This is a genomic window from Aminobacter sp. GW821-FHT11F06, assembly GCF_058808215.1.
This window is the reverse complement of record NZ_JBXARL010000003.1, coordinates 1-56,343: the sequence shown is the minus strand read 5'-3', so window position 1 is coordinate 56,343 and position 56,343 is coordinate 1. Positions and strand designations below refer to the sequence as shown.

Sequence of the window (56,343 nt, the reverse complement as noted above, 5' to 3'; positions counted from 1 at the left end):
GCGCGACCGCTGGGTGGCTTCCCGGTGCCAGAATGAAGATGGCGGCAATAGCTGCGATCAACAGGCGGTTCATGTCGTTCTCCCTGAATTTCTTCGGGTTTGTCTGTGTTCGAAGCTATTCGCTATCGCCTGTGCATCCTTGGCCGTCCGCCGCCACCGCCCCTCAACTCTCCGCCACCATGCCCGCCACCGCGGCTGATGGCCCCTCGGTTCGAATGGTTGGCCGCAACCCTGCCTCTTTCAGGGTTGCCGAGCACTGAGGGATTGCGCGGGCGATTGTCGATGCGGGCGGCGGGTTTTTTCGGTGCGATCTTTCTTTCGGTCACTTGTTTGGCCGCCGGCCTGTTGGCTGCCGGACGGTTGGCCTGATCCCTGACCGCCGGTCTGTCGAGCTTTTGCCCGGGCCTGGGAAGCTGTGCACCAGGATTGTTCTTCAGCCCTTCGGCGACATTCTTTCTGACATCCTTGCCCTTGAGGTCATGGGCACCCGCGGCGATATTCGACCCCACCTGCCTGTCCTTCGCCTTGCGCGCAAGGTTGTTGCCGTCCCGCCCCTGCAGGTTCTGCGTCAGCTTCGACCTGTCGACGTTGAGGTTCTTGAAGTCCATCTTCGAGCGGTCGATGTTCCGGAAATCTGTGCTCCGGATCTTGTTCATGTCGATCTTGTTGACGTCGATCTTGTTGAAATCTACATCGAACCGGTTGTTGACGCGGTTGACGTCGATGTTGACGTTGCCGCCCCATGCGCCCCAATGGTTCCAGTCGACGACAGCAGCCCACGCCGCACCGGTGACGAAGCCGGCCCAAAAGGTTGCGGTCGGATAATAGTAGGAAGGATAGGACGCGTAGACGATGGGCTCCGGCGGATAGACATAATTCGGCTCGTAGAGCATCTCGGGTGGGTATGTCGGGACATAGATCGTCTGCGGGTCGGACGACTTGATGATAACCTTGTCGCTTTCCTTCGAAACGACAACCTTGTCGCTGGACTTGAGAACGCCCTTCTGCACGGCCTGGTCGCGCAGCTGCTGGATCGCGACCAGCACGTCCTTCTGCTGGTTGGCAACGACGTCGCCGAGTTGCTGGGTCCAGTCGAGGTCGTCACTCATCATCTTCACGACCTGTGGATAATTGAGCAGCGAAATGACGCTGCCGTCCCATTTGTCGCTCGGCTTGAGGTCGGGGGTCTTCTTGATGTCTTCGAGGAAGCGCGACGCCTGCACGATCTGGAGCGGATAGATCGAACTTGCGAGCACCACGGCAACCAGATCGTCGGGATAGAGCGCGATACGCGCAACAAGTATCTCGAGTTCGTCTTCGCTCAGCGGCGCCGGCTGGCTCTCGTCCGCGGCCGCAGCCGGCGCTGCTGCTGCGGTATCGCTGGTTTGCGCCAGCGCACGGTCTGTCCCTGGCATGGCCAGCGCAACAGCCAACATGGCTCCGAACGCGATCCATGACTTACGCAGGTCATTCATGCCACCTCTCCTCGCTCGACTTGCGCCGTCGCTCCGCAAGTCCTCATTCGCCGCATACTTGTCCAGCCGCGTCCTTTTGGCCAGTACACAACTGTCAAATCTTTTGGAAACTCAGCTGGCGCGCAGCAGCAATCTCGGGCCTGGCGAACACCATCAACTTTCCTGCGGCCCATCGATGCGGCACCTCTAGCATTCGCCACCGACAGGCTTTAGCATTCCGCGACCAACAGGAGGCCGAGTACACGTGATGTCAAGAAGCGGTGTTGTCTACGCGCTCGCTGCGGCGGGAATGATCTTTGCGACCGGCGTGCAGGCCGCATCCATCGAGGCGCTGCAGGGCGCCTGGACCGCAGGCGGCACCGATTGCGCCGAAACCTTCCACAAGGTGGGCGGCAAGGTCGAATTCAAGGACAAGACGTCCTCCTTGACCACAGGCATCCTCGTCAACGGCTCGAAGATCATCGGGTCGAACATGACCTGCACCGCAGGCAAGGTCCACGAGGAAAAGGACCACTTCTCGGTGCTGCTGAGCTGCGCTGATTCGGTGATGTTCCAGAGCATGTCCGCGTCGTTCAGGGTGATCGACAAGGATACGTTCGAGAGGATCGATACGAACTTCCCCGAGATCGCGGTCAAATATCGCCGCTGCCAGCTCTGAGCCTGGCGTCGGCCCGGTGAGCCGGAGAGACGTCCCGCCAACGGAACCCAAGCTTGCGTCTGACAAGGTTTCAGACGAACTCGCCGCCCGTCGAACCGGCATGGCGTTCCAGCGCACGCGCATGAGCGCCGACCGTACGTTGATGGCCGTGATCCGCACTTCGCTTGCGCTGATCAGCTTCGGCTTCACCATCTACCAGGTGTTTGAGAAACTGCGCGAACACGCGGGCCTGACCGGCACCGCCCCGGCGCGCAATTTCGGCGTTGCCCTTGTCGCACTGGGCATCGTCATGCTCTTTGTCGGCATCATCTATCACCTCCAGTTCATGCTCGGCCTGCGCCATGAGCGCGAAGCGATGAGAACCGCGGGACTCATCCATGCCCAGAGCAGCTTCCCGCCGTCGCTCACGCTCATCACGGCAGTGATCCTGCTTTTCGTCGGCCTAGCCGCCATCGGCAGCATGGTCTTCCAGATCGGCCCGTTCGGCTAGAGCGCGTCCGCCGCACCGACCTCAACAACGTCTTTGTGCACCATTGTTCTACGCTTAATCGCTACAACCGTTGACCATTTGGAAGGCTTTTCGGTGCATTAGCGACCTCTGGTATCAGCCTACGCTGGGTTGCATCCACGGGAGCATGCACAAGGTGGTCACAGAAGCGAAACAGGGCGTGCAGCGGGGCTTGAACAGCTACCTCCTGGCGCTGGCGCTCGTCTGCTTTCTGCCGGTGGTGGCCATTTCGGGACTTGCGGTCTGGCACGCCGGATACGCTTACATGAACACCGCCACCACCAGGCTGAACGACACCGCCAGCACCCTCGCCAACGCCATAGAGGGCGAGTTGCAGGGGCGTTTCGCCACCATGGAAGTGCTCGCCTCGTCCTTTGGGCAGCCTCATGGGGACCCGATTCCGCTGTCCGAGAAGGGGTTCGGCAAGATCGGCCTCGACGGCGAAATCGCACTCGTTGACGCAGACAGCATGCATGTTCTGCGTTCCCGCTCGCCTGTCGCAGCGGGCACCGCCTTGGCAGCGTTGCAGAGCCAATCGCCGATGGTCTCGAACATCGCGATCAGGGACAAAAGGCCCGTGCTGTCGCTGGCGCTGCCGGTGTCGGGCGGTAAGGCCGCGTTCGTCCTGACGACCTCCCCCTCCGCACTGGTGCAGACCTTGCTGCGAGGCAAGCGCGCGCTGACTGGCATTCTCGTTGCGGTGACCGACGGCAACGGCCGCATCGTTGCCCGCTCGCGCGACCCGGAACGTTTCATCGGCCAGATCGCTCCAGATTGGGCGAGACTTCAGGCGTTGGGGGCCGTTTCCGGACTGTTCGAGGCAAAAACGGCGGAAGGCGCGCCGGTCATGCTTTCGTACCAGAAACTGCAAGGCACGCCGGGCTGGGTCGTCGTCGTCGGCGAGCCGACAAGCGTCTTCAACGCGCGCTGGCGTGATCCCATCACAGGTCTTTTGATCGGTGCGACAGTAGCGATCGGTCTGGCGCTGACACTCGCCATGTGGCTGGGCCGGCGTATCCTTCAGCCGGTACAGGCGCTGGTCGCCCACAGCAACGCGATCACTGACGGCAAACCATCGGGCACGGCTTCAGTGCCGCCTTCGCAAATTCGCGAGTTCGAAATGCTGAGGCTGAGCTTCGAAAAAGCCGAAAAGACCCTGCGAAATGAGAAACGACGCTATCAGGTCATTGCCGAGGCCGGAGCCATCGTGCTTTGGCGGCGCTCTCTCGCCGACGGGCTTGGTTCGGCCACCGGCTGGGAACAACTGACCGGCAGGCCGACAAGCGAGGTCGTCGGATACGATTGGGCCGAGGCCATACATCCCGAAGACCGGCAGCACTCGTCCGCCGCGTGGCGCAAGGCCATGACCAATGCGACATCGCTGGACGTCGAGTTCCGCTTGAAGGCCAGGGACGATCAGTGGCTATGGGTCCGCTCGCAGGGCTCTCCGGTCGCAGACGACGATGGCAACATCGTGGAATGGGTCGGCGTCCTCGAAGACATCGACACACGGAAAAAGGATCAGGCCCGCATAGCGCATATGGCGCACCACGATGCGCTGACCGGGCTGGGAAACCGTACCCTGCTCCGCCAGCGGCTCGAGGTGGCAGCGGAAAAGGCTTGGAACGGCAAGCAAGGTGCGTTGCTTTGCCTCGACCTCGACCGGTTCAAACAGGTGAACGACACGCTCGGCCACCCGGTGGGCGACGCGCTCCTGTGTGCGGTTGCCGACAGATTGCGCAAATGCACGTCTGGCGAAGACTGCATTGCACGTATTGGCGGCGACGAATTCTCGATCATCCAGGTGGACGGCAACCAGCCCGAGGCGGCCGCCGCACTTGGTAGCAGACTGGTAGAGATGCTCGGCGAACCCTACGAAATCGACGGACAGAGCATCACTATCGGTGCCAGCGTCGGCATCACCTTGATGGGCGAGGAACGCCACGCCATCCGAACCTATTTGAAGCGCGCGGACCAGGCGCTCTATCGCGCAAAGGAACTGGGGCGCGGGCGCATCGCCTTTTACGAGCAGGACGAGCTATTAGAGCGCATGGTGCGTTTGGTCGAGCACAACAAGACGGCCGATGCATCGGCACCAAGTGGTGCCCGCGCTTCCGCATAAACAGTCCAGCACAGGCCGCGCCGGCGCCGACAGTGCCTAACTCACCTCCGCGCGCGCTCGTGGTCGGGCGTCGTTGCGCTCATGGGTGAAGATGACAGGCGGCAGCGGCTCGCGATTGCGGATGATATCAGCGCCCTTCTCGCCAACCATGATCGTCGGACCGTTGGTGTTGCACGAAGGTACGCGCGGCATGATCGAGCTGTCGCAGACGCGCAAGCCGGCAATGCCATGTACCTTGAGGTCAAGCCCCACCACCGCCATGTCGTCGGTGCCCATCCGGCAGGTGCCGACGGGGTGATGGTCGGTCTTGGCGTTGGCGCAGCCATAGTCGAACAGGTCTTCATCCGAGACCTTGCCCGGCCCCGGCAACCGTTCGGCCAGCACGAAAGGCTTGAGCGCCGCCTGCTGCATGATCTCGCGCGCCACCTTGAGGCCTTCGATCGACATCTTGCGGTCGTGCGGGTCACTCCAGTAATTCGGATCGATCAGCGGCGCCGCCGCCGGATCGCTCGACGCAAGGCGCACCGTGCCGCGCGAACGCGGATGCAGATAGGCCGAATTCAGCGTCACCCCGGCGTTCTTGAGCCGCTCGACGCCAGCCTCGATGCCCGAGCCAAGGCCGAGATGGAACTGGATATCGGGCGAGCGCGCGTCGGGATCGGCATACCAGAAGCCGCCTGTTTCAAAGAGGCTCGACGCCACCGGCCCGGTGCGGAAGAGCACATACTGCAGGCCGGCCCACAGCGTGCGATGCAGCTTGGCGACATTGTCGTAGGTGTGATCGCCGGTGCATTCGGAGATGACGAACAGGTCGAGATGGTCCTGCATGTTTTCGCCGACGCCCTTGAGGTCGTGGACGACCGATACACCGACGCTTTTCAAATGATCCGCCGGGCCGATGCCCGACTGGAGCAGAAGCTTCGGCGAGCCGATGGCGCCTGAGGTGACCAGCACCTCGCGCTCGGCGCGGATGATCTCGACGTTGTTGCCGCGCGCCACTTCGACGCCGACCGCCCTGCCCTTTTCGACCACGATGCGCGTGACGCGGGCACCTGTGCGAACAGTGAGGTTCGGGCGATTCCTGATCGGATCGAGATAGGCCGTGGACGCCGATGAGCGGCGCTTGTTGCGCTGGGTCAGCTGGTAGAAACCGACGCCGGCCTGCTGCTTGCCGTTGAAGTCGTGATTGTAGGGAATGCCAAGTTCCTGGCCGGCGCGGATATAGGCATCGCAGATCGGCAGGGCCGCAGACGGCATCGAAACGCCGAGCGGGCCGCCATAGGAATGATAGTCGTCGGCGAAACGCTGGTTGTCTTCCGAGCGCTTGAAATAGGGCAGAACCGAGCGGTAGTTCCAGCCGGTGCAGCCGTCCTCGCGCTCCCATAGATCGTAGTCGGCGGCGTTGCCGCGCGTATAAAGCTGCGCGTTGATGCTCGACCCGCCGCCGATGACCTTGGCCTGGGTGTAGCGCAGCACGCGGTTTTTCATGTGCTTCTGCGGCACGGTCTCCCAGCCCCAGCTGGCCACGCCCTTGGTCATCTTGGCGAAACCCGCCGGCATGTGGAACAGCGGGTTCCAGTCGCCGCCGCCGGCTTCGAGCAAGAGCACGCGCACGTCAGCGTCCTCGCTCAGCCGGTTGGCGAGCACGCAGCCGGCTGGTCCAGCGCCTGTGATGATGTAGTCGTAGGTCATCTCGAAACTCTCAAAGTCGCGCGACCGACAGCGCGCCGTCGGCCTTGATGATGGAACCTGTGGCAAAGCCGAAGGCGCCGCTGGCAAGCGATGCCGCGATCCGGCCGATATCCTCCGGCTCGCCCCAGCGTTTCACCGGCACCAGCCCCTCGGCGATCAGCCGGTCGTATTTCTCGGCCACCTTGGCGGTCATGTCGGAACGGATGATGCCCGGGCGGATTTCGAAAACGTCGATGCCGGTGCCAGCAAGCCGCAGTGTGAGGCCTTGCGTGAAGGCGGCGAGCCCGGCCTTCGACATGCAATAGTCGAGCCGCTCCGGCGAGGTCATCTCAGCCGAGATCGAGGTGATGTTGATGACCGAGCGCGGCGCAGGCGTTGATGGCATTGCCAACATGGCGCGCAAAACGGCCTGGGTGAAAAACACCGTGCCGCGCAGATTGACCGCCATGATGGCATCGTAGTTTTCAGGCGAAAGGTCGAGGAAATCGCCGCGCACCTTGGAGGCGATGCCGGCATTGTTGACCAGGCAATCGAGCCGGCCAAAATGCTGGACGATCCGATCGACGGTGGCAGTATGGCCGGCGATGTCGGCGAGGTCGGAGGCAACGAACAGTACTTTCGCGCCGAACCTTTCGAGTGCTGCGACCGCGTCGGTGGCCGCCTGATCCTGCTCGCGGTCGGTGATTGCCAGATCGAAGCCGGACGAGGCCAGCGCCTTGGCGACCGCGAGACCGATGCCACGACGGGCGCCGGTAACCAACGCGACGGGTCTTGGCTCCGCGCTCATGCCGCAAGATCCTTCGCCGCAATGTGGTCGGCGACGCGCAGCGCTTGCGCCGCAATCGTCAGTGCCGGATTGACCGCCGCCGAAGTCGGCAGGAAGCCGGCATCGACAACGAACAGGTTCGGATGGTCGAAGGCACGGCAATAGACGTCGAGCGGCGCTTGCGCCGGATCGGTGCCCATGCGCACCGTGCCGCACTGGTGCGACGGCGTGCGTTTGTCGAAGGCGCGGGAAACCACGATCGGAAAGCCTGCGCTGCGCAGCACACCTTTCAGCTTTTCAACCAGCTTGAGATGCGCCTCCCAGTTGCTGCGCACCCATTTCAGCACGATGCGATCGCCGTCGACCATGACGCGGCTTTCGGGCGACGGCAGGTCCTCGCTCATCGCGTAGAAGTCGATCGAATGCGCGGTCACGCGGTTGAGCAGCCATTCCGGCACCGAGGGCATAGCTCCCTTCAGGATCGTTCCCGAAATGCGCCCGAGCAATTGCACATTGCCGAGCGGCGGGCCGCCCTCGCCGTCCGAGAGATAGAAATCGTTGAAGCCGAAGGTCTTCTGGTAGACCGAGTCGTTGCGAAACCACGGGCTCAGGGCAATCACCGCCGTCGAGTTGTGGTTCATGAAATTGCGGCCGACCTGGTCGGAGCTGTTGGCGAGGCCGTTCGGATTTGCGTCATTGGCCGAGCACAGCAGAAGCACGGCCGATTGCACCGCGCCCGCCGACAGGATGACAAGCTTGGGCTTGAGCACCCGGTTCTCGCCGTCTTGCGTGAAATGCACGGCAGCGATGTTGCGCCCATCCGGTGCTGTCTCCAACCGCGTTACCTTCGCACCGGTCTGCAGCTTGACGTTCTCATGCTTCAGCGCCGCCGCAAGGGCTGCCGTCTCGGCATCCATCTTGCCGTCGAAGCTATTGGGATGCGCGTCCCACGGCGTCTTGCCCTTGGCGAGCCAGCGCTCGATATCGACACCCAGCGGCAGCGAATAAGGATGCACGCCTTTCGCCTTGAGGCGCGCCCGCACTTTGGCAATCGCTGGTTCGTCGGCGACAGGCTTCAGCCCATAGGGCTTTGAATGCACCGGCTCGGTCGGGTCCTCGCCCAATGCGCCGCGCACCTGGTAAAGCGCCTCGGCCAGACCGTACCAAGGCTCCAGTTCCTCGTAAGCGAACGGCCATGCCGGCGACACGCCGTCGAGATGCTGCATCTCGGCGAAATCCTCGCGCCGGTAGCGTGTCAGCACGGCACCGTAGAATTTCGAATTGCCGCCGACATTGTAATAATTGCCGGGATTGAAGCCGGTGCCGTCGGCTTCGTACCAGGTTTCATCAGGGCGGAAATGGCCGCGCTGGAAGATGGCGCGCTGGTCGCGGTTTTCGGGGCGATCCTCGATGTGGCCGCCGGTCTCCAGGATCAGGATTTCGGCGCCGGTCGCGGCAAGGCCGGCGGCGACCGTGGCCCCGCCTACCCCCGAGCCGATGATGACGATGTCAGGCGATCCAGGCATTTCAGGCGATACGCAGCTGGCTCTTGGGGTCGAAGAAGACCGCCTTGTCGAGATTGAAGGCGAGCTTCGTCTTCTGGCCCGCATGTATGGCCGCGTCGGCCCGCAGCCGCGCCACCACTTCCTTGCCGCCGAGCTTGGTGACGGCGAAGGTGTCGGAGCCAGCCGGCTCCACAACCTCGATCAGGCATTCGCCCTCGGCGATGGATTTGGCGTTGCGGTCGGCACCATCCGGGTCGGTCAGCGCTTCTGGCCGCACGCCAAAAATGATCTCCTTGCCGGCATAGGCGCCGAGCGCGCCGTTGGCCATCTTGATCGGCAGTGCCAGCGGCTGATCGCCCGGGCGATCGAGAATGACACTGAGACCACCCGCGCCACCTTCGAGGCGGCATTTGAGCAGGTTCATCGCCGGCGAGCCCATGAAGTCGGCAACAAACATGTTGGCCGGGCTGTTGTAGATTTCGGCCGGGGTGCCGAATTGCTGCAATATGCCGTCCTTCAGCACCGCGATCTTGGAGGCCAGCGTCATCGCCTCGATCTGGTCGTGCGTCACATAAACGATGGTCGTCTTCATGCGCTGGTGCAGGCGCTTGATCTCGGTGCGCATGTCGACGCGCAGCTTGGCGTCGAGATTGGACAGCGGCTCGTCGAACAAAAACACCTGCGGATCGCGCACAAGCGCGCGGCCCATGGCGACGCGCTGACGCTGGCCGCCGGAAAGCTGGCTCGGCTTGCGGTCGAGCAGATGGCCGATCTGCAGGATGTCGGCGACAGTCTTGATCGCCTTTTCGCGCTCGTCCTTGGGCACGCCGCGGATTTCCATGCCAAACGCGATGTTCCCCGCAACGGTCATGTTCGGGTAGAGCGCATAGGACTGGAACACCATGGCGATGTCGCGCTTGGACGGGTGCAGCCCGGCCACCGACTTGCCGTTGATAGCGATCTCGCCCGAGGTGATCGGTTCGAGCCCGGCAATGGTGTTGAGCAGCGTGGACTTGCCGCAACCGGAGGGGCCAACCAGCACCAGGAAACCGCCCTTGTCGATCTCGATGTTGATGTCCTTGAGGATCTCCACCTGGCCGTAGGACTTGTAGAGATTGCTGATCTTGAGAAACGACATGGGCTTACCCCTTGACCGCGCCGGCCATCAGACCGCGCACGAAGTAGCGTCCGGAGACGATGTAGACGATGAGGGTGGGAAGGGCGGCAAGGATGGCGCCGGCGAAGTGGACGTTGTATTCCTTCACCCCGGTCGACGAGTTCACCAGATTGTTCAGCGCCACCGTCAGCGGGATCGAATTGAAGCCCGAGAAGGACGAGCCAAACAGGAAGTCGTTCCAGATGTTGGTGAACTGCCAGATGACGGTGACGACGATGATCGGCCCCGACGACGGCAACAGGATGCGGCGGAAAATCTGGAAGAAGCTCGCGCCGTCGATCTGCGCCGCGCGGATCAGTTCGGTCGGAAACGCCTCGTAATAGTTGCGGAAGAACAGCGTGGTGAAGCCGAGGCCATAGATGGCGTGGATGAGTACCAGCCCGGTGATGGTGCCAGCAAGTCCTGTCAGGCCGAGGATGCGGGCCGAGGGGATCAGCACGATCTGGAACGGGATGAAGCAGGCGAGCAGCATCATGCCAAAGACGATGCTGTCGCCCTTGAAGCGCCACTTGGTCAGCACATAGCCATTGAGCGCGCCGAGCATTGTCGAGATGGCGACAGCGGGCACGACCATCAGCACCGAGTTGATGAAATAGGGCTTGAGCCCGACCGGCTGCACGCCGATCTGTGCCGTCGACCAGGCCGACAGCCAAGGCGCGATCGTCCATTGCTTGGGCAGCGCCAGCATGTTGCCTTGCCGGATCTCGTCCAGCGGCTTCAGCGAATTGACCACCATGACGTAGAGCGGCAGCAGGTAGTAGACCGCAAACAGGATCAGCACGACATAGATGATGGCGCGGGCAAAGATGCTGTTGCGGGTGGCGACGTCTTGGGAAGCGGCACTCATTTTTTCTTCCCCCCGAGCTCGGAGTAGAGATAGGGCACGATGATGGTGAAGATCATCATCATCATGATGATCGCCGAGGCGGCACCCATGCCCATTTCGTTGCGGCCGAATGTGAATTTCTGCATGAACAATGCCGGGGTCCAGGTCGCCGTGCCGGGGCCGCCGTCGGTCATCGCCACGACAAGATCGTAGGACTTGATGGCGAGGTGGGCGAGCACGACAAAGGCCGACAGGAACACCGGGCGCATCAGCGGAATGATGATGCGGCGGTAGATGGTGAGGGTCGAGGCACCGTCGATCTGGGCGGCCTTGATGATCTCGTTGTCGACGCCGCGCAGGCCGGCGAGGAACATCGCCATGACGAAGCCCGACGACTGCCAGACAGCGGCAATGACGATGGTGTAGATCGCCATCTGGCCGTCCTTGATCCAGCGGAACGAGAAGCTCTCCCAGCCCCACGACTGCATGACATGCTCAAGCCCGATGCCGGGATCGAGGAACCATTTCCAGGCAACGCCGGTGACGATGAAAGACAGCGCCATGGGATAGAGGTAGATCGGCCGCAGGAAACCTTCACCGCGGATTTTCTGGTCGAGGAAGATGGCGAGCGCCAGCCCGATCGCGCTGCACACGACGATGTACAGCACCGAGAAGATGGCGAGGTTCTTGAGCGCCGTGATCCAGTTGGGATGGTTGAACAGCCTGACATAATTGCCGAAGCCGACCCAGGTCGAAAAATCGGGCAAAAGCTTCGAGCCGGAAAACGACAGGAAGGCCGTGAAAATGATGAAGCCGTAGACGAAGATGAGGATCACCGCGAAGCTCGGCGCCAGCACCAGCTTGGGCAGAAGATCCTGCATCGTCGCGCGCGGGTTCGTAACCGCGCGGGGTGCGGTCGTCGTGAGATCGGCCATGGGTCCAGCCTCTGGGTTGATCCGGGTAAGGGGTGCGCCCCGGCCGAAGCCGGGGCACGGAGCCAAATTTAGCCCTTGGCGGCGGCAACCGCCTCGACGAGCGCCTTGGCTGCGGCCTTCGAGTCGATCTCGCCATTGAAGTGGCGGGTGACCACGTCATAGAGCGCGTTCTTGATCGCTGCCGGTGCGGCATAGCCATGGGCCATGGAGCCGAACAGCTTGCCGCTGGCGCTGGCTTCCGCCAGGTCCTTGATGCCCTTCTTGCCGCAATCGTCGAAAGCGGTGTCAGGCACGTCGGTGCGCGCCGGCACCGAGCCCTTGACCACGTTGAACGACGACTGGAACGCCGGGTTCTCGATGTCGGACGCCATCTGCAGCTGCGCCTTCTTCTTGTCGTCGCCGACCTTGAACATCATGAACATGTCGGAGTTGAAGGTGACAGCGCCTTGGGTGCCGGGGAAGCGGATGCAGACGAAGTCGGTGCCCGGCTTCTGGCCGGCCTTGAGGAACTCGCCCTTGGCCCAGTCACCCATCATCTGCATGCCGGCCTTGCCTTCGATGACCATCGCGGAAGCGAGGTTCCAGTCACGGCCCGAGAAGTCCTTGTCGACATAGCTCTTGAGCTTGGTCATGCGGTCGAAGGCTTCGACCATCTTGTCGCCGCCCAGTGCAGCCGGGTCGAGATCGATCATCGACTGCTTGTAGAAATCGGTACCGAGCGACAGCACGACGGCGTCAAAAATGGTCGCATCCTGCCAGGCCTGGCCGCCATGGCCGAGCGGGGTGATGCCATTGGCCTTCATCTTGTCGAGAACCGCGACCAGTTCGTCCCAGGTCTCGGGCGCCTTGCCGCCGGCGGCGTCGAGCGCTTTCTTGGAGATCCAGACCCAGTTGGTCGAGTGCACGTTCACAGGTGCTGCGATCCACTTGCCATCATGCTTGGCGAAGTTCTGCAGAGCCGCCGGAACGACCTTGTCCCAGCCTTCCTTGTCGGCCACTTCGCCCAGATCGCCGACAACGCCCTGGTTGGCCCAGTCGGTGATGTCGAAACCGAGCGCCTGCACGGCGGTGGGCGGATCGCCTGCCGTGACGCGGGCGCGCAGCGCGGTCATCGCCGCTTCGCCGCCGCCGCCGGCAACAGGCATGTCCTTCCAGGTCACGCCCTGGCCTTCCAGGTTCTTCTTCAGCACGTCGAGTGCAGCGGCCTCACCGCCCGACGTCCACCAGTGCAGCACTTCCACGCTGTCTTCGGCGTGCGCCATCGGCATGGGTACTGCAAACAGCGCAGCAACAGCTGCCGTACTCATCAAAAACTTACGCATTCCAGTTTCCTCCCGGTTGCAAGTTCCTCACGCATCATTGCGTGGCATAGATCCCTTCGGCCCCGCCTCGGGGAATTCCTCCTCTTGACCGCTCAGGCCCGAGCCTCCTTCGGCATCCAGTGGCCCGTGCGCGGTCCGATATGCATGTTGAGCGTCTTGGTCTCGGTGTAATCCTCCACCGCATGGCGGCCGAGCTCGCGGCCGATGCCCGACTGGCGATAGCCGCCGAACGGCAGTTCGGAGGCGCCGTCCATGAAGGTGTTCATCCAGACAGTGCCTGCGCGCACCCGCCTGCCAACCGTCAGGCAGGTGTCGAAGTCGCGGCTCCACACGCCTGCCGACAGGCCATAGTCGATCGAATTGGCGATGCGGATCGCCTCGTCAGTGGTCTCGAAGGTAAGTACCGAAAGCACCGGCCCGAACACCTCCTCGCGCGCCACCGCCATGTCGGGGGCGACCGACGAAAGGATCGTCGGTTCCATGAACTGGCCAAGGCCGAGATCGGCGGCAGAACCACCGATGGCGACGCTTGCGCCACTGTCTCTCGCACCTTTCACGTAAGTGACGATCTTCGCAAGATGCTGCGGCGTGATGATCGCGCCAACCTGCGTTTCGGGGTCGAGCGGATCGCCGACCTTGACCTTGGCGGAGAGGGCCGCGACACGCCTGGTGACCTCGTCGGCGATGTCGCGATGAACGATCAGGCGCGAGCCGGCGTTGCAGCATTCGCCGGCATTGAAATAGGCGCCGAACACCGCCGCATCGATGAAATCATCGAGATTGGCATCGGGGAATACGATCTGCGGGTTCTTTCCGCCCAGTTCCAGCGACACCTTCTTCAGCGTCTGCGCCGCGTTCGCCATGGTGAGGCGTCCGATGCCGGTCGAACCGGTGAAGGACACCATGTCGACGTCGGGATGGCTGGTCAGCGGCGCGCCGGCTTCGGGGCCGGTGCCGACAATGATGTTGACCACCCCTGCCGGCACGCCCGCTTCGAGCAGGATTTCGCCGAGCACCAGTGTTGAAGCAGAGGTCAGTTCCGATGGCTTGACCACGGCCGTGCAGCCGGCGGCGAGCGCGAAGGGCAGCTTCTGGCTGACGATCAGGAACGGGAAATTCCATGGCGTGATGATCGAAACGACACCGATCGCCTCGCGCAGAACGACACCCAACGTGCCGTCGCCGAGCGTGTTGTAGCTCTCGCCATGCAGGTCACGCGCAAGGGCAGCGGCATAGCGCCAGATGTCGGCGGCACCGGCGAGTTCGCCCTTGGCCTGCGAGATCGGCTTGCCGGATTCGATGCAGTCGAGGAAGGCAAGCTCGTCCGCCCGTGCGGCGATCATGTCGGCACAGCGCAGCAGAATCAGCGAGCGCTCGGCACCGGTCATGCGCGGCCAGTGGCCGTCATCGAACGCGCGGCGCGCGGCAGAAATGGCGCGCTCCGCATCGGCCTTTGTCGCCGCCTGATAGCGGCTGACGACGACGCCATGGCCGGGGCTCGCGCGCTCGATGGTCGAGCCGGCTGCACCGCCCACCCACTGGCCATCGATCAGCATCTTGAATTCGCGAACCTTGAAGCCGTCGAGCGGCTTGGGGCGCATCAGGACTGTCATTACCATTCTCCCGAAAATTTCGCCGCGCGCTTCTCGCTGAAGGCGGCGAGGCCTTCCCTAAGGTCGCCGGTCTTGGCGACGAGGATCGAGCCGAGCGCCTCGACGGCGGTTCCATTGTCTTCGCCATTGGCGGTGGCGACCATCAGCTTGGCGATTTCGACAGCCGCCGGTCCACGTGCGGCAATGCGGGCTGCGTAGTCATGCGCGGCTGCCAGCGCTTCGCCAGTCTCGACGACCTTGTCGACCAGCCCAAGTGCTGCCGCTTCATCGGCTGAAAAAATTTCGCCGCCCAGCGCCATGCGACGCACGACCTGCGCACCCGCACGGCGCACCAGCCGCTGCGTGCCAGACCAGCCCGGCACCATGCCGAGGCCGGTCTCCGGCAGGCCGATCTTCACGTGCCGTTCGGCGATGCGGATGTCGGCGGCAATCGCCAGTTCTAGCCCGCCGCCCAGCGCATGGCCATTGACGGCCGCGACCAGCGGCACGCGCAGCGTCGCCAACCGCTCGAACACGCGGTGGCCGAAGCGCACCCAGGCGTGGCCGAATTCGCTCGGCGTCATCGCACCCCATGCCTTGATGTCGCCGCCTGCCGAAAACGCCTTGCCCTCGCCCGTAAGAATCGCGACGCGGATTTCCGCATTGGCCTCGACCTCGTCGCAAGCTGCGGACAATGCCTTCAGCATGTCGATGTCGAAGGCGTTGAGCTTGTCGGGCCGGGCCGCCGTGATGACGGCGACATGGCCTGTGAACTCGACCTTGATGCGCTGGTCAGCCATGGGCGCCCTCCAGCTTGCGTGCGGCCTTGCGCGGCAGCTTGAGCCCGATCGGTGCCTCAGCAAACAAAGCCGCGTCCATCTGCTTGAGCTTGTCCGAAACAATCAGCGGGAATTCCGACTGGTCGAGGATATGCGCATTGAGGTCGACGCCGGGTGCGATCTCGGTCAAAACGACGCCGTTGGCCGTCAGCTTCATCACGCAACGCTCGGTGACATAGGTGATGTCCTGGCTCTGTTCGACGCCGCGTCGGCCCGAGAAGGTGACGTGCTCGACCTCGTTGACCAGCTTTTTGAGCTTGCCTTCCTTGTCGATGACGAGCTTGCCGTTGGCGATGTCGAGCTTGGCACCGGCATTGAACATGCCGGAAAACACGATTTTCTTGGCCCGCGCCGTGATGTCGACGAAACCGCCCGCGCCTGCCGTCACATGTGGCCGGAAGCTGAGCTTGGAGACGTTGACCGAACCACTGCGGTCGATCTCCAGAAACGACAGCAGCGAGGCATCGAAGCCAGCACCCTGGAAATAGGTGAACTGGTAGGGCGACGGCATGAAGGCGTCGGCATTCGAGGCGCAGCCGAAGGCGAAGTCGAGGAGCGGCACACCGCCGACTGCCCCTTGCTCGATCACCCAGGTGACCTCGCCATGGAGGCCCTCTTCAAGCAGGATGCGTGGCACGTTGGCCGATATGCCGAAGCCGAGATTGACAGCACTGCCGGCCTCAAGCTCTTGGGCGACGCGGCGCGCAATAACCTTTTGGATGTTGAACTCGGGCACGCGGAAGCTGTCGAGCGGGCGCATGATTTCGCCCGAGATCGCCGGGTCGTAGGCTGTCTGGGTGGTCTGCTTCTGCTCGGGATCTACAACGATATAGTCGACAAGCATACCCGGCACGCGCACGTCATGCGGCCTGAGCGAACCGTCCTTGGTGATGCGCTTGACCTGGGCGATGACGATACCGCCATTGTTGCGGGCAGCAAGCGCCTGGTCGAGGCCGCCGAGATAGGCGCCCTCGTGCTCGTAGGTCAGGTTGCCGCGTTCATCGGCCGTGGTGGCGCGGATAATCGCTACTTGTGGGACAATGACCGGGAAGAACAGCCAGTCCTCGCCTTCAAAGTTGATCTTCTTGACCACCGGTTCAGTCGCGGCTTTCGCGTTCATCGCGCAGCCCTGGCGTGTCGGATCGACAAACGTATCGAGCCCGATCTTGGTCAGAACGCCCGGGCGTTTGGCAGCAGCCTCGCGGTGCATGTCGAACATGATGCCTGACGGCACGTTGTAGGCGGCGACCTCTTCATTGCCGATCATCTGCCAGATCAGCGGCGGCTCGGCACTCGACGGTCCCGAGGGGTAGGAGCCACCGATGATCTTCTTGAGCAGGCCCTTCCTGGCGATATGGTCGACACCCTTGATGCCGCTCATGTCGCCGGCGGCGATCGGGTGCAGCGTCGTCAGTTCGCGCGGATGGCCAGTCGCATCGAAGCGCTCGCCGATGGCCTTCAACATCAGGTCGGGGCAACCCAACCCGCTCGAAGAGGACACCGAAACGACGGCACCATCCGGGATCAGGTTTGCCGCTTCGGCCGGTGTGATGTGCTTGCCCATCGCCTCAGAGCCCCGGCTCGATGGCAACGGCTGCACCGGTCGCGGCCGATTTGGCAACGGCGAGCCCGGTGGCCAGAGACCACACGCCATCTTCACCGCTGGCTGACGGAGCGCCCTTGCCGGCGACAGCATTGTGGAAGGCCTGAAGCCCTGCCTCATAAAGATTGTGCTGGCCAAGAGGCAGTTCGCGCTCGCCATCGGCATTACTCAGGACGACCGAGCCGACAGGCTTCTGCGTCATCACATTGCGCGCGATCAGCGAGCCCTCAGTGCCGTGAACCTCAAAGCCGGTCTCGGCGAATTTCGTAGTGAAGGCATCATGGAACTGGGCGATGACACCCGACTTGAAGCGCAGCACGCCCATCACGCCGTCTTCAAGCCCGCGCATTCCCATGCCGCCACTCTGGCTGAAGGCCACAGCTTCCACCGGGTCGTCATTCAGCACAAAGCGCAGCGTGTCGGCGTCGTGCACCGTGATGTCGAGGATCACGCCGCCGCCGGCCTGCGGCTTGTCGAGCCGCCAGCCCTGCAGATGCGGCGGCAGATAGACCGCATGAAACACCCGCGCGGCCAGCGGCTTGCCGATGCGGCCCGAAGCGATCACATCGCGCATGGCGCGGTGACTGGCAGCATTGCGCAGGTGGTGGTTGGTGGCCATGACAACACCGGCCTCGCGGGCAGCGGCAACCATCGCCTTGGCATCGTCGAGCGACAGCGCCAGCGGCTTTTCGCACAAGACATGCTTGCCGGCGCGCGCCGCGGCAATCGCCTGCTCCACGTGCAATTCGTTGGTGGTCGAGATGTAAACCGCGTCGATATCGGGATCGCCGACGATGCCGTCAAGCGAGGTGACCGATTTGGCGATGCCGTTTTCCGCCGCATAGGCTCGGCCGCGTTCGACATTGGTGCTCATGACGGAGACGACCTCGCCGCCGGTTGCCCGGATCGCGCTGATCACCCATTCCCTGGCGATTGTGCTCGCCCCGATCAGACCCCAGCGTGTCATGCCGTAAGCTCCCTAACCCGTTGCGGCGCACCGCAGCTTTCGCGCACCACCAGACGCACAGTGGCCACCATTGCCTCGGCGTCGAAATCGCCGGCATTGATCTGCTTGAGCAGCAATTGCGCTGCCCGCCGGCCCATGCCTTGCGGGTCGACCGAAACGGTGGTCAGCGCCGGAACGGCGGTCTTGGCTTCGATCACGTCGTCGAAGCCAATCACGCCGAAATCGACGCCCGGCTCGATGCGCGCGCTGCGCAGGCCGTCGCAGGCGCCGAAGGCAACCGCATCGTTAAAGCACAAAGCAGCCGTCGGACGGTCGGCCATGGACAGCATCCGCTCGACTGCCGCCACGCCACCGGCGCGGGAAGGTGCGGAGCTGATCACCAGCTCATCCGAGGCATCAAGGCCCGCCTCCAGCAGCGCGTCGCGAAAACCGCGCATGCGCTCGTCAAAGACGGCGGTGTCGCTGAAGCCGCCAAGAAAGGCGACGCGGCGGTGACCCAATTCGATCAAATGCCGCACAGCCGACATCGCACCGGCATGGCCGTCGGAGACCACCGACGACACCTTGAGGCCGGGCACGTTGCGCGCCACCAGCACCACCGGGATGCCGCTATCGACCAGGGGCTTGAGGTCGGCTGCGGTCGTTCCGCGCGCCGGCGACAGGATCAGCCCGGCCATGCCGTGCTCGCGCATCGAGGCGATCACCTCGCCCTGCCGGTCGGCGTTCTCGGACGTGTTGGCCATAAACTGGATGTAGCCTGCCGACTGCACGACCATGTCCATGCCCACGGCAAGTTCGGCGAAGAAGCTGTTGGTCAGGTCGTTGACGACGATGCCGACGATCTTAGATTTTGACTGCCGGAGATTGGCGGCCCCGCGGTTGTAGACATAGCCGAGCTCGCGGATGACGACGCCCACCTTGGCGCGCGTCCCCTCGTTCACCAGGGAGCTGCCCTGGAGGACGAGCGACACGGTCGACTTCGACACGCCGGCGGCGCGCGCAACATCGACAACTGTCACCTTCGGCTGCTTCAACTTGATCCTCCCGGCGGAGCTTTATGGCCCCCGTTATCCGAGTCCATTAATTGGATCGTTCCAAATTGTCAAGCATCCCGAGACATCGGAATCTCGCGCCTTCCCAATGGTTCCAGGGCCTGCGGCCCATCTTGGCATCCATCTGCGGCGACCATATCATGTGCGTTTGCAGCTGGTTGCGGTCTTATAGGGCGAAATTTTTCATCGCGGTCGGCAGCTGACGGCCTGAGCCATCACCTTCCCCTGCAACGGATCAACATTCTATCTTGAAATTTGGAACGATCTAAATTACGAGTTCCAATCGATCAGGGGAGGAACCCATGGCCAGGTTTGTGAAACTTCCACGAGTGGACCGCACCGTCGTCGACTACCGGCTCGTCGGCACGCCACTGGAGCGGCCCTCCGCAGTGCCCGTTTTCAACCGCATCGCTTATGCCGCGGCCCACGTCGTCTCCGACCCTTGGGCCGACACAACCCCATGGAACAAGCCGGCGATCGACTGGGATACGACGATGGCTTTCCGCCATCACCTCTGGGGCCTGGGCTTCAAGATCGCCGAAGCCATGGACACCTCGCAGCGCGGCATGGGGCTGGATTGGGCCGGCGCGCAGGAGCTCATCCGCCGCTCGCTCACCGAAGCACGTTCAGTCAAAGGCGCCGACCTCGCCTGCGGCGCGGGAACAGACCAACTCGACAAGCGGAATGCAAAATCCCTCGACGACATCATATCAGCCTATGAAGAACAGGTCGGCTTCGTCGAAACGCACGGCGGCCGCTCCATCATGATGGCGAGCCGCGCGCTCGCCCATGTCGCCAAATCGCCCGACGATTACCGCAAGGTCTATGGCCGCATCCTCGACCAGGCCAAGGACAAGGTCATCCTGCATTGGCTCGGAGACATGTTCGATGCCGAACTTGCGGGCTATTGGGGCAGCACGCGTTTCGAGGATGCGCTCGACACTGTTTTAAGCATCATCGCCGACCACAAGGACAAGGTCGAAGGCATCAAGATCTCGCTGCTCGACCATGCCTGCGAGGTCGAATTGCGCCGCCGCCTGCCCGAGGGCGTGATCTGCTTCACCGGCGACGATTTCAATTATGCCAGCCTGATCGAAGGCGACGGCACGCACCACAGCCACGCCCTGCTCGGCATCTTCGATGCTGTCGCGCCGCAGGCGTCCAAGGCGCTGGCGGCTTTGGCGCAAGACGACCTCGCAACGTTCCGCGCAACCATCGAGCCAACCGTGCCGTTGTCGCGAAAGATATTCGAGGCCCCGACGCAATATTACAAGGCCGGCGTCGTCTTCCTCGCCTGGCTCAACGGCCACCAGAACCATTTCACCATGCCGGCTGGCATGCAGTCCGCGCGTGGCATGGTTCACTACGCCGATGTTTTCCGCCTTGCCGATCAGGCCAATGTGCTCGACAAGCCTGACCTTGCGGTTGCGCGCATGGCAGCCCTGATGACCCAATATGGCGTAAGCTGAGACATCACCCACAGCACCCACATTTGCCGTTCTGGCGCGGGAACCAAATTCTGCGCCACGTGTTTAGCTGTCGCTTGGGGGCGTTGCAGCGCGCAGATACTTTTATGAGCGCGAGCTTATCAACGCGGTTCTATGACGTTGCTGAACTCCAAAGGAGCACGTTTATGAAAAAGCTCATTCTCGCCTTGGCCGTTGCCGCCACGATGTCACTTCCCGCCTTCGCCGACGCCAACGGCGTGGTAAAGGAATACATCAAGGAAACGCGTGTCGTCACGCTGGAAGACGGCACCAGCTATACCATTCCAGAAGATGTCGCCATTCCGCCCGAACTGAAGGTGGGCGCCAAGGTCGACGTGCAGACTGACAAGAACGACAACACCAAGGTGGTCAACGTTCTCATCAATCCGTGACCGTTTAGCGATCGCGGGTGAAAGGCCACGGACAGGTTACCTGTCCGCGGCCTTTTTAATGGCGAAGTCGATCAACGACACTTTCGTGGGTCAGATCGCATCAGCCCAAGCTGCTTGGAGACGCCAAATACGTCGTAATAATCGCCAAGAGTGGCGATCTTGCCGCCGTTGACCGAGCCCCTAGTGCAGCACCAGCACGTCGCCGGAGGAGAAGCTGATCTCGGTCTTTTCACCGACGGCGGGAGGGGGGCTGTTGGGGCTGTTGAAGGTGTCGAGCGAGACCATGTTCTGGCCGATGCCGACGCGGACGCGGATGACCGAACCCAGGAAATGCACGTCGGCGATCTGGCCGGTCAGGTTCGAATCGTTGCCCGCTTTGCGGCCGAGCGAGATCGCCTCGGGCCGCAGCGCCAGGGAAAGCGTGTCGCCGGACTTCGAGCCATTGAGCTTGCCCTTGAGCCCGATCTCTTCGGCATTGACCTTGACCGTGCCGGACGCCGCGTCGCTGATCGTGCCTTCAAGCACATTGAGCGTGCCGACAAAATTGGCGACGAACTTGGTCGAGGGGCGGTTGTAGATCTCGAACGGCGTGCCGGTCTGGTCGGCGCGTCCTTCGTTCATCACCACGATGCGGTCGGACATCGACAGCGCCTCTTCCTGATCGTGGGTGACGAAGATGGTGGTGATGCCGAGCTTCTTCTGGATCGAACGGATTTCCTCGCGCAGCGAAATGCGCACCTTGGCGTCGAGCGCCGACAGCGGCTCGTCGAGCAGGAGCAGCTTTGGCTTGGGCGCAAGCGCGCGGGCAAGCGCGATACGCTGCTGCTGGCCACCTGAGAGCTGGTAGGGATAGCGGTCGCCGAACTCGGGCAGCTTGATGATGTTGAGCATTTCGGCGACGCGCGCCTGGGCTTCGGCTTTGGGCATGCCGGCGACCTTGAGGCCGAAGCCGATGTTTTGGGCGACTGTCAGGTTGGGAAACAGCGCATAGGCCTGGAACACCATGCCGATGTTGCGCTGGTTGGGCTTGAGGCCGGTGACGTCCTTGCCGCCGATCATGACCTTGCCGGCCGAGGGCTCTTCGAAGCCGGCGACGATGCGCAACATGGTGGTCTTGCCGCAACCCGAGGGTCCGAGGAACGAGACGAATTCGCCAGCGCCGACGTCGAGGTTGAAATCCTTGACCACGGCGACGTTGCCGAAGGACTTCTTGACGTTCTGGATGGAAAGGAAGGGATCGGCCATTGGCTTTTGCTCTTTTTGTTCAGTTCGGGCGATTTGCCGACTTCGGCGCGAAACGCGAGAGGATCTGGATCACCGACATGCAGCCCCAGGTGATGGCAAAGGCGATGACCGCCAGCGCCGCCGGCTCATAGGCACGGTTGGCGCCAATGTTCTGGAGATAAGGGCCGAAGGCCGGGCGGTTGAGCAGGCTCGCCAGCGTGAACTCGCCAATGACGATGGCAAAGGTCAGGAACGCGCCCGACAGTACGGCGATGAGCACGTTGGGCAAGATGACGCGAGCGATGATCGTCGTCCAGCCGGCACCGAGGATCTGGGCGGCCTCGGTCAGCGTGCGCACGTCGATGGTGCGCAGGCCGGTGTCGACGGCACGGTACATGTAAGGCAGCGCCAGTGTCGCATAGCCGATCACCAGCAGCGCGTCGGTGCCGCGCGCCGAACCCAGGAATGGCAGCGGCGAGTTCGAGCCGTACATCCTGATATAGCCGAAGACGATGACGATCGCAGGAATGACGAGTGGCAAAAGCGTGATGAATTCGACGATGGGCCGGAGCTGCGGCATGCGCAGCCTGATCCAGTAGGCCGTCGGCACGACGAGGAAAACGCCAAGGATGATGGTGAACACCGCGACCGTCACCGAATAGGCGAAGGTCTCCTGGAAGCGGGCATCGCCGAGCACGACACGGTAGGCATCGAAGGAATAGACGCCGCGCCGCATGCGCAGCGAGAACTCGAAGGTCGCGATCAGCGGAATGAAGAAATAGGCTGTGCCGAGGCCAAAGACGAGCCAGGCCCAGAAGCGACTGGTCTTCATTTGAGCCACCTCTCGCTGCGGGTCCTGAACCAGATGTAGAAGATGTTGGCGAGACCGGTGACGAAGATCATGCCGAAGGCAAGCGCGTAGCCGAGATGCGGATTGTGCAGCACGTCGCCGCGGATCTGCGCGTAAAGCTTGATCGGCACGATGTTGAGTGACGAGCCGGTGAAGGCATAGGCGGTGGCAATGGCGCCGAAAGCGTTGGCGAAGAGCAGGATCACGGTGCCGAGGAAGCTCGGCCACAAAACCGGAATGACGACCATGCGCCAATATTGCCAGGTGGTGGCGCCAAGGGTCGCTGCCGCCTCGCCCCATTCGCGCTTGAGCCCGTCGATCGCCGGCGTGATGATGACGATCATCAGCGGGATCTGGAAGAACAGATAAACGACGATCAGCCCCCACGACGTGAGCACGTTGAAGCCCATCGCGTAGATGTTGATGCCAAAGACATCGCGCAGGATGACGGTGACGAGCCCGAGGCGGCCGAGTGTGGCCAGGAAGGCGAAGGCGAGCGGCACGCCGGCGAAATTCGAGGCGACGCCTGAGAAAGTCATTGTCGACGAGCGCACCCAGGCGGGCAAGCCGCCGCGGACGATGGCAATCGCCATGGCAAGGCCGACGAAAGCGCCGACGGTGGCGGAAAAGAAGCTGATCTTGATCGAGACCCAGTATGCGTCGCGGATCGACTCGTCGATGAACAATTGCCGGATGTTGTCGAGCGTGTACTGGCCCTGGTCGTTCTGAAAGGCGCCGACGACGAGATAGAGCGTCGGCAGGATCAAAAACATCAGGGCGAAGATGAAGAACGGCGCGACGCCGAGCCAATGGGTCGGCAGGCGGAAGCCGCTACGCGTGTCCGGCGGCGCGGAGCGCGCGGCATCAGCCGTGGTGGTCATGCTGGCTTGGGTCATTCGGGCGCCGTCTTGAGAGAAAATACGGGCGGCCACGAGGCCGCCCGCGATGGCAGGAATTCAATTACTTGACGTTGGCGCCAACAACCGAATCCCACTGTTTGGTGATCGCTTCCTTGCCCTTGGCCTGGTCGTCAAGCGTCGGGAACACGGCCTTTTCATAGGCAGCGGCCGGCGGCAGCTTGTCGAGCATTTCCTGCGGGATCTTGCCGTTCTTGGCGAGATCGTTGAAGCGAATCGGGTGGCAATAGCCCTTCAGCCAGCCGAGCTGACCTTCGTCGGAATAGAGATACTCCATCCACAGCTTGGCTGCGTTCGGGTGCGGCGCATAGGCGCTGATCGCCTGAACGTAGACGCCGGCAACGACGCCCGACTTCGGAACGACGACTTCCACCGGCGGGTTGCCGTTGAGCGTGTCGCGACCAGCAAGGGCGTTGTAGTCCCAGGTGATCAGGATCGGGGTCTGGCCCTGAGCCAGGGTCGCCGACTTGCCGATGACCGGCACGAAGTTGCCCTTGGCGTTCAGTTCCTTGAAGAAGGCGAGGCCCTTTTCGGCAGCCGAGGCTGCGTCGGTGGCACCCGAGCCGAGGCCGGCCGCATAGACGCCCTGGATTGCCTGGTTGGACGCGCGCGGATCGCCGGCGAGCGCAACCGAGTTCTTGTATTCGTCCTTGAGCAGGTCGGCCCAATCGGCCGGCGCGTTCTTGACGAGGTCCTTGTTCACTTCGAACGACAGAACGCCGTAATAGTCGCCGTACCAGAAGCCGTCAGCGTCCTTGGCGGTATCGGGGATCGAAGCCCAGGTCGAGACCTTGTAGGGCTGGATCAGGCCGTCGGCCTTGGCCTGCGGGCCATAGGACAGGCCGACGTCGATGACGTCAGGTGCCTGCGGGCCCTTGTTGTCCTTGTTGGCCTTGATGGCTTCGATCTCGTCGCTCGAACCCGCATCGGGGTTCAGCTCGTTGACGGTGATCTCGGGGTACTTCTTCTTGAAGCCGTCGATGACAGCGCCGTAACCGCACCAGTCATGCGGCAAGGCGATGGTGGTGAGCTGGCCTTCCGCCTTGGCGGCAGCCTCGAGCGCAGCGAGATCCTGCGCGGAAACGATCGCCGTCGTCACCATCAGCGACGCGGCGGTAAGGGAAAGCACTTTCCCCGTAAGCTTGAACATGTTGTCCTCTCCGTTGAACTGACGCCCTGAGACGCCTGCGATGCGGTATCGACTTCATGTGACAGTCGCATGAAGGTTACATGAAGCCGGCGCGCGCAGTGGAAAAAAGTTAACTACTTTTAATCGGTTGTCGCAATCGTCGCCGTTGTTTACCGGCTAATTAAATTGCGGAAGCCTCCCCAAGCCCTCCCCTTTGTTTTGCCGACTATACAAGTCGGGTTCGCGTTCCAGCACTAGTCTCAAACCGTCCCTTCGATGGCGTTTTCAAGCAAGCCGAGTGCGGCCTTCTTGGTGAGCTTGACCGGGTTGCCGCCAGCGGTCGGATCGACCACCGCCATGTCGGCGATGAGGGTCTTGCGCTTCTTGTCCATGTCGAGGCCCTTGATCAGGCCCGGCAGCGTGTGCGGCACCTTGAGCTCCTTGCGCAGCTTGATGACAGCCTTGGCGAAACCGTCGAAACCACCCTTGATGCCGCAATAGGCGGCCAGCCGGACGATCTTGTCTTCGATCGCGTCGCGGTTGAAGGCCAGCACATAGGGCATGAACACCGCATTCGTCATGCCGTGATGGGTGTCGTACAGGCCGCCGATCGGGTGCGACAGCGAGTGGATGGCGCCGAGACCCTTCTGGAATGCGGTCGCGCCCATCGCGGCGGCTGCCATCATGTTGGCACGCGCGGTCAGATCCTTGCCGTTGGCATAGGCCTTGGGCAGGTTTTCAAAGACCAGCCGCACGCCTTCGACGCCGATACCGTCTGCCATGGGATGAAACCCGGGCGCGCAATATGCCTCCAGGCAGTGCGCCAGCGCATCCATGCCGGTGCCGGCGGTGATGAATTGCGGCATGCCGACCGAAAGCTCCGGATCGGCGATGACGATGGCGGGAAGGATCTTCGGATGGAAGATGACCTTTTTGGTATGCGTCGCCTCATGCGTCAAAACGCTGGCGCGGCCGACTTCCGAACCAGTGCCAGCGGTGGTCGGCACGGCGATGATCGGCGCAATGGCGTCGCTGTTAGCGCGCGTCCACCAGTCGCCGATATCCTCGAAATCCCAGACGGGCAGCGTCTGGCCGGCCTGAAATGCGATCAGCTTGCCAAGGTCCAGCGCCGAGCCACCGCCAAAGGCGATGACGCCGTCATGCTTGCCCTTTTTGAAGGCAGCGATGCCAGCGGTGAGGTTGGACTCGACAGGGTTCGGGCGGACATCGGAAAAGACGCCGTAAGGCACCTTGGCGTCGTCGAGGATCTTCAGCGTCGAAGCGACGACCGGCAGTTTTGCCAGCCCCGGATCGGTGACGAACAGCGGCTTCTTGATGCCGGTTGCCGCCAACGCGTCGGGCAGCTCGGAGATGCGGCCGGCGCCGAAACGAACGGTTGTAGGGTAATTCCATTTGGAAACGAGTTTGGACATTTTTGCTTTCCGAAAGTTAAAAGCACCCCCACTCCGTCTCGCTGCGCTCGACACCTCTCCCCCTGCCAGGGGGAGAGGAAAGGAGCGAAATCGCAGACGGCCCTTCCTCTCCCCCGTCGATCGGGGGAGAGGTGTCGAGCGCAGCGAGACGGAGTGGGGGTCGCATGAGGTGACTAGATCTTTTCGCGCAGGTGATACGACTTCGGCCGGGTCAGGTTGTCGTAGCCGATCGCCGAAAGCGCTGCTCCCTTGCCGGTGTCCTTGACGCCGGTCCACACGAGAGCGGGATCGAGATAGTCGCAGCGGTTCATGAACACGGTGCCGGTTTCGACACGGTCGCCGATGGCGATGGCGTGCTCGGTGTCGGAGGTCCAGATCGAGGCGGTCAGGCCATAGGGGCTGTCGTTCATCAAGGCGATGGCTTCCTCATCGTTGCGCACCTTCATGATGCCGACGATGGGGCCAAAGCTTTCTTCGCGCATGACCGACATCTGGTGGTCGACATTGGTCAGCACCTCGGCCGGCAGATAGGGCGAGCCTGCCTTGTCGGCGGCGTCCTTGGTGTTCATGTGCGCGACGGCCCCCTTGCGCAGCGCTTCGGCCTTTTGCTCGCGGATGAAATCGGCGAAGCGGGCCTGCGCCATCGGCCCCATGGTCGTTGCCTGCTCAAGCGGGTTGCCCAGAACATAGCTCTTGGTCTCGGCGATGAAGCCCTCGACGAACTGGTCATAGACCTTCTCGTGAACGTAGACGCGCTCGATGCCGCAACAGCATTGGCCGGAATTGAAGAACGCGCCCTCGACAAGATTGGCGACCGCATGGTCCATCTTGGCGTCGGGCAGCACATAGGCCGGGTCCTTGCCGCCAAGCTCGAGGCCAAGCGTCATGAAGGTGCCGGCGGCAGCCTTTTCGATGGCACGCCCGCCAGCGACCGAGCCGGTGAAATTGACGTGATCGATCTTGCCGGAGGCGAGCAGCTTCTCGGTCTGGACGTGGTTCAGGACGATGTTCTGGAACACGCCCTTGGGCAGGCCAGCCTTTTCAAAAGCCTGGGCGAAGCGCTCGCCGACGAGCAGCGTCTGGGCGGCATGCTTGAGGATGACTGTCGATCCGGCCATCAGGGCTGGCACAATGGTGTTGACCGCGGTCAGATATGGATAGTTCCACGGCGCGATGACCATGACCACGCCGAGCGGATCCTTGCGGACATAGCGGCGGAAGCCGTCCTTGGGGTTGGAGGCGAGCACAGGCTTGAGCGCCTGTTCGGCGATCTCGACCATGTAGTTGGTGCGTTCCTTGACGCCGCCGAACTCGCCGCCATAGCGGACTGGCCGGCCCATCTGCCAGGCAATCTCGGGCACGATCTCGTCGCTCATCGCCACGAGGTGTTCGAGCATGGCGAGCATGTATTTGCCGCGCTCGGCGATCGAGGTCTGGGCCCAGGCGACCTGAGCCGCGCGGGCGCGCTCGACCGCCGCATTGATCGCCTTGTCCTCGGCGATCGGCCGCTCGGCATAGATCGATCCATCGACAGGGGATTTCAGTTTTATGGTTTCCAAAACAGAGAACTCCAGTTCAACAAGGGATTGTTTTGACAAAGCCAGCTGCACCGTAGGCAAGGATTGCCCGATCCCGCGTGACGATGGCCAAGTTTTTCGAGCGGGCCTGGGCTATGATGATGCGGTCCGCTGGATCGTTGTGGACGCCGCCGGGCAGAAACGACGATTCAACCAACACCTCGCTGTCGACAGCCTCGACACGCACAGCTCCTGCTTCAACAAACTGCTGAAACCATACAAGCGGCGACTTGATGTACGGAAGCCGGCCCTTGGCGACGAGCAGTCCGATTTCCCAAGCCGACATCGCCGAAACGGAGATCACGCCGCCATTGCTCCTGACATTGGTGACCTCATCGACAGCAGTTCGTGCCACCGGCTGCTCGGTCGAAAGCCAAAGAATAAAGCACGTATCCAGAAGCAGGCCATCAGTCTTCATACACCCTGCCCCAGTCCGGATCAGCAGGCGCTGTATAGTCGACATCAGGCAGCAAGGTCAGCGTGTCGGCCATGCAGCCGAACAGGGGATCAGCCCCGCGCGGCGGGATGATGCGCTCTTCGTTTTCGCTACTTACGTCCAACCTGTCTTTGAAACCCACCTGAGCCTCCATGAAGCCAGAACCAGCGTTCGGCTTCGGCGTAGGGATCGCAAAAACCTCCGTAGCGCCCCGCATGTTCAAGTGAGCGAGCACCGCGCTTTCCGGCTCGTTGAGTATCGCTGCGATTTTCACAATCTCATCTGCTTTAATCCCGCGCTGGCCATTAAGTGCACGCGACAAGGCGCTTGGGTCCAGCCCCATTTTTTTGGCTACCTTCCCACGCGACAGACCGTTCTCCTGCATTCGACGGTCGAACCATTCCTTGTCGATTTTTGTCTGAGATGTGGACATGCCAGCCTGACTAATTTTGCGATAACCACATCGTGTCGCAACGTTGTGATTTTGTCAATACCGCTCAAATCCCCTGTGCAGCTCCCAATCGGTAATGCGGCGGTCATATTCGAACTGTTCCCAGCGCGCGGTGTGGACGTAGTGCTCGATGACATCCTCGCCGAACGCTTCCATCAGCATCTTCGATGACGCCAGGGTTTCGGTGGCATCGCGTAGGGTCTTGGGAATTTCGGGCAGGCTGGCAGCCTGATAGGCGTCGCCGACAAACGGCTTTTGCAACTCGAGCTTTTCATCGATGCCGGCGAGGCCTGCCGCGATCAACGCCGCGAAGGCGAGATACGGGTTAAGGTCGGCGCCGCCGATGCGGCACTCCATGCGGATGCCCTTGGTGCCTTCGCCGCAGAGGCGGAAGCCGGCGGTGCGGTTGTCCTCGCTCCACATGATCTTGGTCGGCGCGAAAGTACCGGCCTGGAAGCGCTTGTAGGAATTGATGTAGGGCGCCAGGAACCAGGTGAACTCCTTGGCGTATTTGAGCTGGCCGGCTGCCCATTGCTGACCGAGCTTGGACAACGTCCATTCGCTGCCCTTGTCGTAGAACAGCGGTGTCTTGCCGTCCGCGCTCCACAGCGAGTTGTGGATGTGGCTGGAATTGCCGGCGAGGCCGTAATTGTACTTGGCCATGAAGGAGATGGCCTTGCCTTCGCTGGCTGCGATCTCCTTGGCGCCGTTCTTCAGGATGACGTGCCGGTCGGCCATCTCGAGCACTTCGGCGTAGCGGACGTTGATCTCTTCCTGGCCCGGACCCCACTCGCCTTTCGAGTTCTCGATCGGGATGCCCGCGGCTTCCATCTCATTGCGAAGCCGGCGCATTACGCCTTCTTCCTTGGTGGTGATGCCGATCAGATAGTCGCCGATATAGGGCGATGCGGTGTCGAGGTTCTGCCAGTGCTTTCCACGCGCCGAGTCGTAGGTTTCGCTGAACAGGTAGAATTCGAGCTCGGAAGCGAAATAGGCGAGATAGCCGCGCTCCTGCAGCCGCTTGACCTGCTTGCGCAGGATGCCGCGCGGCGAGTGGGCCAGGTCCTGATGCGTGTGGTGATCCTGCAGATCGCACAGCAGCAGCGCTGTCTTTTCCAGCCACGGCACGTTGCGGATGGTGTCGAGGTCGGGCTTCATGACGAAGTCGCCATAACCCTTCGACCAACTCGCCGCCTTGTAGCCGGGCACCGGCTCCATATCGATGTCGTTGGCCAGCAGATAGTTGCAGCCATGGGTCTCGTCATAGGCGGATTCGACAAAATACTTGGCCAAAAACCGCTTGCCGACCAGCCTGCCCTGCATGTCGACGGCACAAGCGAGAACCGTGTCGATCTCGCCTGAGGCGACAGCCTTTTTCAACTGATCGAATGAGAGATTTCCAGCCATTTTCTTTCCGCTCCGGGCAATGCCACTTTCAGGTTTTGGAAGATCGTTCGGGATTGAAACAAGACGTGGCCGGCGCTTGGCCGGCCACGGCCATTTTGAGGACTGTCAGTGTCCGGTTTCGCCAACGGCGCGTTCGGCCGCCGCGATCTCGGCGGCACGCTTGGCCACCTCGTCGCCGATCGGCGGACCCTGGAAGCGGCCACGCTCGAAGCCGAACCAAACGATGGCGGTGACGACCAGGAAGCCGACGGTGATGTAGAGCGCCCAGTCGTTCGGCGGCTGGATGCCGATCACGAAGATCAGCACCATGGCGATGATCGACAGCACGGCGAACAGCTTGAAGATGCCTTCACCGAGATTGAACGGGCCCATCTTGTCCCACTTCGAGGTGCCCCAGGCAATCAAACCAAGAGCGATCGGAATGGTGAAGGAGAAGAACAGGAAGATGACCGTGCAGGCGACGACGATGGTGTAAACCGGCGTATCGCCGATGGACACCAGCGACGAACCCCAGACAAACAGGACGGACAAGATGGAGCCCGCCCAGATCGCCGCAACAGGCGTGCGGTATGTCGGGCTGACCTTGGCCAGCACCTTCGAGCCCGGAAGGCCACCGTCGCGCGAGAAGGCGAAGATCATGCGCGACACCGATGTCACGGTCGCCAGGCCGCACAGCCATTGTGCGACGAAGATGGCGAGGTAGAGCAGGTCCTTGACCACCGGGTTGACCTGTTCGGTCATCGCCCAGAAGAACACGTTCCAGCCCTGCTTGGCGGCATCGTCCATGTTCGGCAGCATGAGCACGAAGGCGCACAGCATGATGTAGCCGAACAGGGCCGACCACAGCACCGAACCGATCATGGCGCGCGGCACCGAATGCGCCGCCTTCAGCGTCTCTTCCGAGGTATGCGCCGAGGCGTCGTAGCCGGTGATGGTGTAGATCGGCAGCAACAGGCCGAGCAGGAACACCCACATCGACGAATTCGCCGGCCAGACCGGGGCTCCGGTAAGCGTTCCATCTGCCGCCAAAGTGGGGGCACCGGAATAATTGCCGAAGGTGAACAGCCTGGATATCTCGTAGCTGTCGGCGGCGATCAGGCACACGATTGCCAGTGCGATCGCCGTGGCGAAGATCAGGTAGCCGGAGAAATCGGTGAGCCTAGCGGTCAGGCCGATGCCCATATGGTTCACCAGCGCCTGCAACCCGGTGATGATGGCCAGGAAGACAATGCGGGTTACGGTCGTGTCTTCGAGACCGAGATAGGTGGTGCCGAAGGCGCCCATGAAGAAGTAGTAGGTGCCGACATTGATGGCGCCGAGCACGGTGACAAGGCCAAGCAGGTTGAACCAGGCGGTCAGCCAGCCGGTGAAGCGGTTGCCGAGGATTGAGCCCCAGTGATAGAGGCCGCCGGCCGTCGGATAGGCCGAGCTGATCTGCGCCATGGCGACGGCGAAAACCAGCGACACGAAGCAGCCGAGCGGCCAGCCGATGCCGATGGCGGCACCGCCGGCTCCCGACGTCGCCTGGGCGAGCGAGTTGATGCCGCCGGACAGGATGCAGATGATGGAGAACGAAACCGCGAAATTCGAAAACTGGCTCATTCGCCGTTCGAGTTCCTGGGCGTAGCCCATACTGTGGAGGACTTGGACGTCCTCGCTCTTGTCTTTTTCGGTATAACCAGGTGCTGCCATGTGAGTGTCCCCTTATTGTTATGCCTTTGATTGAGCTGCGCGGGCGGCGCCCGCGCGGAAGGGGGCCGCTTCGCCCGCCTCCGGTTCGAGCTCCGCAAAGATGCCCGTGAGCAAGTCCGCCCATTTCCGCTGCCCGGTCTGCGCCGGAATTTCGTCATTGCGGATTTCGATCATCGCACACGGCAGGCCGCGCGACCTGCCGTGGTGTTCCAAGGTGAAATAGACGCGGTCTTCAGGCGAATAGGGCTCGTTGATGCCGACATTGACGCTGTCGAATTCCTGCAGCGCCGCAATCAAGGGTGCGGCGAGCCGGGCATCCGCGTCATGGATGATGCCGATGTGCCAGGGGCGTGCAACGCCCTTGTAAACAGGAGTGAAGGAATGGACAGACACCAGTCTCGTCTCCCGCCCCTCGCGGAGCCGTTCGGAAACGACCTCGTCGATCGCATCGTGGAACGGGCGCCATGATAGCGCGATTCGCGCCTCGCGCTGAGCGGCGGTGAGCGCGGCGTTGCCGGGAACCGCAGTGGTTTCGCTGATCTCGGGGATCAAATCGTGGGCGCCAAGCGGGCGGTTGCAGTCGATGGCGAGACGCGAGACGCGGGACTGAACCAGTGTCGCGTCGAGACCCTCGGCCATGCGCTCGGCGACAGGCAACGCGCCCGGGTCCCAGGCGATGTGGCGCTGCATTTCGGAGGCGGCGAGGCCGAGCGTGCCGAGGCTCGCGGGCAAATGGTTGGAGGCGTGATCGCAGACAATGACGTAAGGGCTGCGCCCGGCCCGGTTTGTCACCCGGACGGCATTTGACATGGCGCGTAGTGCAGCCTGGCCCATACCCATTCACTCATCCCCGGGGCCGTATCGTATGTTACGTATTTTTGTTCATTGCGCCCCTATGGATGATTTCATACACATCAGGAGAGTTTGTCAAATGTCATTTGGGGCGCGCAACTGACACACGCTTGGGCCAGGGCGGCCACGTGCGCCGAGGGGAATGCAGATGGTTTCGAGCGTTGCCGAACTGATCACCGAAAAGATCGACACGATGCCTGCCGGCGAGCGCCGCGCGGCCCAGACGCTGATCGCTTCATATCCGCTGATCGGGCTGAAAACGGTCGCCGAATTCTCCCAGCAGGCTGGCGTGTCGTCGCCAACCATCCTGCGTTTTGTGGCAAGGCTGGGTTTCCAGAACTACCCCGAGTTCCAGTCGGCACTTCAGGACGAGCTGGCAGCCCAGCTGCAGTCGCCGGCCTCGCGTACCAACACGACGCAATCGCCCCTGCCCGCGTCGACGGCCCCAATCCTCGAAGCGGTGCTCGAAAATCTCCGCGAAACGTTCCGGCATATCTCGGACAAGCAACTCACCGACATCGTTGGCCAACTCGCCAACCAGCGCGCCCATGTCTATCTCGTCGGCGGACGCTTCACCGATCCCCTGGCGCGTTACATGGCAGCGCACCTCAATTTGATCCGGCCCAACGTCACCCATCTCGTTGGTCAGGAAAGCCTGTGGCGAGACCGGCTGATCGACATGAGCAAGCGCGACACGCTGCTGATCTTCGACATCCGCCGTTACCAAGACAGCCTGATCCACTTTGCCGAGAAGGCGCATCATCGCGGCGCGACGATCATCCTGTTCACCGACCAGTGGCTGTCGCCGATCGCGCGTTTTGCCCGCCATGTCATTGCCGGGCGTACGGCCGTGCCTTCTGCCTGGGATTCATCGGCCGCATTGTTCGTTGCCGCCGAAACGCTGATCGGTGCGCTGACCCGAAAGCTCGAAACCGACGGCGCCAAACGCATCCGCGCGATCGAGGACCTGCGCTGACCGGGCGCCCGATCCTGTGAAGATTACACAGATGTAACGTGCGACAGCCGGAGAATTGCCATAAGCCTCCGCTATCGAACTAGGCTATAATGCGGTCGCTGGCGCGAACTTGCTTACGCGCACAAGACCTCGAAATAGTATGCAGGCGCCATAGCGGCGTCGACGTCCGGACCAAAAGGCCGGGCCGAGGGACTTAGCGAAACTGGAGTGCAGATGGCCGCCTGGAAACAGATTGTCTTGGCAATCGTCATTGTGCTTGTCGCAGCCGCCGGATGGGTGCTGTTCGTTCCGAGCTCGCGCACCGTCCTGGCAAGCTGGGGCATCGACTGGGCTCAGGCCTCGACCGAAAAGACCACACAGGCCAATGGCGGCGGTAACGGCGGCAATCGCCAGGGCGGCCGTGGCGGGCAGGCCCAGACGCCCGTCATCACCCAGCCGGTGACCACAGGCACCATCAATGACAAGCTGTCGGCCATCGGCACCGGTCGCGCGCTGAATTCTGTGGTCATCAATCCATATGCCGCCGGGCGGTTGACCGAAATCGCGGTCACGTCAGGGGAAAAAATCGAAGCCGGCACGGTCATCGCCAAGCTCGATTCGGATTCTGAAGAGATCGCGCTCGAACGCGCCCGTATCGCGGAGGCTGATGCCCAGGCGTTGCTGGAGCGCATCAAGGCGCTCAGGGCATCCAATACGGTCACCGCCGTGCAGCAGAGAGAGGCTGAACTCGCACACGACAATGCGCGGCTCGCGGTTCGCGACGCAGCCCTTGCGCTCGACCGCCGGACGATCACCGCGCCGATTGCCGGCGTCGTCGGCATCCTGCCGGTCGAAGCCGGCAATTACGTCACCAGCCAGACGACGATCGCCACCATCGACGACCGCTCGCGCATCATCGTCGACTTCTGGGTGCCGGAACGCTTCACCGGACTGATCGCGGTCAGCGCACCGCTTTCGGCCAACTCCGTCGCCCGCCCCGGCCAGGTCTTCGACGGGGTGGTCAGCGCTGTCGACAACAGGCTCGACGAGAAGAGCCGGACGCTGCGCATTCAGGCCCGCCTCGACAATGACGGCGACGTTCTGCGCGCCGGCATGTCGTTCCAGGTCGCCATGCAGTTCCCCGGCGACACCTATCCATCGGTCGATCCCTTGGCGATCCAGTGGGGTGGCGACGGCGCCTTTGTCTGGGCGCTCGATAACGGTAAGGCAAAGCGCGTGCCGGTGCGCATCATCCAGCGCAACACCGACAGCGTGCTGGTCGAAGCAGCACTGACGGCTGGCGACAAGGTCGTCACCGAAGGCATCCATACGGTGCGCGAGGGTGCTGAACTTCTCGTTGCCGGCAGTGAAGCTGCCACACGCAGCGGCTCCTGAGCGGGAGCGCGCCATGAGCAACGCCCAGAACGAACATGCCGAAAAAGGCATCACCGCACTCTTCGTGCGCCGGCCGGTGCTGGCCTTCGTCATCAACACGCTGATCGTGGTTGCCGGCCTCGCCGCCTATTATGGCGTCGAAATCCGCGAATTGCCCGATGTCGACCGCCCTGTCATCACCGTGTCGACGACCTATACCGATGCCGCTGCCGAAATCGTCGACCGCCAGGTGACAGCCGTGGTCGAAGGTGCCGTGGCGCGTGTCACCGGCGTGAAGTCGATCTCCTCCAGTTCGTCCTACGGCAACAGCCGGGTGACGGTGGAGTTCAATGACGGCGTCGACCTCAATGTCGCAGCGTCCGACATGCGCGACGCTGTCGGCCGGGTGACCAACACCTTGCCCGACGAAGCGGATGCGCCGCGTATCGTCAAGGCAGACGCCAATGCGGACGCGGTGATGCGGCTGGCCGTGACCTCCGACACCATGCCCGTCGAGGACATGACCATCCTGGTCGAAGACCAGATCCTCGACGTGCTGGCTTCCGTCGACGGCGTCGCCGACGTGCAGACCTATGGCGACCGCGCCAAGATCTTCCGCGTCGACATCGACCAGGCCAGGGTGGCGAGCCTGGGGCTGACGCTTGCCGATATCTCCAATGCGCTGGCGAGTGTCTCCTTCGACGCGCCGGCAGGCTCGCTGACCGTCGGCAACCAGGACATCATCGTGCGCGCCAGCGCCGCGGTGACCACGCCCGAGGCCTTCGAGAGCATCATCATCAACGGCAAGACGCGCCTTGGCGACTTTGCCAAGGTCACGCTGGGCGGCGATCCCGGCTCGACCTCGCTGCGCTCCGACGGCAAGACCGGCATCGGCATCGGCATCGTGCGCCAGGCCCAGTCGAGCACGCTCGACATCTCCAAGGGCGTGCGCGCCGCCGCCGAAAAAATCCAGACGACCTTGCCCCAGGGCATGACCATCCGCGTCACCTCAGACGACGCCACCTTCGTTCAGGGCGCTATCCACGAGGTCGAGATCGCGCTGCTCTTGTCGGTGACAATCGTTCTGATCGTCATCTACCTGTTCCTGCAGGACTGGCGCGCCACGCTGATCCCTGGCTTTGCCATGCCGGTGGCGATGATCGGCACGATCGCCGGCATCTATCTCGCCGGTTTCTCTGTCAACATCCTGACGCTGCTGGCGATGGTGCTGGCGACAGGCCTTGTCGTCGACGACGCCATCGTCGTGCTCGAAAACATCGTGCGGCGGCGCAACGAAGGCATGGGCCCGCGCGCTGCCGCCGTGCTCGGCACGCAGGAAGTGTTCTTCGCCGTGATGGCAACGACCGCAACGCTTGCCGCCGTCTTCATCCCGATCTCCTTCCTGCCCGGCCAGACCGGCGGCCTGTTCCGCGAGTTCGGCTTCGTGCTGGCTATCGCGGTGCTGTTGTCTTCGGTCGTGGCACTTTCGCTGTGTCCGATGCTCGCCTCGCGCATGCTGACGCAAAAGAGCATCGAGCACAGCCATTCCGGAATGATCGGCAAGATCGGCACCAAGCTCGCGGTCTTCTACAAAGGCTGCCTGCGCGCCTGCCTCAACGCGCCAGTGATCGTCATCCTGATTTCGATCATGTTTGCAGGTGCTGCCTACATGGCCTTCGGCTCCGTGCGCCAGGAGCTGACGCCGACCGAAGACCGCTCGATGGTGATGTTGCGTGTGTCCGCACCGCAGGGCGTCAGTCTCGATTACACCGCCTCGCAATTGCGCCGCATCGAGGGGCTGATCGAGCCACTGCGCAAGTCGGGCGAGATCGAAAGCACCTTCGTCAGCGCCGGTTCGGGCAACAACAACAATAGCGGCTTCATGGTGCTGTCGCTGGCGCCGTGGGACAAGCGCGTGCGCACCCAGCAGCAGATCGCCGCCGATATCGTGGCGCGAACCCGCGATGTACCCGGCGTGCGCACGACGGTCGCCCAGCCCAACAGCCTGGGCATCCGCGGTGCCGGCAACGGCCTGCAATTCGCGCTGATCGGCAACAGCTATGCCGATCTGGGTGTTGCCGCCACCAAGGTCCTGGCCGAAATGGAGAAGGACCCGCGCTTCGTGCAGCCCCGTCTCAGCACCGATGCGACGCAGCCGCAGCTCTTCGTCACCGTCGACCGCGACCGCGCATCCGATCTCGGCATCGACATCAAGGGCCTGTCGCCAGCCCTTCAGGCCATGCTCGACGGCCGCAAGATCGCCAGCGTCTTCATCGAGGACCGCAGCTATGACGTCAAGCTGGTCTCGACCACCAATCCGATCAACGATTCGACCGATCTCGAAAACATCTTCATCCGGGCAAGCGACGGGCGCTTCGTGCCGGTCTCGACAATCGCCTCGCTGACCGAACGCGCCGTGCCGCCGTCGCTGTCACGCGAACAGCAGCAGCGCTCGGTTGCGATCACCTCCAGCCTCGCCGACAATTTTGCCCTTGGCGAAGCACTGAAGACAGTCCAGCAGATCGCAGCCCCGGCCCTGCCGGCCGGAAGCCGCTTGCTGCCACTGGCTGAAGCCGCGACCCTGAACGAAACCAGCGGCAGCATGCTGACGATCTTCGGCTTTGCCATCGTCATCATCCTTCTGGTGCTGGCGGCACAGTTCGAGAGCTTCGTCAGTGCTGTCATCATCATGGCGACAGTGCCGTTGGGGCTTGCCTGCGCCGTTTTCGCGATGCTTTTGACCGGCACCTCGCTTAACGCCTACAGCCAGATCGGGCTTGTACTGCTTGTCGGTGTCATGGCCAAGAACGGCATTCTTGTCGTCGAGTTCGCCAACCAGCTGCGCGATCGCGGCATGGGCGTGCGCCAGGCGATCGAGGAGGCGGCAACGATCCGCCTGCGCCCGGTGATGATGACGATGATCTGTACCGTGCTCGGCGGCCTGCCCCTGGTGCTGGCGCAAGGTGCTGGTGCGGAGGCCCGCATCGCGCTTGGCTGGGTGATCGTCGGCGGCCTCGGCCTCGCCACCATCTCGACGCTGTTCCTGACGCCGGTGGCCTATCTGCTGCTTGGCCGCTTCATCACGCCAAAGGTCGCCGAGGAAAGCCGCCTCAAGCGTGAGCTCGAGGAAGCCGCCTATACCGGCGTGGAGCCCGCGGAATAACGGCACAGCCCTGATATTGGTCGATCTGCGACGGATTTGCCGCCGCAAGCGATGACATGGCGTGTCTGATTCTGTATCAGTCCTCGCAGCCAGCGCAGAGCATGGCTTTTACTTGTGCAGGACGGGATACGAATGAGCCTGAAATCGATCACTCTCGACGAACTTCAGGCCAGCGTCGGCAAGGAGGTTGGCGTCTCGCCATGGCGCACGGTCACCCAGGTGATGATCGACCAGTTTGCGGACGCCACCGACGACCACCAGTTCATCCACTGCGACCCGGAACGGGCGGCCAAGGAAACGCCTTTCGGCGGCACCATCGCGCACGGCTTTCTGACACTGTCGCTGCTCTCGGCCATGACCTTCGACACGCTTCCGTCGGTCGAAGGCGGCAGCATGGGCATCAACCAGGGCTTTGAGGAGCTGAAGTTCGTGGCTCCGGTGAAGACCGGTTCGCGCATCCGCACCCATTTCGTGCTGGCCGAACTCAAGATCCGCCCCTCGGGCTGGATCCAGGCGACGCATGAGGTGACCATCGAGATCGAAAACTCGAAGAAGCCGGCGCTGACCGCACGCTGGCTGACGCTGACCTTTGTCGAGCCCAAACGCGAAACCGCTTGAACGCCCCCGTCAGGTCGTAGTCCTGATGAGCTACGGCACTTGCCTTGCCGCCCTTTGGGGGCGCGTATAAAGTCGCCCGCTTCGAGTGCGTGAAGTCAACAAGGCGTATCCGTGTCCAGCATTGCCGCAAACCGACGTGGGCTCCACAAGGCCGAACTCAGGGCCGAACTGGTAGCAGCAGCCCACGCGCTGGTGCGGGAAGAAGGCTATGAGGGCCTGACCATCCGCAAGCTTGCCACGCGGGTCGGTTATGCCCCGATGTCGGTCTATTCCTACTTCGCCGACAAGCAGGAAATCCTGATGGCAATCGCCGAGGACGCCTTCGCCGACCTGGCGCGGCGGATGCGGCAGAACCGGCCTCACGATCCACTCGAAGCGGTCCACGCGGCCCTCACCGAATATGCGGAGTTCGGGCTTGGCAATCCGAATGAATACCGGACCGTGTTCATGACCGAAAAGCAGAAGCCGCCGGCCGGAAAGACTTTTGCCGAGATGGAACGAGGCAACCCGGCATTCCAGGTGATCCTGGAACGGGTTGAAGCATGCATCTCGGCGGGCAAGCTGAAGGGCGACGCCCGCGCCATCGCCACGGCCCTGTGGACCGTGGCCCACGGGGCGATCTCGCTGCTGATCACGTTTCCCTTCTATCCCTTCGGCGATCCCAAAGCCTATGTGACGCGCATCGGGGACCTCGCTCTGGCCGGGCTGGCCGCAAGCGAGACGGCTCCGCTCACCGACGAACCCGGCAATTGCTAGAGCCTGCCGGGCAGCATGCAGTGCCTGGAAAATAAACTCCGTACACGTACGGCTAATTCCCTTGCAATGCGCAAGGTGCGGTCGTATCTGTAAGATATTCCGTACACGTACGGTAAAACTTTACGGAGATGGACAATGCGACGGACAATTCTGGCGCTCGCGGCGGTGCTCGCGACGAGCGGCTTGGCAATGGCAAAAGACGCCCACAAGACCACCGCTGCGCCCACTATGTGCAGCGCAACGATGTCCAAGCAGAAACTCGACTGCGGCACGACCGGTTCGATCAAGGCCCATGGGCCGGCGATGCAGACCAGCACCGATCCGCGGCTCGGATTTGACATCAACCCTTGGATCGCACCGACTTTCCACTGAGTTTTATGAACGATTTCAATGCAAAAGCCGCCCTTTGGGGGCGGCTTTTGTGCGCTTGGGGCTGCGCCTTGGCAGCCAGCCTCGCGGCAGCTTCTGGGCGTGGTTGGCCAGCTTGGACCGTTGCAGCAATTGCCCCCTTACGGCATGGATCCCCGGGATCTCCGCACTCGCTTCGCTCGCGCTCCAACCCGAGGATGACGAATGCTGTGAGCTGTCCGCCAATCCTCAAGGTCGAAGAGCCGCGCCAAGATCAGCGTCGCCGAGTGGATCGCTGTTGGTTGGCGGTGAGATCATTGGCCATAATCAGCCGCAAGTTCTTCGCTAGCCCCAAGTTCTTCGCCAGCCTTCTTGCCAATTATCGGCATTGGAGATTGGCGGATAGCCTCACAGCATTCGTCATCCTCGAGTCGAAGCGCGAGCGTAGCGAGTGCGGAGATCTCGGGGATCCATGCCGTGACGGTCGTGCATCAATGACGGTACCAAAGCGGCTGGCACGTCGCCCTCAGTTCCGGCCCAGCTTCCGTTCGACAGGCGCGCCGGAGATCGTGGTCGAGGTCGAGGTCACCGATACCGGGTCGCTGGCCGGAAAGCTGTCTTCCAGCCCTTCGTCCAGCTCTTCTTGCAACACCTGCTGATCCTTGGGCCGGTCGTCGCTGCGGCGGGCGCGTCTCTCGCGCTTTGGAAGCATCAACCTAAGGTCGGATTCGGAACTGAAAGGCATCGCGCTTATCCTCCGCGTCGGGGATGAAACGCCTGCCCTGCCCCGAAGTTCCGAGGCAAGGCTTGGAAGCAGAGCCTCCGTTTTCCGAATGGTCGCGCTGCGATCAGCCGTCGCGCGCGGCCTCCGACAAGAACCCGTAGACGTAGTCTGAAAACGAGCGCCAGCACTCGACACGGAAGGCATCTTCGCCGGTCCTGAGCAGCACCATCTCGACCTTGCCGAGCACCGTGCGCGAGGCAGCACCCACCGGGAAAGCCTCGAGCGACAGGTCTTGAGGGCAGCCGGCGTTGATGGTGGCGGCAGCGCTGGCGCCGGTGACCGCGATGGCGACGTTGCGATGGGAGACGTCAACCGCCGAGTGCAGGCCCTTGACCGACGCGCAGTCGGCAACGGGATCGCCGCCGGCCTCGTCGATCACCAGCCATTCGTCCGGCCCGAGCCAGAGAGCGGTGCGGCCGCCCTTGGTGGCGGAGGTCTTGGGCTTTTGCGGCAAGGTCAGGCCGAGCGCCTTGGAGAGCGCGGCGACAGCGGCCGGACGGGCGCGCAGCGAGATGCGCTGTGCCGGCTCCAGCACCTTGAGCGACACGCCCTGCCCGCCGATGCTTTTGCCAGCGAGTGCGGGGCTTCTGGCGGCGGTTGCGACCTTAGCCATTGAGGCGGTCTCCCTTTTCGTCGAAGAACACGGTGCCGGTGACTTCCACCTCGATGACGCCATCAGGCATCGGCACGTAGAGCGTTTCGCCGATGCGGTCGCGGCCGCCAGCCAGCAGCGCCATGGCGATCGAGCGATCGCAATTCTCCGACCAGTAGCTCGACGTGACATGGCCGATCATCTTCATCGGGATCGCCTGCTTGGGGTTCTCGACGATCTGGGCGCCCTCTTCGAGCACGGTGCGCGGATCCCTGGTCTTGAGCCCGACAAGCTGCCTGCGGCCCTTGGTGACAAGATCGGGGCGCATCAGGCCGCGAATGCCAACGAAGTCGGTCTTTTTCTTGCCGACGGCCCAGTCGAGACCGGCATCATTTGGCGTGACGGTGCCGTCGGTGTCCTGTCCCACGATGATGTAGCCCTTTTCAGCGCGCAAAACGTGCATCGCCTCGGTGCCATAGGCGCAGGCGCCATGCTTCTGGCCCTCGGCCCACAAGGCCTCCCAGACGGCGCGGCCATAGTCGGCCGGCACGTTGACTTCGAAGCCACGATCGCCGGTGAAGGACATGCGGAACAGGCGGGTCGGCACGCCGCAAATCTTGCCCTCGCGCACCGACATATGCGGCATCGCCTCATCAGACATGTCGATGCCCTCGACCAGCGGCTCAATGATTTTCCGCGAGTTGGGGCCCTGCACGGCGATGACCGCCCACTGCTCGGAGATCGAGGTCAGCCAGACATCGAGATTGGGGAACTCGGTCTGGAGATAGTCTTCCATGTGGTTCATGACGCGTGCCGCACCACCGGTGGTGGTGGTCACGTGGAAGCGGTCGGGCGCAAGGCGGCCAACGACACCGTCGTCATAGATGAAACCGTCCTCGCGCAGCATGATGCCATAGCGGCAGCGGCCGACTTCGAGCTTCTCCCACGGGTTGGTATAGAGCAGTTCCATGAACTTGGCGGCATCGGGGCCGACCACCTCGATCTTGCCAAGCGTCGAGGCATCGAACAGTCCGGCGGCCTTTCGCACCGTCACGCATTCGCGATTGACGGCGGCATGCATGTCCTCGCCGGCGCGCGGGAAATACCAGGCGCGCTTCCACTGGCCGACATCTTCGAACACCGCACCATGACCTTCGGCCCAATTGTGGGTCGCGGTCTTGCGCGTCGGATCGAACAGGCCGTGGCGGGCGTGGTTGACGATCGCGCCGAAGGTCACCGGCGTGTAGGGCGCGCGGAACGTGGTGAGGCCGACCTGCGGGATGTCCTTGCCCAGCGCCTCGGCGGCGATGGCAAGGCCGTGCATGTTGGACGTTTTGCCCTGGTCGGTGGCCATGCCGTTGGTGGTGAAGCGCTTGACGTGCTCGATCGAGCGCATGCCTTCATGCACCGCCTGGCGGATATCCTTGGCGGTGACGTCGTTCTGGAAATCGACGAAAGCCTTGACCTTGGTGTCGGCGCCAGCGCCTGGACCTGCGCCCAGCATGCCGCCGCTCCAGCTTTCGGAAGCCTCGACCTTGAGGGCAACGCCCCTAGGCGACTTGGCGCCCGAATCCTTGGCGGCAGCGGCACCTGCGGCGAGCGCCTGCTCGACGGTATCCTCAAGCGAGTCGGAACCATTGCAGGCGCCGACAGACACGCAATCCTGGGCATAGACGCCGGGCAGGAAACGCTTGGTGGCGTCGTCGAAGGCGACCTTGCCGCGCGACTGCGAGAACATGTGCACCGACGGTGTCCAGCCGGCCGACATCAACAGCGCATCGACGGCGATGGTGCGTTCGGCGCCGCCACCCTTGGCCTGGACGGTCATAGACTTGATACGCTGGCTGCCATTGGCGCTGGTGACGGCGCGGCCGTGATTGATTTCGATGCCGAGCGCACGGGCCTCGTCGACAAGCGGGCCGGTCGGGTTGTCGCGCAGGTCGACGATGGCGGCCACGCCGACGCCGGCCTTCTTGAGGTCGATCGCGGCACCATAGGCACTGTCATTGGCGGTGTAGACGCCGACTTGTTTACCGACGACGACGCCATAGTGGTTGAGGAAGGTGCGCGCGGCAGACGCTAGCATGACGCCGGGGCGGTCGTTGTTGGCGAAGACCATGTGGCGCTCGATTGCGCCGGTGGCGATGATGACGCGCCTGGCGCGGACCTGCCACAGCCGCTCGCGCGGCTCGTCGCGGCCGGGGCGCGCGAGATGGTCGGTGACGCGCTCGACAAGGCCGACGAAATTCTGCGCGTAATAGCCAAAGGCGGTCGTGCGCGACAGGACCTGGACATTGTCCATCGAGGCGAGCTTGGCGACCGTCGCCTGCGCCCAGCTCCAGCCATCCTGACCGTCGATGACAGCGCCCTTTTCGTAGCGCAGTGCGCCGCCGAAATCGGCCTGCTCATCGCAGATGATGACACGCACGCCCGTCTCGGCCGCAGCCAGGGCGGCAGCGAGACCAGCAGCGCCGCCGCCGAGCACCAACACCTCGCAATGGGCGTAGCGGGCGGAATAGTGGTCGGGATCGGCCTGGTCGGGTGCAACACCCAGGCCAGCCGCTGAGCGGATGGTGGGCTCGTAAAAATTCTTCCAGGCAGCCTTCGGCCACATGAAGGTCTTGTAGTAGAAGCCGGCCGAGAAAAACGGCGAGGCGAAATCGTTGACGGCGCCGACGTCGAAGGACAGCGACGGCCAGCGGTTTTGCGAATTGACGGTCAGTCCGTCATAGAGCTCCTGCACGGTAGCCCGCACGTTCGGAGTCTTGCGCGCTGCATCGCGCTCGACACTCACCAGCGCGTTGGGTTCCTCGGCACCCGCTGACAGGATGCCGCGCGGGCGGTGATATTTGAACGAGCGGCCGACAAGATGCACGCCATTGGCGAGCAGTGCCGAGGCCACCGTGTCGCCGGCAAGGCCGGTCATCGGCTTGCCGTCGAAGGTGAAACGCGCGGTCTTGGCAGGCGTCAGGCGGCCCTGGCCGGTAATGCGGTAGGAACCGGCCATCATGCCTCTCCCTTGGTGGTCGAGCGTTTTGCCTTGGGCTTCACGTTCAGTTGGTCTGGCGGGCGGTTCGCCCAAGCGGCGGGGCCACCTTCGCTCGACAATGTCGAAATGTCGGGCTTCGGCTCACCTGCCTTGTAGGTCAAAAGGAATCGGTCGGTGATGGTGTCGCGGGCAGCATTGAAGAAACGCGCGCAGCCATGGATGTGGCGCCAGCGCTCGAAGATGATGCCCTTCGGGTTCGAGCGGATGAAGAAGAATTTTTCGAAATCCTCGTCGCTTTCAGCCGCGATGTTGTTCGAACGCGCGATATGGGCCTCGCCGGCGTTGCGGAATTCGAGCTCGGGGCGCTCTTCTTCGCAGTAGGGGCAGTGAATGAGAAGCATCTGGATGATCCCTAGAGTTCGCCGGGGCCGATTTGGGTGCCTTGCGGTTGGTCGCAAAGCCTTTCGCCAAGTGCGGCGAACGGCGCCACCCGCTTGATCAGCGTTTCCACCGTGTCGACGGGCAGAAACAGATCGCGGTTGGCGATATTGAGAAAGGTGAGTTCGAACGGATTTGCCGAGACGATGACGTGCCGCGGCTGTTGCGGTTCGGGGTCGTCGCCGTCGGATGCGTCTTCCTCGACAAACGACACGACCCTGCGGCCGCCGCTCCAGACGCAGGCGAGAACGCCCGAGGCAACCGAAAACGGCCACTCGCCTTCGTTGCCGGCGCGGCTGATCTTCTGCAGCCGCACCTCGCTCATATCGGGGATGTGGAACATCCCCCTCTCGCCCGCGAGCACGAGCGGCGCCATCGCAACCATGGTCGCGGCGAGCATCGACATCAGTGCGCCACCGTTGCAAAAACGAAGCGAGGGGAACGGCGGATCATATCCACGAGCGGCGTTCCTTCCTCACAACCGGGCTTTCGTGACAGCAGTCGCCGGATCGCCGGTGTTGGGCACGCCGGCGGGCTCGATCAGAAGGATATGCGTTTCTTCTTCGGCCACCGGGCAATGCTCGACACCCTTGGGCACGACGTAGAGTTCGCCCGGCCCGAGAACGACATCGCCGTCCCTCATCTGTATTCGCAGCCGGCCCTTGAGCACGAGGAAGAAGTCGTCGGTGTCGGGATGCGAATGCCAGTTGAACTCGCCCTTGACCTTCACGACCATGATATCGTTGCCGTTGAAACCGGAAACGATCTTGGGCGACCAGTGCTCGGAGAAGAGCGACAGCTTCTCGGCGAGATTGACTGACTTTTCGGACATCCGCTCTTCGCCTCTCAGTGCGCGACCGCTGCCGCTGCCGCCTCGTCGATCAGGCGGCCGGTGCGGAAGCGTTCGATGGTGAAGGGCGCGTTGATCGGATGCGGCTCGTCGCGCGCGATGGTGTGGGCAAAGACGTTGCCCGAACCCGGCGTCGCCTTGAAGCCGCCCGTGCCCCAGCCGCAATTGACGTAGAGCCCCGGCACCGGCGTCTTGGCCAGGATCGGCGAACGGTCCGGCGTGACGTCAACGATGCCGCCCCACGAACGCAGCATCTTCATGCGCGTAAACATCGGGAACATCTCGCAGATGGCGTCGAGCGTGTGGTTGATGATGTGCAGCCCGCCGGTCTGCGAATAGGAGATGTACTGGTCGGTGCCAGCACCAATGACCAGCTCGCCCTTGTCGGACTGCGAGATATAGGCGTGCACGGTGTTGGACATGACCACGCAAGGGAACACCGGCTTGACCGGCTCCGACACCAGCGCCTGGAGCGGATAGCTTTCAAGCGGCATGCGCACGCCGGCCATGTTCATGATGACCGAGGTGTGGCCGGCGGCAACGACGCCGACCTTCTTGGCGCCGATGAACCCCCTGGCGGTTTCGACGCCCGAGACGCGGCCATCAGCGGTGCGGCGCACGCCGGTGACTTCGCAGTTCTGGATGATGTGGACACCGCGATCGGAGGCGCCACGGGCATAACCCCAGGCAACCGCATCATGGCGGGCGGTGCCGCCACGGCGCTGCAGCGAAGCACCGACGACAGGATAGCGGGCGGAAGCCGAAATGTTGAGCGGCGGGCAGAACTCCTTGGCCTGCTCGGGCGTCAGCCACTCATTGTCGATGCCGTTGAGCCGGTTGGCATGGACATGGCGCTTGAGCACCTGCACGTCATGGACATTGTGCGCCAGCATCATGACGCCGCGCGGCGAATACATGACATTGTAGTTGAGGTCCTGCGACAGCCCGTCCCACAGCTTCAGCGCGTGGTCGTAGATGCCGGCAGATTCGTCATAAAGATAGTTGGAGCGGATGATGGTGGTGTTGCGGCCGGTGTTGCCGCCGCCGAGCCAGCCCTTTTCAAGCACCGCGACATTGGTGATGCCGTGTTCCTTGGCGAGATAGTAGGCGGTTGCCAGGCCATGGCCGCCGGCGCCGACGATGATGACGTCGTATTCGCTCCTCGGCTCGGGCGAGGACCACTGTTCCTCCCAACCCTTGTGGCCGCGCATCGCCTCCCGGGCTATCGCAAAAACCGAATATTTCCGCATTGTTTCAGGCCTCGCAGATGCCGCAAGCTTAAGAGCGCGAGGTGTAGCACTAGCGAAATCCCGCGACCAGCCTTGCACTGTTTGCGACGGCGCCTGCCGTTTTGCGCCGCCCGTTTGCCCCGCATGTATCGGGTGGCTGGCAAGCACACGAATTGCGAATGACGCCACCAGGCCGGCCGATGCCCGGCGGCTGCAATCGCATGGAGCAAGAACGATGTTTGGATTGAACGGAAAAGTCGCGATCGTCACCGGGGCAAGCTCGGGAATCGGCCGCGCAACGGCAAGGCTGTTTGCCGACCAGGGCGCCAAGGTCGTGCTGGCGGCGCGGCGGGCAGCCGAACTCGATGCGGTTGCAGCGGAAATCACTGCCGCCGGCGGCGAAGCCGCAACGCTCGCTGGAAACGTCAAGGACGAAGCCTTTGCGCGGGAGTTGGTCGAACTGGCGGTCGGCGAATTCGGTGGGCTCGACATTGCCTTCAACAATGTCGGTTTGGTCGGTGAAATGCGGCCGATCACCGAACTGTCGCTGGAAAACTGGACGGACGCGCTGGAGACGAACCTGACCAGTGCATATCTCGGTGCCAAGTATCAAATCCCCGCGATGCTGGCGCGCGGTGGCGGTTCGCTGATCTTCACCTCGACCTTCGTTGGTCACACCGTTGGCATGCCTGGCATGGCCGCCTATGCCGCGGGCAAGGCCGGGCTTATCGGCCTGACCCAGGTGCTGGCGGCGGAATACGGTGCGCAAGGCATCCGCGTGAACGCGCTGTTGCCCGGCGGCACCGACACGCCGATGGCAACGTTCAAGACGGCCGATGAGCGCAAATTCGTCGAAGGACTGCACGCATTGAAGCGGATCGCCCAGCCCGAGGAGATCGCGCGCTCGGCGCTCTATCTTGCCTCCGAAGCGTCAAGCTTCACCACCGGCTCAGCTTTGCTCGCCGATGGCGGAGTTTCGATCAATCGCCTCTGAACGAGTGCCTCAGGCCGCGCTTAGGCGCGCGGCCTTCATATTGGGCAAGAAGATGGTCAGCAGGCCCAGCATCGGCAGGAACGAGCAAAGCTTGAATACATATTCGATGCCGCGCGCATCGGCCACGACACCCAGCACGGCGGCAGCAATGCCGCCGATACCGAAGGCGAAACCGAAAAAGATGCCGGCGATGAGGCCGACACGACCTGGCACCAGCTCCTGCGCGAAGACGACGATCGCCGAGAAGGCGGAAGCCAGGATCAGGCCGATGAGCACGGTCAGTACCTTGGTCCAGAACAGGTCGGCATAGGGCAGCATCAACGTGAACGGAAGCACACCCAGGATCGAGAACCAGATCACCGTCTTGGCGCCGAAGCGGTCGCCGATCGGGCCGCCGAGGAAGGTACCGAGTGCCGCCGAGCCGAGGAAAAGGAACAAAAGGTACTGCGATTCCTGCACCGACACGCCGAAGCGCTCGATGACGTAGAAGGTGTAGTAGCTCGACAGGCTGGCTGTGTAGGCCTGCTTGGAGCAAACGAGAATGGCGAGCACCACGAGCGCGCTCATCACCTTGTTGCGCGGCAGCGGGTTGAACAGCGTCGGCGCCGCGCGCTTGGCGGAGCTGACGATGTGGCGGCTGTACCAGAAGCTGACGCGGATCAGCACGACGATGCCGACCATCGCGCCGATCGAGAACCAGGCGATACCGCCCTGCCCCAATGGAATGACGATGAAAGCGGCGAGCAGCGGCCCGAGCGCCGAGCCGAAATTGCCGCCGACCTGGAACAGCGACTGCGCCAGTCCGAAGCGGCCACCCGACGCGAGACGTGCCACGCGCGAGGATTCGGGATGGAAGATCGCCGAACCCAGGCCGACAAAGGCCGAGCCGATGAGCAAGACCTCGTAGCTGTGTGCGAAGGCCAGCGTCAGCAGGCCTATCAGCGTCAGGCACATGCCGACCGGCAGCGAGAAAGGCAGCGGCTTCTTGTCGGTGTACATGCCGATGACCGGCTGCAGCAGCGATGCGGTGACCTGGAAGGTCGTGGTCAAGAGGCCGATCTGCCAGAAATCCAGTTTGTAGTCGTCCTTCAGCATCGGATAAAGCGACGAGATCAGCGACTGCATGACGTCGTTGAGGAAATGGCTGAAGCTGACCGCAAGAAGAATTGCCAGCACCGTGCCATCGGCGGAGGACGATCGGGCGGGTATGGCTGTATCGGTCACGGCAAGGCTCCGGGCGGCATTCTCAGGAAGACAGGCTGCAATAGACCTGCCCGACACAGCTTTCATGGTGCACGACGCGGTACTGTGGGGGCCAGTCGTCAGCCCGCGCCAGCACTCGCCAGGGCTGCGAACCGTCCTGGCGTGATGCCGAAACGGGCACGGAAGTGACGGGTCATGTGGCTCTGGTCGGCAAAGCCCGCGGCCATTGCGGCCTCCGCCAGCCCCTCGCCGGCTGCTATGCACGAGCGGGCGTGAGCCAGCCTGCGACCAACGAGATAACGATGCGGCGAGGTGCCGACAAGCCGGCGGAAGGCGCGTGAAAGCTCGAAGCGGTCGAGCCCGGTGATCCCCTCGAGGTCACCTGATGTCACCGTTCGATCGAACTCCTCGGCCAGAAACGAGCGCGCTGCGGCAACCTTGTCGACAGGAAGCGGTGCTGCGCGCTGAGGTTTGGCATCATCGCTGCGGCGAGCCAGATGCCCGGCGACATCAGCGATGAAGGCATCGGCCTGCAGCGGCTCCATGGCATCAGGGAAATCGGCGAAAGCTTCATCGATCAGCGCGGCAAGCTCGGCGTCGCGTTCGACCACGCCCGGCACGAAGGGCAAGAGGCTGTTGCGGCCGAGCGCCCGGCAGATCAGCCACGGCTCGATGTAGAGCATGCGATAGGAAAAGCCTTCGGGTGCACCGGCATGGCCGTCATGCACCTCGTCGGGGTGGATGACCATGCACTCGTCTCGGACGCTGATCCTGTCGCTGCCGCGATAGCGGAAGGCCTGTGCGCCCGACAGCGTGTGGCCGACGGCATAGGTCTCGTGGCGATGGGGATCGTAGGCATGGCCACCGAAGCGCGCGACCAGGCGCTGCAAGCCCTGGGTCGGTTCGTCAGTGGCGATGAAGTCCTTGACCATCAAAAGGCGGATCCGCGGTTCCCAAAGCGGCAATGTCGTGGGACTTGCACAAACGTTCAAGACCCTGCCCGGCGCAAGCGGCTAGCCTCTAGCCATGATGTACCCGACAAAGACCGCCCTGATCCTGCTCGACGACCTCGCCATCTGGCAAAAGGTCAATGTCTCAGCCTTCCTGACCGGCGGGCTGATGTACTGCTTTCCCGAAATGGCTGGAGAAGCCTATCGCGACGGCGACGACAACCATTACCTCGCCATGATCCGCGAGCCCGTCTTCGTCTACGGTGCGGGCCAAGAGACGATGCGGCGCACGTTTGAGCGGGCGCGCTCGCGCGCCATCCCCTTTTCGATCTACACACGGCCGCTGTTTACGACCAGCAACGACGCCGACAACCGCGCCTCGGTGGCGGCAACGCCCATGGCCGAGCTCGATCTCGTCGGGCTCGGGCTGCATGGCGACCGCAAGCTCATCGACAAGATCGTCAACGGCCTGAAGTTTTTAAGGTGAGAGGCGCTATTTCGATACCGACAGGCGCTTGGAGATCGGCTCGAACTCGGGCGTTGCCTTGCGCTTGAGCGGATCGGGCTGGTCGTTGTCCATCGCCTCCCAGTATTTCCAGTTCACCTTGGCCGAACCGAGCTCGTAGTCCATGCCGTCCCAGGCGTCCTCGCGAAAGCTGTAGAAGGCCCAGTGCAGCTGGTCGGCATCGAGCGGGGTCAGCACGTCCTCGAGATATTGGGTGCAAAACGGCAGGCGCCGCATGCAGCCGAATTCGCCGGCGACGACGCGGTTGCGCGCGATGCCGCGGCTGTCGGCCCATTCGACGGGCTGGGACAGATAGGCCTTGACGCGCTCGGCATCCCACTTCTGCTCGCCGTCGCCAAAAGGCACCTTGCCCGGATATTTATAAGGCTTCTCGCGCTTCATGTTGGGCGCGCTGGTGGCCGCGTATGGCTCATACATGTGGAAGGAGTAGAGCACGCGCTCGTCGGTGAGCTTGGCCGGCCAATAAGAAAAAGCGTCGGCCGCCGCATACCAGCCGGAATCGGCCATGACAGGCGTTGTCGGATCGACCTCGCGGATCGCCTTGATCACCGTCTGATAGAATGCCGGCAGGTCACGCGCGCTGCCGGCATTTTCCGTATACCAGGCTCGCATTTCGGCAATCGATGCGTGCTCGGCGAGCCCGCCCTCTTTTTCCGGCGCCGGCTCGTTGACGATGTTGTAGCCAGCGACCGCCGGATGATCCTTGAGTTCGGCGGCGAGATCGCGCCAGAAGGCCGCGGCCTGCGCCCAATACGCCTTGTCCTGCCACAAGCGGCCATCGAACTTCTTGTCGTTGTTTTGTGCCCAGCGCATCCCCGGCAGCGACAAGGGCGTGATCACCACCTTGAGCCCAGCCTTGTCGGCACGATCAAGCACGGCCTTGAGGGTTTTCACATCAGAGGCTACGAGGCCTTCATATTTGTCGGCCGTACCGATCAGGAAGTCGCGCTTTTCCGGTTTCCACTTGTCGTAGGACAGCCGCACCCAGCTCGCGCCATAGCCGCGCAGGGCGTCGAAATAGGCCTGATCGGGCGGCAAGCGGTTGAAACTGTTGCCGCCGTGCTGCGGCGCGTCCCAGAAATGGATGAGATCGGCGGCATGCGCCTGCGGCAGGGCCACGGCGAGCGCCAGAGCAACGAGAATCGAGCGCATGAGAATTACCTTGCAGAATTGGAGAGGGCGTGGGATCGGCTTGGTCACCAATAAATGAGGCTAAAGTGGGCTCACTTGTCGGGCACATTTTACAGCGACCTCAGGAAATGCGGCCTTTGTGGTGGACATGCAGACCTGATTCTGCTATCAGCCGCCCAACAATTCGCGGTGTCAGTCATCGCGGAGGCTTCGTGGCTATTGCCGCGGCCTTGAGGTTTCGAACACGAACGACAGGATCACAAGTGCAGGTACTCGTCCGCGACAACAATGTTGACCAGGCGCTTCGCGCGCTTAAGAAGAAAATGCAGCGCGAAGGCATCTTCCGTGAAATGAAGATGCGCGGTCACTACGAGAAGCCGTCGGAAAAGCGTGCTCGCGAGAAGGCTGAAGCCGTCCGCCGCGCTCGCAAGCTGGCCCGCAAGCGCGCTCAGCGCGAAGGCCTGCTGCCCAGCACGCCGCGCCCGGCAGCTGCTGCTGGCGCCGGTGCTGGTGCACGTCCGGCACGTTGATCTGCCAATCTTTGGTCCTTTTCGAAGGATAACGACGAGGTGGGGCGACTAAAAATCGCCGCCACCTTTTTGTTTTGTCCGGCTCGCTGCCGGACGTAGCGCCCACTGCCCAGGGCGCACAAGCGAGGGACACGCAGCGATGAATGCAGTCATGAGCAACCGCAACTCGCTGCTGCGCGGCGGCGCCATGACGGCCCTCATGCTCGTCGCAATGGCTGTCGCCGGCTGCCAGTCGGGCGGTCCGGCGGGCGAACTGACGCGCATCGATACGGCGCAAGGCTCGAGCGAGAACATCTCCTCGCTGAGCGCCGTGATCGCCAGCAATCCCAACGATCCCGAAGGCTACAATGTGCGCGGCTCGGCCTATGGCCGGGGCGGCAAGTATCGTGAGGCGCTGCAGGATTTCGACCGGGCGCTTCAGCTCAACCCGAACTTCTACCAGGCCTATTCCAACCGGGCGCTGATCCATCGCTTCATGGGCAATCAGCCGGCGGCACTCGCCGACTACAACAAGGCCATCCAGCTCAACGCGTCCTACGACGCCGCCTATATCGGCCGCGGCAATCTCTACCGCAAGGCGGGTCGCACCCAGGATGCCTTCAACGATTTCCAAAAGGCGATCGAGCTCGATACCACCGACCCGCGCGCCTACCACAATCGCGGCCTGATCTATCAGAGCCAAGGCCAGCATGCGTTCGCCATCGAGGACTTCTCGAAGGCGATCTCGCTCGCCCCAGACTCAGCCGAGCCCTACAATGGCCGTGGCCTCTCCTACCTCGCCACCAGCGACGACGACAACGCCTTCACCGACTTCAACATGGCGATCAAGCTCGACGGCAAGATCGCCGAGAGCTGGGCAAACCAGGCGCTGATCTATGAGCGCCGTGGCGACAAGGCCAAGGCCGCCAAGTCCTATGCCGAAGCGGTCAGGCTCGACCCGAACTACAAGCCGGCAGTCGACGGGCTGGCCCGTACGCGCGGCGTCTGATCCTTTAAGTGCCGCGCGTCTTTTGGGCGGATGAGGACGCTGGCAATATCTTAACCTGTGCATGGTCCTATCCGGAAATCGCCCCCGATTTTCGGGCTCAAGCATGAGCGTCAGGCCAGCCGTGAAATGCCTCGTTGTCCTGTCGCATCCGCTGCCCGAAAGCCTCAACAGGCATTTCGCTGACATTGCGGTCAAAGAACTCACCAGCGCCGGCCACAAGGTAACGCTGCTCGACCTCTATGCCAGCGGCTTCGACCCACGTCTCAGCGCGGCCGAACGCGGCTCTTATTATGGCGAGCGCTTCGAAGCCGGGGCAATGATGAGCCACGCCTCCGCACTTCGCGATGCGGAAGTGCTGGTGCTGGTCTTCCCGACATGGTGGTTCGGCCTGCCGGCGATGCTGAAGGGCTGGGTCGACCGGGTGTTTTCGCCCGGCATCGCCTTCGACCATGGCAGCGATTTCGGTCCGATAAGGCCGCTGCTCTACAAACTCCGCCACGTCGTTGCCATCACCACCCTCGGCAGCCCCTGGTGGGTCGACCGGCTGGTCATGCGCCGTCCCGTTCGCCGCATCCTGAAATGGGGTCTGTTCAAGGCCTGCGCGCCCAAGGCACGTTTTGCGATGCTGCCCTTTTATGCCGCGGAAAAGCCGCAGCCGGCGCGCGTCGAGCGCTTTTCGGAAAAAATCAGCCGGCAATTGCGCAAGATCAAGTAGGCAGCAATCCCAGCGGGAACTTTTCGGCGGCTATTCGGTTGATATTTCTTCCATGCCCCTGAAAGGAAACCGCCATGAAGAAGCTCATCCTCGCAGCGCTTGCCCTTGTGCCGCTTTCAGCGCCCGCTTATGCGGATTTCGGCGTCAAGGTGGGACTTCTCACCTGCGTCGTCGATGGTGGCGTAGGCTTTGTCATCGGCTCGAGCAAAGATATGCGGTGCACCTTCACGCCCGCCAACCGCAGCGACCCGCAGCAGCTCTATTCGGGCCGCATCAATAAATATGGCGTCGACGTCGGCGTCACCAACGGTGCCGTGATGCACTGGCTGGTCATGGCGTCGAGTGGCGATGTCCATTCCCCTGCCCTGCTCGCCGGAAATTATGCCGGCGCCAGCGCGGAGGCGACCGCGCTCCTGGGCGTGGGGGCCAATGTGCTGTTCGGCTGGTACCGTTCGGTCGCGCTTCAGCCGGTCAGCGTGCAGGGCCAGACGGGCCTTAACGCCGCGTTGGCGGTCGGCGCAATGCAACTGGTGAGCGCGCGATAGTAAACAGGGTTCGGGAGACGATGTTCGATCACCTGGGATTTCGCGTGCGCGATCTGATCGCCTCCCGGCGCTTCTACGACGCGGTTGCCGATGCCGTGGGACTGGCCACCATCGACAACACGCCGAACTCGTTTCTGCTCGTCAGAAGTTCTGAAAAGCCGGTGCCGTTCGTTTGGATCGGCACCGACAAGCCTGCCTTCTGGACCGCCACGCACCTCACCTCGGCAAGCCCCTTGCATCTAGCCTTTACGGCCGACAGTCACGCCAAGGTCGATGCCTTTTACTACGCCGCACTGGCAAATGGCGGCACCGACAATGGCGCGCCCGGCCCGCGCGGCCCGAAGGAAATGAACTATTACGGCGCCTATGTGCTCGACCCCGACGGCAACAATATCGAGGCCGGCTGCCGCAACTGACTCGCCGCGGCTGCCCTCTACCAATTTCCTGCTCTTGCAGGCATCTTCCGGCATCGAACCCTCGGGGGAAATTGCATGCCGGAAACCGCCAACCTCATCACCTTTGCGGCAATCGCGCTCGGCATGGTGCTGACGCCTGGGCCGAACATGGTCTATCTGGTGTCGCGCTCGATCAGCCAGGGTTCTAGGGCCGGGCTGATCTCGCTTGCTGGCGTCGCGCTCGGTTTTGTCATCTACATGCTGTGCGCGGCCTTCGGCATCACAGCGCTCGTGCTTGCCGTGCCATACGCCTACGACGCGATCCGCTTCGCCGGCGCGGCCTATCTTCTGTGGCTCGCCTGGCAGGCCATTCGCCCCGGCGGCCGCTCGCCGTTCCAGGTTCGCGACCTGCCCAAGGATCGCGCGCGCAAGCTGTTTGCCATGGGTTTCTTCACCAACCTGCTCAATCCCAAGGTCGCGGTGCTGTATCTGTCGCTGCTGCCCCAGTTCATCGACCCGGCGGCCGGCAGCGTACTGACCCAGTTGCTCATCCTGGGCACGATCCAGATCTGCATCAGCGTCTCGGTCAACGCGATGATCGCGCTGTCGGCGGGGTCGATCTCGCTGTTTCTTGCTCACAACCCGGGCTGGCTCAGAATCCAGCGCTGGCTAATGGGCACGGTGCTGGCCGGGCTCGCGGTGAAGATGGCAACCGAAGCCCAGCGCTGAGTTTCACTTTTCCACTCAAAGAAAAAGCCCGGTCTTGGCCGGGCTTTTGTCTGCTTCGCTGCGGTGAGATCGCTTTCGCCTTTGGCTCAGTGATCCATGGCCTTGACGATTTCTTCGGTCATCTTCTTGGCGTCGCCAAGCAGCATCATGGTGCCGTCCTTGTAAAACAGCGTGTTGTCGATGCCGGCGTAGCCGGAGCCGAGCGAGCGCTTGACGAACAGGCAGGTGCGGGCCTTGTCGACGTCGAGGATCGGCATGCCGTAGATCGGCGAGTTCTTGTCGTCGCGCGCCGAGGGGTTGGTGACGTCGTTGGCGCCGATGACATAAGCGACGTCGGCCTGGGCGAACTCCGAGTTGATGTCTTCGAGCTCGAAGACCTCGTCGTAAGGCACGTTGGCTTCGGCCAACAGCACGTTCATGTGCCCGGGCATGCGACCGGCGACCGGATGGATGGCGTATTTGACCTCGACGCCATTGGCCTTGAGCTTGTCGGTCATCTCGCGCAGCGCATGCTGGGCCTGGGCCACCGCCATGCCGTAGCCCGGCACGATGATGACTTTCTGGGCGTTCATCATCAAGAAGGCGGCGTCGTCGGCCGAACCCTGCTTGACGGTGCGCTCGATGCCGTCGTCGGCAACAGCCGCGGTCTCGCCGC

Annotated in this window: 54 protein-coding genes and 1 pseudogene (1 of these 55 only partly in view); 19 read left to right on the top strand and 36 right to left on the bottom strand. The window is 62.7% G+C overall.

All coding sequences use genetic code 11. The features are described from left to right. Both AC1RTB_RS08225 and AC1RTB_RS08220 read right to left on the bottom strand, forming a co-directional pair. On the bottom strand, window positions 1-73 hold the beginning of the coding sequence (locus AC1RTB_RS08225; protein ID WP_492878072.1) for a DUF2950 family protein. It extends 872 nt beyond the left edge of the window; the window shows 73 of its 945 coding nt (coding positions 1-73); its start codon is at window positions 71-73; the stop codon falls past the left edge of the window. Between the two features lie 49 nt (window positions 74-122). After that, window positions 123-1,475, bottom strand: a complete 1,353-nt coding sequence (locus AC1RTB_RS08220) for a DUF3300 domain-containing protein (protein ID WP_492878074.1) — start codon at window positions 1,473-1,475, stop codon at window positions 123-125. A 247-nt stretch (window positions 1,476-1,722) separates the two neighbouring features. Here AC1RTB_RS08220 and AC1RTB_RS08215 point away from each other — a divergent pair, with 247 nt between their 5' ends. The 3 genes from AC1RTB_RS08215 to AC1RTB_RS08205 all read left to right on the top strand — a co-directional run bounded on the left by AC1RTB_RS08215 (window position 1,723) and on the right by AC1RTB_RS08205 (window position 4,763). Continuing rightward, the gene (locus AC1RTB_RS08215) at window positions 1,723-2,133 is read left to right on the top strand and encodes a hypothetical protein (RefSeq protein WP_492943804.1); all 411 of its coding nucleotides are present in this window, start codon (window positions 1,723-1,725) and stop codon (window positions 2,131-2,133) included. 16 nt (window positions 2,134-2,149) lie between these two features. Then, the gene (locus AC1RTB_RS08210; RefSeq protein WP_492943803.1) at window positions 2,150-2,623 is read left to right on the top strand and encodes a YidH family protein; all 474 of its coding nucleotides are present in this window, start codon (window positions 2,150-2,152) and stop codon (window positions 2,621-2,623) included. A 190-nt stretch (window positions 2,624-2,813) separates the two neighbouring features. Beyond that, window positions 2,814-4,763: a diguanylate cyclase domain-containing protein gene (locus AC1RTB_RS08205; RefSeq protein ID WP_492878080.1), complete on the top strand. Its 1,950-nt coding sequence runs from the start codon at window positions 2,814-2,816 to the stop codon at window positions 4,761-4,763. A gap of 36 nt (window positions 4,764-4,799) precedes the next feature. Here the strand turns inward: AC1RTB_RS08205 and AC1RTB_RS08200 are convergent, their stop codons facing one another. From AC1RTB_RS08200 to AC1RTB_RS08145, 12 genes are all read right to left on the bottom strand, one after another. Then, on the bottom strand, window positions 4,800-6,455 hold the full coding sequence (locus tag AC1RTB_RS08200) for a GMC family oxidoreductase (protein WP_492878082.1): 1,656 nt from the start codon (window positions 6,453-6,455) through the stop codon (window positions 4,800-4,802). A gap of 10 nt (window positions 6,456-6,465) precedes the next feature. After that, the gene (locus tag AC1RTB_RS08195; protein ID WP_492878084.1) at window positions 6,466-7,242 is read right to left on the bottom strand and encodes a 3-ketoacyl-ACP reductase; all 777 of its coding nucleotides are present in this window, start codon (window positions 7,240-7,242) and stop codon (window positions 6,466-6,468) included. Further along, window positions 7,239-8,747 carry a GMC oxidoreductase gene (locus AC1RTB_RS08190; protein WP_492878086.1) on the bottom strand — a complete coding sequence of 503 codons (1,509 nt, stop codon included), beginning with the start codon at window positions 8,745-8,747 and terminating at the stop codon, window positions 7,239-7,241. The genes AC1RTB_RS08195 and AC1RTB_RS08190 overlap by 4 nt, the downstream gene beginning before the upstream one ends. A gap of 1 nt (window position 8,748) precedes the next feature. Further along, on the bottom strand, window positions 8,749-9,864 hold the full coding sequence (locus AC1RTB_RS08185; RefSeq protein ID WP_492878088.1) for an ABC transporter ATP-binding protein: 1,116 nt from the start codon (window positions 9,862-9,864) through the stop codon (window positions 8,749-8,751). A 4-nt stretch (window positions 9,865-9,868) separates the two neighbouring features. Beyond that, the gene (locus AC1RTB_RS08180; RefSeq protein ID WP_492878089.1) at window positions 9,869-10,750 is read right to left on the bottom strand and encodes a carbohydrate ABC transporter permease; all 882 of its coding nucleotides are present in this window, start codon (window positions 10,748-10,750) and stop codon (window positions 9,869-9,871) included. Continuing rightward, complete coding sequence (locus AC1RTB_RS08175) at window positions 10,747-11,664, bottom strand: carbohydrate ABC transporter permease (RefSeq protein ID WP_476802681.1); 918 nt, start codon at window positions 11,662-11,664, stop codon at window positions 10,747-10,749. Before AC1RTB_RS08175 ends, AC1RTB_RS08180 begins: the two co-directional genes overlap by 4 nt. A gap of 68 nt (window positions 11,665-11,732) precedes the next feature. Next, window positions 11,733-12,986 (bottom strand): ABC transporter substrate-binding protein, encoded by a 1,254-nt coding sequence (locus tag AC1RTB_RS08170; protein ID WP_492878091.1) that lies wholly within the window; start codon window positions 12,984-12,986, stop codon window positions 11,733-11,735. Window positions 12,987-13,078: 92 nt separating this feature from the next. Continuing rightward, window positions 13,079-14,599 carry an aldehyde dehydrogenase family protein gene (locus AC1RTB_RS08165; protein ID WP_492878093.1) on the bottom strand — a complete coding sequence of 507 codons (1,521 nt, stop codon included), beginning with the start codon at window positions 14,597-14,599 and terminating at the stop codon, window positions 13,079-13,081. After that, window positions 14,599-15,378, bottom strand: a complete 780-nt coding sequence (locus tag AC1RTB_RS08160) for an enoyl-CoA hydratase/isomerase family protein (RefSeq protein ID WP_492878095.1) — start codon at window positions 15,376-15,378, stop codon at window positions 14,599-14,601. Before AC1RTB_RS08160 ends, AC1RTB_RS08165 begins: the two co-directional genes overlap by 1 nt. Further along, window positions 15,371-16,981, bottom strand: coding sequence for an acyl CoA:acetate/3-ketoacid CoA transferase (locus AC1RTB_RS08155; protein ID WP_492878096.1), 1,611 nt, complete (start codon window positions 16,979-16,981; stop codon window positions 15,371-15,373). The genes AC1RTB_RS08160 and AC1RTB_RS08155 overlap by 8 nt, the downstream gene beginning before the upstream one ends. A gap of 4 nt (window positions 16,982-16,985) precedes the next feature. Then, on the bottom strand, window positions 16,986-17,987 hold the full coding sequence (locus AC1RTB_RS08150) for a Gfo/Idh/MocA family protein (RefSeq protein WP_492878098.1): 1,002 nt from the start codon (window positions 17,985-17,987) through the stop codon (window positions 16,986-16,988). Further along, window positions 17,984-19,021, bottom strand: coding sequence for a LacI family DNA-binding transcriptional regulator (locus AC1RTB_RS08145; protein WP_492878100.1), 1,038 nt, complete (start codon window positions 19,019-19,021; stop codon window positions 17,984-17,986). Before AC1RTB_RS08145 ends, AC1RTB_RS08150 begins: the two co-directional genes overlap by 4 nt. Before the next feature lie 320 nt (window positions 19,022-19,341). Between AC1RTB_RS08145 and AC1RTB_RS08140 the strand changes: the two genes are divergently transcribed. Further along, complete coding sequence (locus AC1RTB_RS08140; protein ID WP_492878102.1) at window positions 19,342-20,508, top strand: dihydrodipicolinate synthase family protein; 1,167 nt, start codon at window positions 19,342-19,344, stop codon at window positions 20,506-20,508. Window positions 20,509-20,672: 164 nt separating this feature from the next. Next, window positions 20,673-20,918: a DUF1344 domain-containing protein gene (locus tag AC1RTB_RS08135; protein ID WP_492878104.1), complete on the top strand. Its 246-nt coding sequence runs from the start codon at window positions 20,673-20,675 to the stop codon at window positions 20,916-20,918. Window positions 20,919-21,098: 180 nt separating this feature from the next. Here the strand turns inward: AC1RTB_RS08135 and AC1RTB_RS08130 are convergent, their stop codons facing one another. The 11 genes from AC1RTB_RS08130 to AC1RTB_RS08080 all read right to left on the bottom strand — a co-directional run bounded on the left by AC1RTB_RS08130 (window position 21,099) and on the right by AC1RTB_RS08080 (window position 32,874). Beyond that, window positions 21,099-22,163, bottom strand: a complete 1,065-nt coding sequence (locus AC1RTB_RS08130; RefSeq protein WP_492878106.1) for an ABC transporter ATP-binding protein — start codon at window positions 22,161-22,163, stop codon at window positions 21,099-21,101. Between the two features lie 19 nt (window positions 22,164-22,182). Next, a complete protein-coding gene (locus tag AC1RTB_RS08125; protein WP_492878108.1) occupies window positions 22,183-22,974 on the bottom strand; it encodes an ABC transporter permease in 792 nt (263 codons plus the stop codon). Next, window positions 22,971-23,873: an ABC transporter permease gene (locus tag AC1RTB_RS08120; RefSeq protein WP_492878202.1), complete on the bottom strand. Its 903-nt coding sequence runs from the start codon at window positions 23,871-23,873 to the stop codon at window positions 22,971-22,973. The genes AC1RTB_RS08125 and AC1RTB_RS08120 overlap by 4 nt, the downstream gene beginning before the upstream one ends. Before the next feature lie 79 nt (window positions 23,874-23,952). Further along, on the bottom strand, window positions 23,953-25,059 hold the full coding sequence (locus AC1RTB_RS08115; protein ID WP_492878110.1) for an ABC transporter substrate-binding protein: 1,107 nt from the start codon (window positions 25,057-25,059) through the stop codon (window positions 23,953-23,955). A 239-nt stretch (window positions 25,060-25,298) separates the two neighbouring features. Then, window positions 25,299-26,471, bottom strand: coding sequence for an iron-containing alcohol dehydrogenase (locus AC1RTB_RS08110; protein WP_492878111.1), 1,173 nt, complete (start codon window positions 26,469-26,471; stop codon window positions 25,299-25,301). A gap of 173 nt (window positions 26,472-26,644) precedes the next feature. Further along, window positions 26,645-28,030, bottom strand: coding sequence for an aldehyde dehydrogenase family protein (locus tag AC1RTB_RS08105; protein ID WP_492878113.1), 1,386 nt, complete (start codon window positions 28,028-28,030; stop codon window positions 26,645-26,647). Between the two features lie 16 nt (window positions 28,031-28,046). After that, on the bottom strand, window positions 28,047-28,466 hold the full coding sequence (locus AC1RTB_RS08100) for a type II toxin-antitoxin system VapC family toxin (protein ID WP_492878115.1): 420 nt from the start codon (window positions 28,464-28,466) through the stop codon (window positions 28,047-28,049). Next, on the bottom strand, window positions 28,456-28,917 hold the full coding sequence (locus tag AC1RTB_RS08095; protein ID WP_492878116.1) for a helix-turn-helix domain-containing protein: 462 nt from the start codon (window positions 28,915-28,917) through the stop codon (window positions 28,456-28,458). The genes AC1RTB_RS08100 and AC1RTB_RS08095 overlap by 11 nt, the downstream gene beginning before the upstream one ends. Before the next feature lie 54 nt (window positions 28,918-28,971). Beyond that, entirely contained in the window at window positions 28,972-30,342 is a 1,371-nt protein-coding gene (locus tag AC1RTB_RS08090) for a glutamine synthetase family protein (RefSeq protein ID WP_492878118.1), read from the bottom strand. A gap of 105 nt (window positions 30,343-30,447) precedes the next feature. Then, a complete protein-coding gene (locus tag AC1RTB_RS08085; RefSeq protein ID WP_492878120.1) occupies window positions 30,448-32,034 on the bottom strand; it encodes an amino acid permease in 1,587 nt (528 codons plus the stop codon). A gap of 18 nt (window positions 32,035-32,052) precedes the next feature. Continuing rightward, entirely contained in the window at window positions 32,053-32,874 is an 822-nt protein-coding gene (locus AC1RTB_RS08080) for an N-formylglutamate amidohydrolase (protein ID WP_492878121.1), read from the bottom strand. Between the two features lie 160 nt (window positions 32,875-33,034). Here AC1RTB_RS08080 and AC1RTB_RS08075 point away from each other — a divergent pair, with 160 nt between their 5' ends. The 6 genes from AC1RTB_RS08075 (at window position 33,035) to AC1RTB_RS08050 (ending at window position 40,124) form a co-directional block, all read left to right on the top strand. Beyond that, the gene (locus AC1RTB_RS08075; protein ID WP_492878123.1) at window positions 33,035-33,862 is read left to right on the top strand and encodes a MurR/RpiR family transcriptional regulator; all 828 of its coding nucleotides are present in this window, start codon (window positions 33,035-33,037) and stop codon (window positions 33,860-33,862) included. Between the two features lie 213 nt (window positions 33,863-34,075). Continuing rightward, window positions 34,076-35,236, top strand: coding sequence for an efflux RND transporter periplasmic adaptor subunit (locus AC1RTB_RS08070; RefSeq protein WP_492878125.1), 1,161 nt, complete (start codon window positions 34,076-34,078; stop codon window positions 35,234-35,236). Window positions 35,237-35,249: 13 nt separating this feature from the next. Continuing rightward, window positions 35,250-38,378, top strand: coding sequence for an efflux RND transporter permease subunit (locus tag AC1RTB_RS08065; protein ID WP_492878127.1), 3,129 nt, complete (start codon window positions 35,250-35,252; stop codon window positions 38,376-38,378). 132 nt (window positions 38,379-38,510) lie between these two features. After that, complete coding sequence (locus tag AC1RTB_RS08060; protein ID WP_492878128.1) at window positions 38,511-38,996, top strand: MaoC family dehydratase; 486 nt, start codon at window positions 38,511-38,513, stop codon at window positions 38,994-38,996. A gap of 111 nt (window positions 38,997-39,107) precedes the next feature. After that, window positions 39,108-39,752 carry a TetR/AcrR family transcriptional regulator gene (locus AC1RTB_RS08055; RefSeq protein WP_492878130.1) on the top strand — a complete coding sequence of 215 codons (645 nt, stop codon included), beginning with the start codon at window positions 39,108-39,110 and terminating at the stop codon, window positions 39,750-39,752. Between the two features lie 135 nt (window positions 39,753-39,887). Next, entirely contained in the window at window positions 39,888-40,124 is a 237-nt protein-coding gene (locus AC1RTB_RS08050; protein ID WP_492878131.1) for a DUF680 domain-containing protein, read from the top strand. A 502-nt stretch (window positions 40,125-40,626) separates the two neighbouring features. On the opposite strand, the gene AC1RTB_RS08045 is transcribed toward AC1RTB_RS08050, so the two are convergent. The 7 genes and pseudogenes from AC1RTB_RS08045 to AC1RTB_RS08015 all read right to left on the bottom strand — a co-directional run bounded on the left by AC1RTB_RS08045 (window position 40,627) and on the right by AC1RTB_RS08015 (window position 47,003). Beyond that, window positions 40,627-40,845: a hypothetical protein gene (locus AC1RTB_RS08045; RefSeq protein ID WP_492878204.1), complete on the bottom strand. Its 219-nt coding sequence runs from the start codon at window positions 40,843-40,845 to the stop codon at window positions 40,627-40,629. A gap of 103 nt (window positions 40,846-40,948) precedes the next feature. Next, the gene (locus AC1RTB_RS08040; protein ID WP_492878133.1) at window positions 40,949-41,497 is read right to left on the bottom strand and encodes a sarcosine oxidase subunit gamma; all 549 of its coding nucleotides are present in this window, start codon (window positions 41,495-41,497) and stop codon (window positions 40,949-40,951) included. Continuing rightward, entirely contained in the window at window positions 41,490-44,483 is a 2,994-nt protein-coding gene (locus AC1RTB_RS08035) for a sarcosine oxidase subunit alpha (protein WP_492878135.1), read from the bottom strand. Before AC1RTB_RS08035 ends, AC1RTB_RS08040 begins: the two co-directional genes overlap by 8 nt. Window positions 44,484-44,596: 113 nt before the next feature. Further along, window positions 44,597-44,866, bottom strand: a pseudogene (locus tag AC1RTB_RS08030) (sarcosine oxidase subunit delta); the annotation flags it as partial. 11 nt (window positions 44,867-44,877) lie between these two features. Further along, window positions 44,878-45,309, bottom strand: a complete 432-nt coding sequence (locus tag AC1RTB_RS08025; protein WP_492878137.1) for a hypothetical protein — start codon at window positions 45,307-45,309, stop codon at window positions 44,878-44,880. A 69-nt stretch (window positions 45,310-45,378) separates the two neighbouring features. Next, entirely contained in the window at window positions 45,379-45,735 is a 357-nt protein-coding gene (locus AC1RTB_RS08020) for a cupin domain-containing protein (RefSeq protein ID WP_492878139.1), read from the bottom strand. A gap of 14 nt (window positions 45,736-45,749) precedes the next feature. After that, entirely contained in the window at window positions 45,750-47,003 is a 1,254-nt protein-coding gene (locus tag AC1RTB_RS08015) for a sarcosine oxidase subunit beta (RefSeq protein WP_492878141.1), read from the bottom strand. Between the two features lie 214 nt (window positions 47,004-47,217). Between AC1RTB_RS08015 and AC1RTB_RS08010 the strand changes: the two genes are divergently transcribed. Beyond that, entirely contained in the window at window positions 47,218-47,976 is a 759-nt protein-coding gene (locus AC1RTB_RS08010) for an SDR family oxidoreductase (RefSeq protein ID WP_492878143.1), read from the top strand. 9 nt (window positions 47,977-47,985) lie between these two features. Here the strand turns inward: AC1RTB_RS08010 and AC1RTB_RS08005 are convergent, their stop codons facing one another. Continuing rightward, on the bottom strand, window positions 47,986-49,200 hold the full coding sequence (locus AC1RTB_RS08005; protein WP_492878145.1) for an MFS transporter: 1,215 nt from the start codon (window positions 49,198-49,200) through the stop codon (window positions 47,986-47,988). A gap of 98 nt (window positions 49,201-49,298) precedes the next feature. Next, window positions 49,299-50,111 (bottom strand): AraC family transcriptional regulator, encoded by an 813-nt coding sequence (locus tag AC1RTB_RS08000; RefSeq protein ID WP_492878147.1) that lies wholly within the window; start codon window positions 50,109-50,111, stop codon window positions 49,299-49,301. A 94-nt stretch (window positions 50,112-50,205) separates the two neighbouring features. Between AC1RTB_RS08000 and AC1RTB_RS07995 the strand changes: the two genes are divergently transcribed. After that, entirely contained in the window at window positions 50,206-50,616 is a 411-nt protein-coding gene (locus tag AC1RTB_RS07995; RefSeq protein WP_492878148.1) for a DUF2000 family protein, read from the top strand. Between the two features lie 6 nt (window positions 50,617-50,622). Here AC1RTB_RS07995 and AC1RTB_RS07990 read toward each other — a convergent pair whose 3' ends face one another. Continuing rightward, entirely contained in the window at window positions 50,623-51,807 is a 1,185-nt protein-coding gene (locus AC1RTB_RS07990; RefSeq protein WP_492878150.1) for a glycoside hydrolase family 5 protein, read from the bottom strand. 242 nt (window positions 51,808-52,049) lie between these two features. Here AC1RTB_RS07990 and rpsU point away from each other — a divergent pair, with 242 nt between their 5' ends. From rpsU to AC1RTB_RS07960, 6 genes are all read left to right on the top strand, one after another. Further along, window positions 52,050-52,316 (top strand): 30S ribosomal protein S21, encoded by a 267-nt coding sequence (gene rpsU / locus AC1RTB_RS07985; protein ID WP_067958156.1) that lies wholly within the window; start codon window positions 52,050-52,052, stop codon window positions 52,314-52,316. Between the two features lie 151 nt (window positions 52,317-52,467). Then, a complete protein-coding gene (locus AC1RTB_RS07980; protein ID WP_492878152.1) occupies window positions 52,468-53,304 on the top strand; it encodes a tetratricopeptide repeat protein in 837 nt (278 codons plus the stop codon). A gap of 103 nt (window positions 53,305-53,407) precedes the next feature. Then, a complete protein-coding gene (locus AC1RTB_RS07975; protein ID WP_492878154.1) occupies window positions 53,408-54,019 on the top strand; it encodes an NAD(P)H-dependent oxidoreductase in 612 nt (203 codons plus the stop codon). 74 nt (window positions 54,020-54,093) lie between these two features. After that, the gene (locus tag AC1RTB_RS07970) at window positions 54,094-54,564 is read left to right on the top strand and encodes a DUF992 domain-containing protein (protein ID WP_492878156.1); all 471 of its coding nucleotides are present in this window, start codon (window positions 54,094-54,096) and stop codon (window positions 54,562-54,564) included. A gap of 20 nt (window positions 54,565-54,584) precedes the next feature. After that, window positions 54,585-54,980: a VOC family protein gene (locus tag AC1RTB_RS07965; RefSeq protein ID WP_492878158.1), complete on the top strand. Its 396-nt coding sequence runs from the start codon at window positions 54,585-54,587 to the stop codon at window positions 54,978-54,980. Between the two features lie 75 nt (window positions 54,981-55,055). Next, complete coding sequence (locus AC1RTB_RS07960) at window positions 55,056-55,688, top strand: LysE family translocator (protein WP_492878159.1); 633 nt, start codon at window positions 55,056-55,058, stop codon at window positions 55,686-55,688. Between the two features lie 86 nt (window positions 55,689-55,774). On the opposite strand, the gene AC1RTB_RS07955 is transcribed toward AC1RTB_RS07960, so the two are convergent. After that, window positions 55,775-56,343: NAD(P)(+) transhydrogenase (Re/Si-specific) subunit beta (locus tag AC1RTB_RS07955; RefSeq protein ID WP_492878161.1), on the bottom strand; the 569-nt coding region annotated here is incomplete at its 5' end.

What these genes read in the sequence shown, in the direction of transcription:
- AC1RTB_RS08220 (WP_492878074.1), bottom strand. Translation starts at nt 1,475, where the DNA reads ATGAATGACCTGCGTAAGTCATGGATCGCGTTCGGAGCCATGTTGGCT.
- AC1RTB_RS08215 (WP_492943804.1), top strand. Translation starts at nt 1,723, where the DNA reads ATGTCAAGAAGCGGTGTTGTCTACGCGCTCGCTGCGGCGGGAATGATC.
- AC1RTB_RS08200 (WP_492878082.1), bottom strand. Translation starts at nt 6,455, where the DNA reads ATGACCTACGACTACATCATCACAGGCGCTGGACCAGCCGGCTGCGTG.
- AC1RTB_RS08195 (WP_492878084.1), bottom strand. Translation starts at nt 7,242, where the DNA reads ATGAGCGCGGAGCCAAGACCCGTCGCGTTGGTTACCGGCGCCCGTCGT.
- AC1RTB_RS08190 (WP_492878086.1), bottom strand. Translation starts at nt 8,747, where the DNA reads ATGCCTGGATCGCCTGACATCGTCATCATCGGCTCGGGGGTAGGCGGG.
- AC1RTB_RS08185 (WP_492878088.1), bottom strand. Translation starts at nt 9,864, where the DNA reads ATGTCGTTTCTCAAGATCAGCAATCTCTACAAGTCCTACGGCCAGGTG.
- AC1RTB_RS08180 (WP_492878089.1), bottom strand. Translation starts at nt 10,750, where the DNA reads ATGAGTGCCGCTTCCCAAGACGTCGCCACCCGCAACAGCATCTTTGCC.
- AC1RTB_RS08175 (WP_476802681.1), bottom strand. Translation starts at nt 11,664, where the DNA reads ATGGCCGATCTCACGACGACCGCACCCCGCGCGGTTACGAACCCGCGC.
- AC1RTB_RS08170 (WP_492878091.1), bottom strand. Translation starts at nt 12,986, where the DNA reads ATGCGTAAGTTTTTGATGAGTACGGCAGCTGTTGCTGCGCTGTTTGCA.
- AC1RTB_RS08165 (WP_492878093.1), bottom strand. Translation starts at nt 14,599, where the DNA reads ATGACAGTCCTGATGCGCCCCAAGCCGCTCGACGGCTTCAAGGTTCGC.
- AC1RTB_RS08160 (WP_492878095.1), bottom strand. Translation starts at nt 15,378, where the DNA reads ATGGCTGACCAGCGCATCAAGGTCGAGTTCACAGGCCATGTCGCCGTC.
- AC1RTB_RS08155 (WP_492878096.1), bottom strand. Translation starts at nt 16,981, where the DNA reads ATGGGCAAGCACATCACACCGGCCGAAGCGGCAAACCTGATCCCGGAT.
- AC1RTB_RS08150 (WP_492878098.1), bottom strand. Translation starts at nt 17,987, where the DNA reads ATGACACGCTGGGGTCTGATCGGGGCGAGCACAATCGCCAGGGAATGG.
- AC1RTB_RS08140 (WP_492878102.1), top strand. Translation starts at nt 19,342, where the DNA reads ATGGCCAGGTTTGTGAAACTTCCACGAGTGGACCGCACCGTCGTCGAC.
- AC1RTB_RS08135 (WP_492878104.1), top strand. Translation starts at nt 20,673, where the DNA reads ATGAAAAAGCTCATTCTCGCCTTGGCCGTTGCCGCCACGATGTCACTT.
- AC1RTB_RS08130 (WP_492878106.1), bottom strand. Translation starts at nt 22,163, where the DNA reads ATGGCCGATCCCTTCCTTTCCATCCAGAACGTCAAGAAGTCCTTCGGC.
- AC1RTB_RS08125 (WP_492878108.1), bottom strand. Translation starts at nt 22,974, where the DNA reads ATGAAGACCAGTCGCTTCTGGGCCTGGCTCGTCTTTGGCCTCGGCACA.
- AC1RTB_RS08120 (WP_492878202.1), bottom strand. Translation starts at nt 23,873, where the DNA reads ATGACCACCACGGCTGATGCCGCGCGCTCCGCGCCGCCGGACACGCGT.
- AC1RTB_RS08115 (WP_492878110.1), bottom strand. Translation starts at nt 25,059, where the DNA reads ATGTTCAAGCTTACGGGGAAAGTGCTTTCCCTTACCGCCGCGTCGCTG.
- AC1RTB_RS08110 (WP_492878111.1), bottom strand. Translation starts at nt 26,471, where the DNA reads ATGTCCAAACTCGTTTCCAAATGGAATTACCCTACAACCGTTCGTTTC.
- AC1RTB_RS08100 (WP_492878115.1), bottom strand. Translation starts at nt 28,466, where the DNA reads ATGAAGACTGATGGCCTGCTTCTGGATACGTGCTTTATTCTTTGGCTT.
- AC1RTB_RS08095 (WP_492878116.1), bottom strand. Translation starts at nt 28,917, where the DNA reads ATGTCCACATCTCAGACAAAAATCGACAAGGAATGGTTCGACCGTCGA.
- AC1RTB_RS08090 (WP_492878118.1), bottom strand. Translation starts at nt 30,342, where the DNA reads ATGGCTGGAAATCTCTCATTCGATCAGTTGAAAAAGGCTGTCGCCTCA.
- AC1RTB_RS08085 (WP_492878120.1), bottom strand. Translation starts at nt 32,034, where the DNA reads ATGGCAGCACCTGGTTATACCGAAAAAGACAAGAGCGAGGACGTCCAA.
- AC1RTB_RS08080 (WP_492878121.1), bottom strand. Translation starts at nt 32,874, where the DNA reads ATGGGTATGGGCCAGGCTGCACTACGCGCCATGTCAAATGCCGTCCGG.
- AC1RTB_RS08075 (WP_492878123.1), top strand. Translation starts at nt 33,035, where the DNA reads ATGGTTTCGAGCGTTGCCGAACTGATCACCGAAAAGATCGACACGATG.
- AC1RTB_RS08070 (WP_492878125.1), top strand. Translation starts at nt 34,076, where the DNA reads ATGGCCGCCTGGAAACAGATTGTCTTGGCAATCGTCATTGTGCTTGTC.
- AC1RTB_RS08065 (WP_492878127.1), top strand. Translation starts at nt 35,250, where the DNA reads ATGAGCAACGCCCAGAACGAACATGCCGAAAAAGGCATCACCGCACTC.
- AC1RTB_RS08060 (WP_492878128.1), top strand. Translation starts at nt 38,511, where the DNA reads ATGAGCCTGAAATCGATCACTCTCGACGAACTTCAGGCCAGCGTCGGC.
- AC1RTB_RS08050 (WP_492878131.1), top strand. Translation starts at nt 39,888, where the DNA reads ATGCGACGGACAATTCTGGCGCTCGCGGCGGTGCTCGCGACGAGCGGC.
- AC1RTB_RS08045 (WP_492878204.1), bottom strand. Translation starts at nt 40,845, where the DNA reads ATGCCTTTCAGTTCCGAATCCGACCTTAGGTTGATGCTTCCAAAGCGC.
- AC1RTB_RS08040 (WP_492878133.1), bottom strand. Translation starts at nt 41,497, where the DNA reads ATGGCTAAGGTCGCAACCGCCGCCAGAAGCCCCGCACTCGCTGGCAAA.
- AC1RTB_RS08035 (WP_492878135.1), bottom strand. Translation starts at nt 44,483, where the DNA reads ATGGCCGGTTCCTACCGCATTACCGGCCAGGGCCGCCTGACGCCTGCC.
- AC1RTB_RS08025 (WP_492878137.1), bottom strand. Translation starts at nt 45,309, where the DNA reads ATGTCGATGCTCGCCGCGACCATGGTTGCGATGGCGCCGCTCGTGCTC.
- AC1RTB_RS08020 (WP_492878139.1), bottom strand. Translation starts at nt 45,735, where the DNA reads ATGTCCGAAAAGTCAGTCAATCTCGCCGAGAAGCTGTCGCTCTTCTCC.
- AC1RTB_RS08015 (WP_492878141.1), bottom strand. Translation starts at nt 47,003, where the DNA reads ATGCGGAAATATTCGGTTTTTGCGATAGCCCGGGAGGCGATGCGCGGC.
- AC1RTB_RS08010 (WP_492878143.1), top strand. Translation starts at nt 47,218, where the DNA reads ATGTTTGGATTGAACGGAAAAGTCGCGATCGTCACCGGGGCAAGCTCG.
- AC1RTB_RS08000 (WP_492878147.1), bottom strand. Translation starts at nt 50,111, where the DNA reads ATGGTCAAGGACTTCATCGCCACTGACGAACCGACCCAGGGCTTGCAG.
- AC1RTB_RS07995 (WP_492878148.1), top strand. Translation starts at nt 50,206, where the DNA reads ATGATGTACCCGACAAAGACCGCCCTGATCCTGCTCGACGACCTCGCC.
- AC1RTB_RS07990 (WP_492878150.1), bottom strand. Translation starts at nt 51,807, where the DNA reads ATGCGCTCGATTCTCGTTGCTCTGGCGCTCGCCGTGGCCCTGCCGCAG.
- AC1RTB_RS07980 (WP_492878152.1), top strand. Translation starts at nt 52,468, where the DNA reads ATGAGCAACCGCAACTCGCTGCTGCGCGGCGGCGCCATGACGGCCCTC.
- AC1RTB_RS07975 (WP_492878154.1), top strand. Translation starts at nt 53,408, where the DNA reads ATGAGCGTCAGGCCAGCCGTGAAATGCCTCGTTGTCCTGTCGCATCCG.
- AC1RTB_RS07970 (WP_492878156.1), top strand. Translation starts at nt 54,094, where the DNA reads ATGAAGAAGCTCATCCTCGCAGCGCTTGCCCTTGTGCCGCTTTCAGCG.
- AC1RTB_RS07965 (WP_492878158.1), top strand. Translation starts at nt 54,585, where the DNA reads ATGTTCGATCACCTGGGATTTCGCGTGCGCGATCTGATCGCCTCCCGG.
- AC1RTB_RS07960 (WP_492878159.1), top strand. Translation starts at nt 55,056, where the DNA reads ATGCCGGAAACCGCCAACCTCATCACCTTTGCGGCAATCGCGCTCGGC.